This window comes from Butyrivibrio sp. NC2007 (assembly GCF_000421405.1).
In the GTDB taxonomy this organism is placed as follows: Bacteria; Bacillota; Clostridia; order Lachnospirales; family Lachnospiraceae; genus Butyrivibrio.
Genome location: NZ_ATWY01000008.1, coordinates 57,672 through 115,342, shown reverse-complemented (window position 1 = coordinate 115,342; position 57,671 = coordinate 57,672). Strand labels below are relative to the sequence as shown.

At 44.7% G+C, this 57,671-nt stretch carries 46 protein-coding genes (2 of these 46 cut by a window edge); 36 read left to right on the top strand and 10 right to left on the bottom strand.

Annotated features, from left to right (window positions below; all coding sequences use genetic code 11):
- Positions 1 to 745, bottom strand: the 5' portion of a protein-coding gene (locus G632_RS0108250; protein ID WP_022768548.1) for an MATE family efflux transporter. Its footprint begins 599 nt before the window's first position; 745 of the gene's 1,344 nt are visible here — the first part of the coding sequence; the start codon lies at positions 743 to 745; the stop codon falls past the left edge of the window.
- A gap of 20 nt (positions 746 to 765) precedes the next feature.
- Entirely contained in the window at positions 766 to 1,221 is a 456-nt protein-coding gene (locus tag G632_RS0108245; RefSeq protein WP_022768547.1) for a MerR family transcriptional regulator, read from the bottom strand.
- 119 nt (positions 1,222 to 1,340) lie between these two features.
- Between G632_RS0108245 and G632_RS0108240 the strand changes: the two genes are divergently transcribed.
- Positions 1,341 to 2,333, top strand: a complete 993-nt coding sequence (locus G632_RS0108240) for an aldo/keto reductase (protein ID WP_022768546.1) — start codon at positions 1,341 to 1,343, stop codon at positions 2,331 to 2,333.
- An 877-nt stretch (positions 2,334 to 3,210) separates the two neighbouring features.
- On the opposite strand, the gene G632_RS21130 is transcribed toward G632_RS0108240, so the two are convergent.
- Positions 3,211 to 4,329 carry a helix-turn-helix domain-containing protein gene (locus tag G632_RS21130; protein ID WP_022768545.1) on the bottom strand — a complete coding sequence of 373 codons (1,119 nt, stop codon included), beginning with the start codon at positions 4,327 to 4,329 and terminating at the stop codon, positions 3,211 to 3,213.
- 11 nt (positions 4,330 to 4,340) lie between these two features.
- Positions 4,341 to 4,484, bottom strand: coding sequence for a hypothetical protein (locus G632_RS21965; protein ID WP_022768544.1), 144 nt, complete (start codon positions 4,482 to 4,484; stop codon positions 4,341 to 4,343).
- A 237-nt stretch (positions 4,485 to 4,721) separates the two neighbouring features.
- On the opposite strand from G632_RS21965, the gene G632_RS0108225 reads away from it, so the two are divergent.
- The 10 genes from G632_RS0108225 to G632_RS21120 all read left to right on the top strand — a co-directional run bounded on the left by G632_RS0108225 (position 4,722) and on the right by G632_RS21120 (position 20,773).
- Positions 4,722 to 5,426, top strand: coding sequence for an ABC transporter ATP-binding protein (locus G632_RS0108225; protein ID WP_022768543.1), 705 nt, complete (start codon positions 4,722 to 4,724; stop codon positions 5,424 to 5,426).
- Positions 5,427 to 5,470: 44 nt separating this feature from the next.
- Positions 5,471 to 7,033 carry an efflux RND transporter periplasmic adaptor subunit gene (locus G632_RS0108220; RefSeq protein WP_022768542.1) on the top strand — a complete coding sequence of 521 codons (1,563 nt, stop codon included), beginning with the start codon at positions 5,471 to 5,473 and terminating at the stop codon, positions 7,031 to 7,033.
- 4 nt (positions 7,034 to 7,037) lie between these two features.
- Positions 7,038 to 8,246, top strand: a complete 1,209-nt coding sequence (locus G632_RS0108215; RefSeq protein ID WP_022768541.1) for an ABC transporter permease — start codon at positions 7,038 to 7,040, stop codon at positions 8,244 to 8,246.
- A gap of 25 nt (positions 8,247 to 8,271) precedes the next feature.
- Positions 8,272 to 9,489: an ABC transporter permease gene (locus tag G632_RS0108210; RefSeq protein ID WP_022768540.1), complete on the top strand. Its 1,218-nt coding sequence runs from the start codon at positions 8,272 to 8,274 to the stop codon at positions 9,487 to 9,489.
- A gap of 46 nt (positions 9,490 to 9,535) precedes the next feature.
- On the top strand, positions 9,536 to 13,126 hold the full coding sequence (locus tag G632_RS0108205; protein ID WP_155828868.1) for a DUF5717 family protein: 3,591 nt from the start codon (positions 9,536 to 9,538) through the stop codon (positions 13,124 to 13,126).
- Between the two features lie 6 nt (positions 13,127 to 13,132).
- On the top strand, positions 13,133 to 14,431 hold the full coding sequence (locus G632_RS0108200) for a DUF5716 family protein (protein WP_022768538.1): 1,299 nt from the start codon (positions 13,133 to 13,135) through the stop codon (positions 14,429 to 14,431).
- A gap of 6 nt (positions 14,432 to 14,437) precedes the next feature.
- Positions 14,438 to 15,280 carry a hypothetical protein gene (locus G632_RS0108195; protein WP_022768537.1) on the top strand — a complete coding sequence of 281 codons (843 nt, stop codon included), beginning with the start codon at positions 14,438 to 14,440 and terminating at the stop codon, positions 15,278 to 15,280.
- A complete protein-coding gene (locus G632_RS0108190; RefSeq protein WP_022768536.1) occupies positions 15,280 to 16,458 on the top strand; it encodes a hypothetical protein in 1,179 nt (392 codons plus the stop codon). The genes G632_RS0108195 and G632_RS0108190 overlap by 1 nt, the downstream gene beginning before the upstream one ends.
- 239 nt (positions 16,459 to 16,697) lie before the next feature.
- On the top strand, positions 16,698 to 17,045 hold the full coding sequence (locus G632_RS21125; protein ID WP_022768535.1) for a PepSY domain-containing protein: 348 nt from the start codon (positions 16,698 to 16,700) through the stop codon (positions 17,043 to 17,045).
- Between the two features lie 248 nt (positions 17,046 to 17,293).
- Complete coding sequence (locus G632_RS21120; protein ID WP_022768534.1) at positions 17,294 to 20,773, top strand: sensor domain-containing diguanylate cyclase; 3,480 nt, start codon at positions 17,294 to 17,296, stop codon at positions 20,771 to 20,773.
- A gap of 17 nt (positions 20,774 to 20,790) precedes the next feature.
- On the opposite strand, the gene G632_RS0108170 is transcribed toward G632_RS21120, so the two are convergent.
- Both G632_RS0108170 and G632_RS0108165 read right to left on the bottom strand, forming a co-directional pair.
- Positions 20,791 to 22,632, bottom strand: coding sequence for a diguanylate cyclase (locus tag G632_RS0108170; protein WP_022768533.1), 1,842 nt, complete (start codon positions 22,630 to 22,632; stop codon positions 20,791 to 20,793).
- Between the two features lie 71 nt (positions 22,633 to 22,703).
- Positions 22,704 to 23,885: an aldo/keto reductase gene (locus tag G632_RS0108165; RefSeq protein WP_022768532.1), complete on the bottom strand. Its 1,182-nt coding sequence runs from the start codon at positions 23,883 to 23,885 to the stop codon at positions 22,704 to 22,706.
- Between the two features lie 158 nt (positions 23,886 to 24,043).
- Between G632_RS0108165 and G632_RS0108160 the strand changes: the two genes are divergently transcribed.
- The 3 genes from G632_RS0108160 (at position 24,044) to G632_RS19330 (ending at position 27,783) form a co-directional block, all read left to right on the top strand.
- On the top strand, positions 24,044 to 25,165 hold the full coding sequence (locus G632_RS0108160) for an aldo/keto reductase (protein ID WP_026512472.1): 1,122 nt from the start codon (positions 24,044 to 24,046) through the stop codon (positions 25,163 to 25,165).
- A gap of 127 nt (positions 25,166 to 25,292) precedes the next feature.
- Complete coding sequence (locus G632_RS0108155) at positions 25,293 to 26,822, top strand: Na+/H+ antiporter NhaC family protein (protein ID WP_022768530.1); 1,530 nt, start codon at positions 25,293 to 25,295, stop codon at positions 26,820 to 26,822.
- Between the two features lie 10 nt (positions 26,823 to 26,832).
- Positions 26,833 to 27,783, top strand: a complete 951-nt coding sequence (locus G632_RS19330; RefSeq protein WP_022768529.1) for a GTP-binding protein — start codon at positions 26,833 to 26,835, stop codon at positions 27,781 to 27,783.
- A gap of 86 nt (positions 27,784 to 27,869) precedes the next feature.
- Here the strand turns inward: G632_RS19330 and trxA are convergent, their stop codons facing one another.
- Entirely contained in the window at positions 27,870 to 28,187 is a 318-nt protein-coding gene (gene trxA / locus G632_RS0108145; RefSeq protein ID WP_022768528.1) for a thioredoxin, read from the bottom strand.
- Between the two features lie 170 nt (positions 28,188 to 28,357).
- Between trxA and G632_RS0108140 the strand changes: the two genes are divergently transcribed.
- From G632_RS0108140 to G632_RS0108120, 4 genes are all read left to right on the top strand, one after another.
- Positions 28,358 to 28,912, top strand: a complete 555-nt coding sequence (locus G632_RS0108140; protein WP_022768527.1) for a DUF3990 domain-containing protein — start codon at positions 28,358 to 28,360, stop codon at positions 28,910 to 28,912.
- Positions 28,913 to 29,005: 93 nt separating this feature from the next.
- Entirely contained in the window at positions 29,006 to 29,590 is a 585-nt protein-coding gene (locus G632_RS0108135; RefSeq protein WP_022768526.1) for a hypothetical protein, read from the top strand.
- Positions 29,591 to 30,854: 1,264 nt separating this feature from the next.
- A complete protein-coding gene (locus G632_RS0108130) occupies positions 30,855 to 31,796 on the top strand; it encodes a cation diffusion facilitator family transporter (protein ID WP_022768525.1) in 942 nt (313 codons plus the stop codon).
- A 207-nt stretch (positions 31,797 to 32,003) separates the two neighbouring features.
- Positions 32,004 to 32,729 (top strand): ion transporter, encoded by a 726-nt coding sequence (locus tag G632_RS0108120; RefSeq protein ID WP_022768523.1) that lies wholly within the window; start codon positions 32,004 to 32,006, stop codon positions 32,727 to 32,729.
- Between the two features lie 20 nt (positions 32,730 to 32,749).
- Here G632_RS0108120 and G632_RS0108115 read toward each other — a convergent pair whose 3' ends face one another.
- Positions 32,750 to 33,328, bottom strand: a complete 579-nt coding sequence (locus G632_RS0108115; protein ID WP_022768522.1) for a hypothetical protein — start codon at positions 33,326 to 33,328, stop codon at positions 32,750 to 32,752.
- Positions 33,329 to 33,538: 210 nt separating this feature from the next.
- Between G632_RS0108115 and purF the strand changes: the two genes are divergently transcribed.
- The 12 genes from purF (at position 33,539) to G632_RS0108055 (ending at position 44,649) form a co-directional block, all read left to right on the top strand.
- A complete protein-coding gene (gene purF / locus G632_RS0108110; RefSeq protein WP_022768521.1) occupies positions 33,539 to 34,984 on the top strand; it encodes an amidophosphoribosyltransferase in 1,446 nt (481 codons plus the stop codon).
- A 32-nt stretch (positions 34,985 to 35,016) separates the two neighbouring features.
- Positions 35,017 to 36,450: an adenylosuccinate lyase gene (purB, locus tag G632_RS0108105; protein WP_022768520.1), complete on the top strand. Its 1,434-nt coding sequence runs from the start codon at positions 35,017 to 35,019 to the stop codon at positions 36,448 to 36,450.
- 17 nt (positions 36,451 to 36,467) lie between these two features.
- The gene (gene metF, locus G632_RS0108100) at positions 36,468 to 37,331 is read left to right on the top strand and encodes a methylenetetrahydrofolate reductase [NAD(P)H] (protein WP_022768519.1); all 864 of its coding nucleotides are present in this window, start codon (positions 36,468 to 36,470) and stop codon (positions 37,329 to 37,331) included.
- A 17-nt stretch (positions 37,332 to 37,348) separates the two neighbouring features.
- Complete coding sequence (locus G632_RS0108095; RefSeq protein WP_022768518.1) at positions 37,349 to 38,353, top strand: AAA family ATPase; 1,005 nt, start codon at positions 37,349 to 37,351, stop codon at positions 38,351 to 38,353.
- Complete coding sequence (locus G632_RS21115) at positions 38,353 to 39,234, top strand: DUF58 domain-containing protein (RefSeq protein WP_022768517.1); 882 nt, start codon at positions 38,353 to 38,355, stop codon at positions 39,232 to 39,234. Before G632_RS0108095 ends, G632_RS21115 begins: the two co-directional genes overlap by 1 nt.
- On the top strand, positions 39,218 to 39,718 hold the full coding sequence (locus tag G632_RS19320; RefSeq protein WP_155828867.1) for a hypothetical protein: 501 nt from the start codon (positions 39,218 to 39,220) through the stop codon (positions 39,716 to 39,718). Before G632_RS21115 ends, G632_RS19320 begins: the two co-directional genes overlap by 17 nt.
- Positions 39,709 to 40,818, top strand: coding sequence for a vWA domain-containing protein (locus G632_RS0108080; RefSeq protein ID WP_022768515.1), 1,110 nt, complete (start codon positions 39,709 to 39,711; stop codon positions 40,816 to 40,818). The genes G632_RS19320 and G632_RS0108080 overlap by 10 nt, the downstream gene beginning before the upstream one ends.
- Positions 40,815 to 41,780, top strand: a complete 966-nt coding sequence (locus G632_RS0108075) for a vWA domain-containing protein (RefSeq protein ID WP_026520500.1) — start codon at positions 40,815 to 40,817, stop codon at positions 41,778 to 41,780. Before G632_RS0108080 ends, G632_RS0108075 begins: the two co-directional genes overlap by 4 nt.
- Before the next feature lie 2 nt (positions 41,781 to 41,782).
- Positions 41,783 to 42,574, top strand: a complete 792-nt coding sequence (locus tag G632_RS0108070) for a tetratricopeptide repeat protein (RefSeq protein WP_022768513.1) — start codon at positions 41,783 to 41,785, stop codon at positions 42,572 to 42,574.
- 156 nt (positions 42,575 to 42,730) lie between these two features.
- The gene (locus G632_RS0108065) at positions 42,731 to 43,771 is read left to right on the top strand and encodes a hypothetical protein (protein WP_022768512.1); all 1,041 of its coding nucleotides are present in this window, start codon (positions 42,731 to 42,733) and stop codon (positions 43,769 to 43,771) included.
- Between the two features lie 18 nt (positions 43,772 to 43,789).
- Positions 43,790 to 44,311 (top strand): peptidylprolyl isomerase, encoded by a 522-nt coding sequence (locus G632_RS0108060; RefSeq protein ID WP_022768511.1) that lies wholly within the window; start codon positions 43,790 to 43,792, stop codon positions 44,309 to 44,311.
- Positions 44,308 to 44,649: a hypothetical protein gene (locus G632_RS0108055; RefSeq protein ID WP_022768510.1), complete on the top strand. Its 342-nt coding sequence runs from the start codon at positions 44,308 to 44,310 to the stop codon at positions 44,647 to 44,649. Before G632_RS0108060 ends, G632_RS0108055 begins: the two co-directional genes overlap by 4 nt.
- Before the next feature lie 519 nt (positions 44,650 to 45,168).
- Here the strand turns inward: G632_RS0108055 and G632_RS21110 are convergent.
- A complete protein-coding gene (locus G632_RS21110; RefSeq protein ID WP_022768509.1) occupies positions 45,169 to 45,957 on the bottom strand; it encodes a hypothetical protein in 789 nt (262 codons plus the stop codon).
- Positions 45,958 to 46,282: 325 nt separating this feature from the next.
- Here G632_RS21110 and G632_RS0108045 point away from each other — a divergent pair, with 325 nt between their 5' ends.
- Together G632_RS0108045 and G632_RS0108040 are read left to right on the top strand one after the other, a co-directional pair.
- Positions 46,283 to 48,451, top strand: a complete 2,169-nt coding sequence (locus G632_RS0108045) for a hypothetical protein (protein WP_022768508.1) — start codon at positions 46,283 to 46,285, stop codon at positions 48,449 to 48,451.
- A gap of 12 nt (positions 48,452 to 48,463) precedes the next feature.
- Positions 48,464 to 50,104 (top strand): ABC transporter substrate binding protein, encoded by a 1,641-nt coding sequence (locus G632_RS0108040; RefSeq protein WP_022768507.1) that lies wholly within the window; start codon positions 48,464 to 48,466, stop codon positions 50,102 to 50,104.
- On the opposite strand, the gene G632_RS0108035 is transcribed toward G632_RS0108040, so the two are convergent.
- Positions 50,084 to 51,307: a substrate-binding domain-containing protein gene (locus tag G632_RS0108035; RefSeq protein ID WP_022768506.1), complete on the bottom strand. Its 1,224-nt coding sequence runs from the start codon at positions 51,305 to 51,307 to the stop codon at positions 50,084 to 50,086. The genes G632_RS0108040 and G632_RS0108035 overlap by 21 nt on opposite strands.
- Before the next feature lie 147 nt (positions 51,308 to 51,454).
- On the opposite strand from G632_RS0108035, the gene G632_RS0108030 reads away from it, so the two are divergent.
- The 4 genes from G632_RS0108030 to G632_RS19310 all read left to right on the top strand — a co-directional run.
- Entirely contained in the window at positions 51,455 to 52,444 is a 990-nt protein-coding gene (locus G632_RS0108030; protein WP_022768505.1) for a LacI family DNA-binding transcriptional regulator, read from the top strand.
- Positions 52,441 to 54,174 (top strand): ABC transporter ATP-binding protein, encoded by a 1,734-nt coding sequence (locus tag G632_RS0108025; protein WP_022768504.1) that lies wholly within the window; start codon positions 52,441 to 52,443, stop codon positions 54,172 to 54,174. Before G632_RS0108030 ends, G632_RS0108025 begins: the two co-directional genes overlap by 4 nt.
- Before the next feature lie 130 nt (positions 54,175 to 54,304).
- The gene (locus G632_RS0108020) at positions 54,305 to 56,617 is read left to right on the top strand and encodes a glycogen/starch/alpha-glucan phosphorylase (protein ID WP_022768503.1); all 2,313 of its coding nucleotides are present in this window, start codon (positions 54,305 to 54,307) and stop codon (positions 56,615 to 56,617) included.
- 163 nt (positions 56,618 to 56,780) lie between these two features.
- On the top strand, positions 56,781 to 57,671 hold the 5' portion of the coding sequence (locus tag G632_RS19310) for a GGDEF and EAL domain-containing protein (RefSeq protein WP_022768502.1). The gene runs 846 nt beyond the window's last position; 891 of the gene's 1,737 nt are visible here — the first part of the coding sequence; its start codon is at positions 56,781 to 56,783; its stop codon lies beyond the right edge, outside the window.

Sequence of the window (57,671 nt, the reverse complement as noted above, 5' to 3'; positions counted from 1 at the left end):
TACCAAACTGAAGAGCCATGGGAATACCGATGTTGAGCTGCTTAAGCGAATATTCTTTGTGCAGGTGCCAGTCCCTGGCCTTTGGGCGAAGTACGGAAACCTTTCTTACAATATAGAACATACAAAGGACAGCAGAAGCAGCCTGCGAAAGATCTGTCGCCAGCGCAGCGCCGAAGGTCCCAAGATGAAATACTACGATAAATACCAGATCCAGAACAATGTTCAAAAGAGCTGAGAAAATCAGAAAGTACAACGGAGTTCTGCTGTTTCCGATGGCTCTTAAGGACGCAGCAAGAAGGTTATATCCAATAAGCGCAATACTTCCTGCGCAGATTGTGGAGATATAAGCATAAGCGTCATTGTAAATATCAGAAGGTGTATTCATCAGCCTAAGGAGCGGATGCATAACAGAGAGCGCAATAACAGTGACAACTGCAGTACTGATGATTCCTAGCAGGATCGCATTAACAAAGGCAATTCTTGCACCTTCGTAATCCTCTGCACCGTACTTCTGGCTGATCAGCACCGTGTATCCTGTTGTCATTCCGTTTGCCAGTCCCATGATCATGAACATGATCGTTCCCGTGGATCCAACGGCCGCAAGAGCAGTGGGAGACACATATCTTCCTACAATAACGGTGTCCACCATGTTGTAGAACTGCTGAAATATAAACCCTAAGAATATAGGGAGAACGAACTTTAGTAAAAGAGTAAGCGGCTTACCCTTTGTCATAGATGATTCCATAATTATCCTCCGAAAAACAGTCAGCTTATCCTGTCTAAAATAGTATCAAGCGCTTTTTTGTGATAGTCTTTTTTATCAAACTTTGCCCACTTCGGAAGCTCTTTTCCCTGCTTGATAGCCTTCTCGAGATGGCCGTAGTAGTCAAGCTTTTTGAGAATGTGTTCATAGGACTCGTAAGCCTCTGCGAATTCTTCCAGCATGATCTCGCTTCGCCTTTTTAAAAGACTCATCATATCATCGATACTTTTTGCTTCATCTTTTTCATATTCAAAAAAGTCTTTTATCTCATTGATGGACATCCCGGCCTTCTTAAAGCAGTTTATGGCCTCGAGTTTTCCGATATGGTCCTCTGAATAAATTCTGTGTCCGCTCTCAGCTCTTTCTACATTTCTAAGGAGCCCCAAGTCTTCATAGTATCTCAGGGTAGATGCTGCAACGCCGAATTTCTCAGATATCTGCGCTATTGTATATGTCATTTTTACCTCCAGAAAATTTCTCCGAAAAATGTTGTTGACTTCAAGTGTACTTTAAGTATTAAGCTTTGTAAAGAATCAAAAAAAGAAATAAAATTGTATATAGATAAGGGAGGTTTACCATGTATACAGCAAACGAAAACAGATATGAAAAGATGCAGTACAACCGCTGCGGAAACAGCGGACTTAAGCTTCCGGCAGTGTCTCTTGGACTTTGGCACAACTTCGGTGATACAGGAAATTTTGAGAATATGAAGCAGATGTGCTTTACTGCTTTTGACAACGGTATCACACATTTTGACCTTGCCAACAACTATGGCCCTGCAGAGGGCAGTGCTGAGAGAAACTTTGGCAAGATTTTAAAAGAGGATATGGCTTCCTACAGAGATGAGATGATCATTTCAACCAAGGCAGGATATTACATGTGGCCGGGACCTTACGGCGAGTGGGGAAGCAGAAAGTACCTCATCGCAAGCCTTGATCAGTCCCTTCAGAGAATGGGCCTTGAGTATGTTGATATCTTCTATCATCACAGACCTGACCCTGAGACACCTCTCGAGGAGACCATGGAGGCACTTGCACAGATCGTCAGAAGCGGAAAGGCGCTCTATGCCGGCATTTCAAATTACGATGGACCAAGGCTTGAGAAGGCTACTGCCATTCTTACTGACCTTCATGTTCCGTTTGTTATCAACCAGAACCGTTACAACATTTTCGACAGGACCATCGAGAAGAACGGCCTTAAAGAGAAGGCAAAAGAGCTGAACAAGGGCATCATCTGCTTCTCACCTCTTGCGCAGGGTCTTTTATCCGACAGATATCTTCAGGGAATTCCTGAGGACAGCAGAGTTCGCACAGACGGCAGATTCCTTCAGGAGAACAGGATCAATGAGGACGTACTTACCAAGGTAAGAGCCCTCAACGACATCGCTGCAAAGCGCGGACAGACTCTTGCCGAGATGGCACTTGCATGGATCCTTAAGGACGGCTATGTAACATCTGTCCTTGTCGGAGCATCCAAGCCTTCACAGATCCTTGACAACATCAAGGCAATCGAGAACATCACATTCTCAGAGGAAGAGTTAAAAGAGATTGACAGAATATCTCAGGGCTAATTAGTAAAGTGGAAAAAAGACCTCTATATCAGAAATGGTATAGAGGATTTTTGATTTGGCCCATAGGGACGGGGATAGGGGACGTTTTGGGGAGTATACCTTTACCAGCCCGCCGCCTTGAGATTGTGGTTCATATAAATACCGGCGTCAAGGGCTGCCCGGGCGCCAAAGGGCGGCGCCCAGCGTACTGTCCCTTGACGCCGGTATTTATATGAACAATCGGTCACTAAGGCGGGCAGGATAAAGGGGCGTGACTTGGGAAGTCTATCAGCTGCAACGATTAGGGGGCTTTTCTGCGTTTTCTACTTATATGTTCAGAAGTAGCCTATGGGCGTAGAAAGCCGAAGGGAGAAAATTTTACATAAGGGGTTATTTTCTACCTATACGGATAAAAGTCGCTTGTGGGTGTAGAATGCCCTGAGAGTTTTTCTACCTATATCCGAAAAAGTTGTCCGTGGTCGTATAAAAAAAGAGGTATTTAGATTTATACATGAAAATCCTTCTACCTATATTGTGAAAAGTGTCTTCTGGGCGTAGAAAATCTTGGATTCTGAGGATTTTCTATATATATGGATCAAAATGGGTTTGGAGTATGGAAAATGCAGAAGAGTAAAAAGTTTGATTCTTGATATTTCTATATATGACTCTAAAACTTGCCTTGCGGTATGGAAAAATGTTGGAAAGCCAGAATAGATTTCTATATATATGAGTAAAAGTAAACATTGGGTATAGAAAAAAGGCCATCCAAAGTTTTTGTGCTAATTTCATTTCTATATATATCAAGTAAACTCATCGCAGGGTATAGAAAATACGACAGACAAAAAGTTTTGGAGCTAAGCTGCGAGTCATGAAGGTTGGGCATAGAGTCATCTTTACTTTATAAAGATGACTCTTTTAACTTGTTCCATTCATCTATAACTTTGCCCATGTATTTGTAAATCTTGGCGGTTACGACGCTCTGGTCATCTTCAAACATTGATTCAATACCTGACACAGCTCCGGCGCCGGTGGAGTCGAAGGAGTAAGCTTTATCTTCGGAAAAGTAGAATCTGACACTTCCGGAGAGTTCGTTACTTGATGCTGATCTGTCATAAAGATTTGCCAGATCCCACATCTCTTTTACACAGGTTTTCATAGCAGCATCGTCGCCAAGAGCGGAGAGCCACCAGGACTTAAGGAGCAGCATGATGGTCTGCAGCTTATGGAAATATGTGATCTGCCCCGGTTTACTGTAGAGCTTAGTGAGAGCTATGTTCATATCAGCCAGTTCTATGGCTTTTTCAAGATCTTTTTTACGGCCGCTTGCTGCAAGTGTCATGGCCATGTTTGTAATCACCCCGTATTGATCGGCACATATCCTGATTATGGCCATAGTCCCGTACTTTAGCGACTCCTCAAATTTGCCGGAGTTCATAAGGACGGAAGCGATGGAACTGTCGTTGCACCCGTCGTAATTGATCTGTTTCAGCTCATCCAGAGCTTTCTCCGGGTCTTTTTTGGTATAGAGCTTGGCAATCCTGCTACGTATGGAGTACTCGCTGATATGCGGATCCGTATTCTGCGAAAGGTGTTCCATGCTGCGCTGGTAAAGGCTTATGGCTGTATCGCGATCTTTATCATCGTCGCCTTCTGTATATTTAAGGAAAAAGAGCTCTGCGCAGCAGTACAGTATCTTGAAAGTGTGCGGATAGCGCACCAGCGCATTGTTTGCTTCGCTCACTGCCTCGTCAAACCTGTAGGCATGATACAGGTCTTCTATGGAATCAACCATGTCATCGATATTCTTGGAGGACATATCATAGCCCAGTAGTTCATCGACTGAGACATTGAAGAAGTTTGCAAGCTCCATCAGGGTCAAGATGTCCGGTACATTGTTGCCGTTTTCCCACTTGGAAACTGCACCGATGGTCACTCCAAAGGCCTCAGAGAGTCCTTCCTGGGTCAGACCCATTTCTTTTCTGTGCTTCTTTATGTTTTCTGATAGCTTTAATTGCATCGCATCCTCTTTTACATTAGTGTTCTTGATCTCATGGAGTAGTTGAAACCGCCGTTCATGAGATTTCTGTAGTTTTCCTGGTCGTAGCTCTTATTAGCTGAAAATCCGTTTGTGAAATTGCTGATCATAGTCTTGAAATTTACCATCTTTGTCATAACTTTCTCCTTCTCTCTGTATGCTCTCGTGAGCAGTTCTTTGTTATGACTTAATGATACAGGGCTATATAAAGAATATTAACACACTATTTGTACAATTAGTATATAAAAAACTTTCCAACATGGAAAGTGAATTTCATAAAAATTTCATAAGTTTGTAAACGTTTACGCTTTCATTTATTATAGTAATGAAGTACAATAATGAGTTGTACACAATCTATATAATTGAGGAGAATTATGAAGAAACTTGTAGAGATAAAGGATGTATGCAAGATATACAATCCCGGTGAGAACGAAGTCAGGGCGCTAAATCATGTGTCACTGACCATAGGTGAGGGCGAGTTCGTTGCCATAATCGGACAGTCCGGTTCCGGTAAGTCTACTCTTATGAATATGCTCGGATGCCTTGATACTCCCACCAGTGGCAAGTATTTCCTGCATGGCCAGGATGTATCGCACATGACTGATGACGAGCAGTCTGACATAAGAAACAGAGAAATTGGATTTATATTCCAGGGCTTTAACCTGATCCCTTCACTTACTGCTCTTGAAAATGTTGAGCTTCCTCTTATATATAGAGGAGTAAGTAAGAAAGAGAGAGTAAGACTTGCAAGCGCAGCGTTGAACAGCGTAGGTCTTGCAAAGCGTATGACCCACAAGCCCAACGAGATGTCCGGTGGACAGCAGCAGAGAGTTGCCATAGCAAGAGCCATAGCTCAGGCACCGCCAATACTTCTTGCGGATGAGCCCACAGGTAACCTTGATACCGGCTCGACAAAAGAGATAATCACAATAATAAAAAGGCTCTACCACGAGGGAAGAACCGTTATTATAATCACTCATGACCCCGGCATTGCCAAGCAGGCCAAGAGGATCATAACCATATCCGACGGAATGATCCAGAGTGATATTGCAAATCCGGATTATAAAGACGAAATCTGAGAATAGAAAAAGTTTTGTTAATGAAAGTTTATGGAGGAATTTTGATGTCTGAGAAGGAAAACAAGAATAAGGAAATTCAGGAGAGCGTTACTACAGTTCCTGAAGCAAATAATGAGATCAAAGAGACCACCGGTGCCGATATGGAGGTCTACGATGATTACGATGTAACAGATCTTGCTGATTCTGTTAAGAAGAAAAAGAGATTTAAGAAGAGATATGCTGTGATTGGAATAGCAGCTCTTTTGATCGCAGCCTTTGTCATCTATCGCATAAATGCTGCCAAGAATGCAGTTGTTATGGTTGAAACTCAGGATGTGGCTCTTGGCAGTATTGAGAACATTCTTTCAATCTCAGGTACTGTGCAGAGTGGTGAGACCAAGAATTACTATTCGGATGTTACAGCACCTGTCGAGAAGATCAATGTTAAGGTCGGAGATAAGGTCTCAGAAGGATATGAGCTCTTAACCTATGATACAGAAGCGCTTGATCTTGCACAGCAGAATGCCGAGCTTGCAATCAAGCAGGCCAAAGGTACATACAGTGCAACAGCTGCAGGTGCCACAATAGCAGATTCAGCTGAAAACTATGCTCAGAATATGACTCTTGATCAGATCAACAACAGGATTGATCAGATAACTGATGAAAAAGAGGCTATCCAGAAGCAGATTACTGAAAAGAAGAACAGGATCAGCCAGACAATAGATGAGCTTACCAAAGTTCAGATGGATTACAACCAGAACAGAGTAAGTGATGGCGCAGAAGCATATAATCATTACGATAGAAAAGACGATGACGGCAATGAAATGTATCTTCAGACGCAGGAAGCACTCACTGATGCACAGGCAGCTCTCACAAGAGATCCTGAGATCATTGCATGGCAGGATCAGATCACAGCGCTTACCGATGAGGCAAGCCGCCTTAATTCCGCACGCAGCTTAAAGGTCAGCGGAGGAACCTTAACAGCTCAGAAGGCAGCCCTTGATACAACACAGCTCAATCAGGGAGATACACTTTCTAAGATCGAGGCAGCCAAGGAAGGTATAAAGGCTGAATTTGACGGCGTTGTCACAGCAATCCCAGCAAATGTTGCAGAGGGTGCAACTCTGGCAGCCGGAGCACAGATCCTTACTATAGCAAACCTTGAGGATGTACAGGTTACCATTCAGGTTTCAAAGAGCGATCTTCCCAAGATATCACTCGGACAGAAGGTAGATGTCACAATAAACGGAAAGCCATATAATGGCGAAGTAACAAAGATTTCCGGAAATGCCACCAAGAACGCCAACGGTGTAGCAGTGGTTGATACTGTCATCAAAGTAACAAACCCCGATTCAGATATTATTTTCGGAGTAGAAGCAAACAATAAGATTCATGCTCAGAAGGCTGACAACACCATCGTTCTTCCCTATGAGTATGTTCAGACAGATTCAACAGGCGATTACGTATATGTGCTTGCAGCAGATAACACAGTACAGAGAAAAGATGTTGTGATTGGCATTTCTACATCTACAGATGCCCAGATCATTGAAGGACTTGAAGTTGGTGATAAGGTTATTACTTCGGATGTAAGCCTGCTCACAGAAGGAATGACTGTAGTAGCACAGTAAAATAATGGGAAAATTTTCAGAGTATTTAAAAAGTGCAATTAAACAGATAATAGGTAATGGCTACAGAACCCTGATGACCATGCTTGGTATTGTTATCGGTATTGCAGCGGTTATTGCGGTAGTTGCTCTTGGAAACGGCATGAGCAGTTTCGTTAAGAGCTCTCTTAACGATCTTGCCGGCAACTACGGCATTTTGTCCATAAATGCCTCCAAGACCTCAGAGAGACTAACCAGGAATGACATGTATGCAATTGAGGAGGCGCTTCCGAATGCAAAGGGAGTCTCCCCGAATCTAACAGGCTATGGCAAGGTTGAAGGCAGAAAAGGGACTTTCACAGCCGTCGTTAACGGTGGTTCCGAGGCATATCAGTACTCCTTAAGTAATGAAATAGTTAAGGGACAGTACTTTACCAGGCAGCAGGTGGAGTCGGGACAGAGAGTCTGTGTAATGCTCCTTGATGACGCCAAGACACTCTTTGGAACCGAGGATGTAATAGGATTTGAGGTGGAGCTTACCATCTATGGCAAGACAGCCACTTACACTATTGTTGGCCTTCGTGATCACATGAATAGAATGTATCAGTTCATCATGGAAGGCCAGGATTACTATGCGCAGCTGGAAGTGCCCTACACAGCACTGGGTGCGGATTTTGACTATGATACCGAGAATTTCACTCAGCTGATGCTCTTTGATGCACAGGAAACTTTGTCGGAATCGGTTCAGACGGCCAAAGACATCCTGGTCAATGCCCACGGACTAAGAGGCTCCTCAGCTCTTACAGCCCAGAGTATGGCGGATTTTTCCGATCAGCTCAATCAGATCCTTGGCTATGCCCAGAGCTTCCTTCTCCTGGTATCGGTCATCTCCCTGATTGTAGGTGGAATCGGTGTTATGAATATCATGCTGGTGTCAGTTACAGAGAGAACCAGAGAAATTGGAATCAGAAAGTCAATTGGAGCCAGCACCGGAGCCATCATGACGCAGTTCCTTGCAGAAGCTGCGATCTTAACGCTCCTTGGAGGAATAGTGGGTATCATACTTGGAATTATAGTTGCCCATGTGATATGCACAGCCATTGGTTTTGACGTTATCATCACGCCGACATCGGTTCTCGGAGCAGCATTTTTCTCGGTGATGATAGGTCTTTTCTTCGGAATCTATCCCGCCAGGAAGGCAGCCAAGATGAAACCTATCGACGCACTTCGCTTATGATTAAGGCGCAGCAAAGGAAAGTTTAATGGGAACATTTGGAGAGTATATAAAAAGTGCTCTGTCAAGCATACGCACCAACAAGGGAAAATCATTTCTTACCATGCTTGGCATCATCATAGGTATTTCAGCGGTACTTATCGTGCTCATCATAGGCGATGGCATGAAGGCTACTGTCAACAGTGAGATTGATTCCCTGGGAGCTGCTACAATAACAGTTTCTTTGGATGACACCAAGACAGATAAAACCTTTACCAGACAGCAGTTTGAGAACATAGAAGAAAACATTGATAACATCTACGGAGTATCGCCCTCTCTTTCTGTTTGGGGAAATACCAAAGGAAAAAAGCAGGAAATTTATGAAGTGAGTATAGATGGCGGAGATACTGCCTCACAGTATGCTTCGGGTATGGAAATGCTTCACGGAAGATACTACAATGAAGCAGATGTGGAAGACGGCAAGAAAGTCCTTGTAGTAAGCCAGATGTTTGCAAATCTTGTATTCGGCTATGAAGAGGTAGTCGGACAGACTCTGGAGATTACGGCATATGATATCACACAGGAGTTTACCATAGTCGGAGTAAGAGAAGATACTCCTTTGGATGTTGCATATGCAAGCTTTGGCGAGGATACGATCATCGGCGCAAACGCACCTTATACAAGTCTTTGCGAAGCCTATAAATTTGATGTGGATAAAGAGTTCAATTCATTCAAGATATATCTGGACAGCGACTATAAGGATGCGGTTCTGGGCCAGACCAGAGCAGTTGTTGAAAACATAATGGAGCTCAGGGGAGAGAATTGTGTAAAGATCTCATCCGGCGCAGGCTTTGATCAGACCACCAACAGTATTCTTAACATCATCACATCAGTAGTTGCCATAATTGCAGCGATATCTCTTTTGGTAGGCGGAATCGGGGTTATGAATATCATGACGGTTTCCGTTACTGAGAGAACAAGAGAGATCGGAATCAGGAAGTCCCTCGGAGCAAGGACATCTTCAATTCTTACCCAGTTCCTTGCGGAGGCATCAATCCTGACTTTTACCGGCGGAATCATAGGAATTATCTTTGGAATAAGTGTATCTTTCCTTATTTGTAAGATAATCGGTTTCTCGTTCTCGGTAAATCCGCTTCTGGTACTTGCAGTCGTTGCCATTTCAACCGCCATCGGACTGTTCTTTGGCATTTATCCCGCCAAAAGAGCAGCAAATCTTGATCCTATAGAAGCACTCCGTACAGAGTAAATTTATGGTATACTTAACACTATAAATTGTTTTTTTGGGGTGAATCGTGAGAGAAATTATTGATCAGCTTTTACAGGGGAAATATATGTATGCCCAGAGAAGCCTGGACTTCTCAACGGGCCGTGTTGAGCTGAATTTAGAGCCCGGAGAGATCATCGAGGGCTCTTTTACCATATTTGGACCTGAGAATACGCCGATCTACGGCAAGGTTTCATCAACAGAGATCAGAATGGAAGTCCTCACCGGAGATTTTTCGGGATCTCCTTACGAGGTTTCTTACAGGTTTAATGCCAAGGGAATGTCCCAGGGGGATGTTCTTAAGGGGCAGTTCAGGATCATATCCAATCAGGGAGAATTCGTTCTTCCCTTCGTAGCCACTGTGCGTCTGGATCACATAGCATCCAGTCTCGGTGACATCAAGAATCTATTTCATTTTGCAAATTTAGCCAAGACAAATTGGGATGAGGCGGTAAGCCTCTTTTATTCCCGTGACTTTATTTCGGTCTTCAAGGGAAACGATGCCCAGTACGAGAGCCTCTACAGAGGTCTGTGTGTTGGCAGTGATAACGTTCAGAACGTTGAGGAGTTCCTCATCTCCATCAACAAGAAACAGCCGGTCCAGTTCATGCCGGATCAGGAGGAACTTCAGATAGACTTCACAGGTCTTTCCCATGAACACGGGATTCTCATCACCAGAAACGGCTGGGGATACACGCATCTTTTGGCTGACGTAGACGGTGACTTCATTACGCTGGATAAATATGAGATCGGAGAGGATGACTTTACCGGTTCTTCCTGCAGACTCAAAGTAAGGCTGCGCACAGACAAGCTCCATGAGGGCAACAACTTCGGCAGGATCACTTTCCACAATAACTTTGTGAAGGTAGTGCTTCCCGTGACCGTATCTGTTGAGCTTGAACAGAGGCATCTTACAGCCGACTATCAGGAGATGAAGAAACTCACGGTAGAGCTGGTCAAGGTCTACGAGAACTTCAGCTGCAAGAAGATCACATCAAGGGCATGGCTGTCTGAAACCGGCAAGATAATTGCCAAGATGAATGCCATCGACGATAAGGACTTAGAGGTCAGGCTCTACACAGCTCATTATTACATCACAGCCGGCAGGACCAACGAGGGCAAGTGGATCCTTGATCAGGCGGCAAAAGAGGCACTGGAAGCCCCGGGAGATACACTCTACAGCTATTATCTCTACCTGACAACTCTCTGCAGCAGAGAGGATGCCTTCATCAATGATGTTTCCGAGAGACTTGAGGGAATCTTTAGAAGAAATCCTGACAACTGGCGAATCGCCTGGCTCTTACAATACATTTCGGATGAGTACACCACCAGCAGTCCCAGAAAGTGGATGATGCTGGAGGAACAGTTTACTCTGGGCTGCAGAAGTCCAATCCTGTACCTTGAGGCCATGAATCTTTTAAATGATTCACCCTCAATATTAACTCGCCTCGATGAATACGAGCTCTACGTTCTTGAGTACGGAGCCAAGAAGCAGATAATCAGCTTAAATCTGATAGACCAGATCGTATATCTTGCTATCCGTGTCCGCAACTTTGACAAGAGGCTCTTCAGGATACTTAAGGCCTGCTACGAGATCAAGGAAAACGACGAGGTTTTAGAGTCCATCGTCTCTCTCCTTATCAAGGGCGGTAAGACCGAAAGCTTCGCCTTCGAGTGGTACAGAAAGGGCGTTGAGAGAGAACTTCGCATAACAAGGCTCTATGAGTACTACATGATGTCCATCTACACTGATGAGAATGGGCTTCTTCCGTGCGAGATAAACAAGATGGTACTGATGTATTTCTCGTACCAGAGCGACCTTGAATACGACAAGAACGCAATACTTTACAGATATATCCACGAGCACAGGGAGGACTATCCTGAGCTCTATGAGTCATACGTACCTCAGATCGAGAAGTACCTCATGGCTCAGCTGGACAAGGGCAGAGTTACCAAGGACCTTGGCTATCTTTACAAGAACCTTCTCACAAGACAGATGGTTGACGCAGCCAATGCTTCCAAGGTGCTCTCAGTTCTTTATACCTCACAGATCATTGTCCCGGATAAAAGAATTAACGGTGTGATCGTAGTCTACGACAAGTGCGAGAGAGAGATGCGCTATCCGGTAGTCGACGGAGAGGCCTTCGTTCCGCTTTATGGCAGCGACTATGCAGTTCTTTTGACTGATCACGAGGACAACAGGTATGCATCCAGCATTCCTTACACAAACATAAGGCTCATGCTTCCGGGCAAGCTTTCTTCATACGCGATTCCATATATCCAGAAGGGAAAAGAAAATCTGGATCTGTTTTTGTGCGACCTTGGTAAGAACGCCTACACCATCGATATGGACAACGTCGGCAGATACAGAGATCTTGCCAGCTCGGAACTGGTGCGCAAGAGCTGCAGGAACGAGATAAGAGGAAACCTCGTTCACTTCTACTACGACAACGATTTTACAAGGCAGCTCACAGAGTATCTGCTTGATATAAGTCCTGAAGACCTCACAACTACTGAGCGCGGAGAGATCCTGGAACTCATGGTAATGGCAGGGCTTTATGAGAGAGCGCTTGAATGGGTCAAGGAATATGGCACTTACGGCATAGATGCCAAGGTAATACTTCGTCTGTGCGTAAGGCTACTTGACAGGGGAATGCTTGATTTTGGGGCAAAAGAGCTTGAGATCGCCCACTACGCTTTTGCAAACGGAAAGTATGACGAGCAGCTCCTTAGCTACCTCATTTCCGGATATAACGGAACCATCAAGGAGATGAGGGATATCTGGAAGGCATCCGAGTCCTTTGGACTTGATACCTATAACCTGGCTGAGAGAATGCTTGTTCAGATGCTCTTTAGCGGATCCTACATCGGAGAGAAGATCGATGTGTTCAGGAACTATGTAAGCAGCGGAGCTAATACGGACATCGAGATGGCTTTCATAACTCAGAGTGCCTATGATTACTTCGTACACGGGACAGTCATCGACAGATATATATTCGACCGCACAGAAAAGCTCACGCTTGAAAACATGAGATTGGCTGAGGTGTGCAAGCTGGCATATCTTCGCTATTACGCTACGGACAAACGGTCTGATGAGGAGATCAACGAGAAGGTTGCCGCAGCCTATATGAGGGAGCTTCTTTCAAAAGAGATATTCTTCCCCTTCTATACAGAGTACGAGGAACTGCTTCCCGATATGGTGCAGTTTATTGATAAGACCATGATAGAGTACAGGTCTGTTCCGGGAAGACACTGTATCGTTCATTACAGACTCGATGACGATGCAGTTGGCGAGTACAGAACAGCCGAGATGAAAGAGATGTTTGAAGGCATCTATGTCACTGAGTTCATTCTCTTCTTCGGAGAGCAGATGCAGTACTACATCACTGAGGACGGCCAGGAAGAGGGGGCTTTGACTGAGAGCGGAACCATCCAGAAGAGTGACATCACAGGAGGACGCACAGCATCAAGATACAGCCTTATCAACGACATCATGATAGGTGAGACCCTTCAGGATTATGATACTGTGGATGCTTTGATCGGTGAGTACTACAAGAAGAAATACATTTGCGAGAAACTGTTCACCCCGCTTGATCAGCAGCTGAGTGAGGAAGGATAAGATTTTATGTTGTTTGGAAATTCTGATACAAGGCGCTTTGTGCTGGGATATGATCTGGGAGAGAAGGTCTCTCAGATAAGCTATCTGGCATCTGATGCAGATATGCCTGAGACTCTCTCGGTACTGGCCGGCTCAGAACTTTATAATATTCCCACGATCCTTTGTAAGAGGAAGGACGTAAATCAGTGGTTCTACGGCAAAGAAGCCGTAAGGCACATCGATGACGGTGACGGATACGAGGTGAGCGGACTTATCGCAGCAGCCAAGGAAGGAAAGCCTGTTGCTGTGGGAAACACCGAGTATGATCCGATAGCTCTTTTGACCCTGTTTGTGAAAAGAAGTTTATCCCTTCTGTCCATGGAAGTTTCTCTTGATAACGTGGATGCGATCATGTTTACCGTAAGAAGCCTTGACCACAGAATGGTTCAGGTTTTGAATGCTGTGACAACTGCGCTTGAGCTTAAGACTCCAAATGTCTTTTACCAGAGCCATGAGGAGAGCTTTTACAACTATATGCTTTATCAGCCCGAGGATCTTACCCATCACACAGTCCTTGCCTGTGACTATGACCATGAGGAACTCTCAGTATATGAGATGGACCTCAATTATAAGACGAAGCCCGTTGTTGCAACTATAGATGTTAAGACCTTTGATGATCTGTGGCTTGATGAGGGCTTTCCAAAGGAGGCAGCTCTTTTCCACAAGACCTGTGAGAGGCTCGATGACGAGTTCCTTACCATTATGCAGAAGGTCTGCGGTGAGAAGATCATTTCAACGATCTTCCTTTTGGGAGACGGCTTCAGGGAGAAGTGGCCAAAGAGATCCCTTGAGTTCCTCTGCAGGACCAGAAGGGTCTTCCAGGGCAACAACCTCTTCAGCAAGGGAGCCAGCATCGCTGCAAGGGAGAGAATACGCCCCAGTGGCAATACAAACAGGTTTGTTTTCCTCGGTGAGGACAAGCTCAAGGCCAACCTTGGAATGAAGCTTTTAAAGTGCGGAACGGAAGTGTATCATGCACTTCTTGATGCCGGTGTTAACTGGTATGAGGCCGGTACAAGTTTTGATATAATCATGGACCCCAGCGGAATCTTGAATATTGAGGTAACGCCCCTTACAGGCAAGACTCCGAGGATTGTCCAGTTATATCTGGATGGCCTTGAAAAGAGACCTCCGAGGGCTACAAGACTTCGCATTGCGCTCAGCATGGGAAGTGTCAATGAAGTAAATGTCAAGGTCACGGATCTTGGCTTTGGTGAGCTGTTCCCGGCCACCGGAAAAGTATGGGAGCAGACGATTGAGGTGTGATAGTTTATGAGTAAACCAATTCTTTGCATAGGACGATATGCAGAAAATCCATATCACATAGAGAAGATTGGCAGAAACGTGTACTGCATCGAAGAACTGTGCTACTGCATAGTTCAGAATGCGTTCCTTCTGGATGAAGATAGCTTTGACGAAGAGCTCTTTGACTGGATCGAATCAGAGTGCTGTCTTCAAAAGCTTGCCGATGAACTGCGCAGCATGGCGGCCAAGAGGTGCTCCATGGCTTCACTTGCAGGAACCATCCTTGATTACGTAGGGTACAACACCAGGAAAGAGGTGGACAAGACCGAGGAGATACTTAGAGGCAACGCCGGCATGGACGTCTACAAAAAGAAACTTCAGCGTGCGGATTTCCTCATGAAGAATGACAGGTTCACACAGGCGTTTAAGGAGTATGAATTTCTTTTGCACAATACTCCTGACATCGATCTGAAGCTCAGGGCCTATATCAAGCACAACGAGGGAGTTATGTATGCAAGGCTGTTTTTGTTCGACAAGGCAGCAGCCGTGTTTAAATCTGCTTATGAGGACAGTGGGAACAGGGAATCCTACCTGCAGTATCTGGCGGCGATCAGGATGAGCCTGTCGAATAAAGAGTATGTGTCTTTTATCGCAGATTCAGACGAAGCCTATGAGGCATCAATGGAGCTTGAGAGCAGGATGAAGGAAGCGGAGGAGCTCTATGCATCAAGCAAGGACAACCTGATGCTCAGGACTCTGGCTGTGTACAAGGCTGAGAGCAAGATGCACGAGTATTATGATCAGGTGGGCGAGATCACCGATGAGATGAAACTTACATACAAAGAACTGGTAAAAGATAAGGTGAAGTGATGGGCTTATTTGATATCTTAAAAAGCAGCGACAAACGCGATGACTGGGCAAAAGAGACCAAGCTCCAGGACTGGAACGACATTGTCTACACCAGAAAGGATGTGGATATAGATGATCCGGTCCAGAGAAGAGAGTATATAGGGAGCTGTCTGCAGCAGATGCAGGAAGCTTCAAAAGAACTCGAAGCCCTGGAAATGGAGTACAACGATGTGACTTCGCACCTTCGTGACATGGAGGAGATTGATGCTCTTCCACCGGAGCAGAGGGCGGAGATCAATGAGTGCGCCAAAAAGATCTTAGAGTCCCAGGAGCAGCAGGATAAGTTTGACAGGCGAAAGAGCCGCATGACGGATGCGGAGTTTGAGCATATGGAGCGCCTTCAGTCAGGTGCCAAGGAAGGCGCCAAGAAGCTTGCTGAAGCCGAAGATTACCAGAAAAAGATAAGGAACGATTTAAAGCGCCTGGACAGTGAGCGTGAGGCCTATATTTATCAGGAGGATGATATCCTTACGGCGGTGGAAAATGACAGGAAGCTTATAATTGCTATCTCCATTGCACTGGTGGTTATCATGATCTTCCTATTGTTCCTGCAGTTCGGACTGGGACTGAATGTTGTCTATGGCTACATGGTGACATTCCTTCTTGCAGCAGTGGCAGTGACATATCTGTACATCCATCAGAGCAACGCTGCATCTGAGCTCAAGGTGGTCACTAAGTCCATTTCAAGGCTCATCATGCTGCAGAATCAGGTCAAGATACGATACGTCAACAATACGAACCTTATAGATTACCTGTGCCTTAAGTACGGTGTGAATACGTCAAAAGAGCTTACGGACATGTACGGCAAATATCTCCAGGAGAGAAATGAGCGCGCCAAGGTTGAGGATGCAAGAAGGCTTCTTGATTCCAACCAGAAGGACCTCGTCTATATGCTTAGGCACTTCAGAGTCAAGGATCCTGACATCTGGATCCATCAGGTGGAGGCACTTCTTGATCACAACGAAGAAGTTGAAATAAGACACAGCCTCAATGTACAGCGTCAGTCCCTGCGAAAGCGCATGGAGTACAACCGCGATATTGTAGCCGGCAATGCCAAGGCTGAGATCGAGGATATGGCAAGACAGTATCCCAAGTATACGCAGGAGATACTGGATATGGTTTCAAGATATGAAGATTGATTTACCGGAGCCTTCGGGCTCCGGTTTTTTGTTTGAAGAGTCAGTGAGTCAGTGGGGACGTTTCAGTTTGACTCATTTTGCGCGGCAAAATGAGTCAAACTGAAACGTCCCCACTGACTCACTGACTCTTCAAAACCTGTGTGACAGTTGTGTGATATTGGCGGTGATAAGATTACATCAAGATAAAACAAAACAAACCAAGCAACACAAAAGTCGCACAGAGAAAAGGAGAAAAAGTTATGAAGAAGATTATCGCATTGGCAGCAGCAATTGTTACATCATTAGTTATCGTATTACCTATCGTTCCACCAACAAAAGCACTTGCAGCAACACCTGAAGCAGTTAAGACAGTAGCTCCCATGAAGGTTGCAGGAGTAGCATCCGGAGTTACAAAGAGCCAGGCTCTTGAGATCGCATTAAAGGATGCCGGATATGAGATGGCAGACACTCTTTATACAAAAGTTAAAAAAGACCGTGATGACGGCATGGAAGTTTACGAAGTAGAATTCAGAGTTGGATTCGTAGAGTATGAATATGAGATAGAAGTAGCTTCCGGTCTGATCATCAGCTTTGACATAGATGACTGAGTTTTAACTCAGCAGAGAAATTGATTACGATTTTACCGAACACTTCTTAATCATAATTTTCTCTCTCTCTTAGGAAACAGGGAACGCCATCATGGCGCTCCCTGTTTCCATGTTAAGACGGCCTAAATAAGTTTATTACATTTTAATATATTAATATATTACCTTGCCTAAAATTTTGTCACCTGTTTACCGTTTGTGATAAAATGTAATATAGATAATGATGTGCATCTAAATGTCGGAGGCTTTAAGTGGAAAAATATCGGTATGACAGCACGACATTCAAAATATTGGAGAGCACCAGCGTACCTTTTGCTGTATATCAGTATATAAACAAGCGTCTGGTGACCATTCTATTATCTCAGGGATTCCTGGACTTTTACGGATATGAAAACAAACAGGACACCTATGATCTGATGGATAACGACATGTTCAGGGATATTCATCCCGACGATGTGGCGTTTATTGCTGATGCTTCACATAGGTTTTTGGAAGATGATGATCCCTATGATGTAATCTACAGATCGAAGATTCATGGTGAGTACAGGATAATTCATTCCTACGGAAGACATATCTACAAAGAAGACGGCACAAGGCTTGAGATGTGCTGGTACACGGACCACGGCCCATTTGTTGAAAGTTCGGAATTTAAAGAAGATGGAAGTATAGCATCAGCACTTAGCATTGCCATCATGGATAGGAGTGCAAACAGAACCTTAAGCTATGACTATCTGACGGGCTTCCCTTCAATGACAAACTACTTTGAGCTTGCGAATGAAGGCTGCAGGGTCATGAGAGAAAGTGGCAGGACACCTGTCATCTTGTTCCTTGATTTTAATGGCATGAAGAGCTACAACCAGAAATACGGCATGGAAGAGGGAGACCGTTTTCTGGTAGCTTTTTCAAGAATCCTTATAGATCATTTCAGCAGCAATAACTGCAGTAGGTTCAGCGCGGATCACTTCTGCGTCTACACGGATTCTGAGGGTGTAGAGGATGTCTGCCAGACTATCATCGAACAGTCCAAGAATATCAATGGCGGCAAAACAATGCCTCTTAGAGTCGGTGTCTATTACTATGACAGCGACGATGTCACCATAAGTGCAGCCTGTGACAGGGCCAAGCTTGCCTGCGATTCTGACAAGAAGACTTATGATGCCCATATCTATTACTTTGATAAGGCCATGATCGCTGCCCTTGATAAGCAGCGCTATATCGTGGAAAATCTGGACAGAGCCCTGGAAGAAGAGTGGATTCAGGTTTATCATCAGCCTATCTTCAGAGCAGCCAACGACCATATCTGTAACGAGGAGGCTCTTGCAAGATGGATCGATCCGGAGAAAGGCCTGATAAGCCCTCAGGATTTTGTTCCTGTGCTTGAGGAAGCCAACAGTGTATATAAGCTCGACCTTTACATGGTTGATAAAGTCCTTGAAAAGATGCAGGGACAGATGGCACACGGAGTTTATGTGGTGCCTGAATCCGTCAATTTCTCCAGGTCTGATTTCTATACCTGCGATCTTGTGGAGGAAATAAGAAGCCGTGTCGATAAATCAGGGCTTGGCAGGGATAAGCTGATCATTGAGATTACTGAAAGTGCCCTGGCAGACGACATTGATTACATGACCGTTCAGATAAAAAGGTTTAAAGAGCTTGGATTTACTGTGTGGATGGATGACTATGGCAGTGGATATTCATCACCTGTAATTTTGCTGAAGATCCCATTTGACCTTATTAAGCTGGATATGCTCTTTGTGAGCCAGATTGATGAGAGCAGGAGTGGAAGGATCATAGTCACAGAGATTGTGAGAATGGCTATGGCTCTTGGACTGGAGACTATCGCCGAGGGTGTGGAGACTGAAAAACAGGCGGAGTTCCTTAAGGAAATCGGCTGTACGAAGCTACAGGGCTTCTTATTTGCAAAACCGCTCTCACTGGATGAAATATTCGAAAAGAGAGAGACGATAAGTGCAGAGATGTTCGAAAATCCTGCAGAGACGGATTACTATGCTCAGATTGGTAATGTCAATCTCTACGATCTGTCTATCTCCAAGTCGGATGATGATAAGCTGTTAAATTACTTTGATACCATGCCAATGGTACTGGTAGAGGTTGGGGAAAAGACATTATCCATTTGCAGATGTAATGAATCCTTCAAGAAGTTCTTAGATAAATCCTTCCCGGGACGCCTTGAAAGAAGAAAATTCAATGTCGGAAAATATGAGAATATTCCGGGAAACTATACGCTTAATGCAATCGTTCAGTGCGCTATAGAGGGAAGAAGAACCTTTATAGATGATATAACAGAAGATGGCAGAAGCATTCAGCTGTTCATGAGAAGAGTTGCCGTCAATCCTATTACAGGTGACAGTGCAGTTGCAATTGTTATTCTGTCTATTTCTGATGGTTCTAAAGCTGATACAGGCCTTACCTACAATTATATTGCCCGTGCTCTTTCTGAGGACTATGTAAATATGTACTTTGTAAAGATGGATACCGGCGATTTCATAGAATATGCTCCGGATGGTTATAACAGTGAAATAACAGTGGAAAGACACGGCAATAACTTCTTTGAAGAATGCAAGAAGGATGCTCAGAAACAGCTATATAAGGATGATATAGATGAGTTCTTCAATGTTTTCAACAAGGAGTACATCGAAAAGAGTCTTAAGGAGAACGGCACTTTTACACATACCTACAGGCTTATGAGAGATGGTGAACCTGTTTATGTTAACATGAAGATTGTTGCGATAAGAAACAGGAAGAATGAGATCATTATTGGTGTTAACAATGTTGATGCCCAGATGAAACAGAAGGAAGCCATCGAAAAGCTCAGGGAGGAGAGTCTTATATATTCAAGGATCAGTGCTCTTTCCGGAGATTATATGGCTATCTACATCATTGATCCTGCGACAGATGAATACGCGCTGTACAGCTCCAAGGAATTCTACGCAACTTTAGGTACTCCGGAACAGGGACCTGACTTTTTCAATAAAGCCGTAAAGGCCGGTGAAAAAGTCATCTTCAAGGATGATTATGCGCTCTTTAGCAGCAGACTTAACAAGGAGAATGTACTAAGGCACATAGAGGAAGACGGTATCTTTACACTTAATTACAGGCTGATGATAGATAAAAAGCCTGTATACGTCCAGATAAGAGCGAACCTTATCCATGAGAATTCCGAAGACCGAATCATTATGGGAATTTTAAATGTTGATAGGGAGACCAGGAAGGAACAGGAATATAACTTCAATCTGATGGCAGCAAGGGAAGAAGCCAACATTGATGAGCTTACAGGAGTAAAGAATAAGCATGCCTACCTGGATATGGAAGAGGTCATCAATAATCAGATTAATGAAGGTGCATGTCCTGAATTTGCCATTGCAGTCTTTGATCTCAATAACCTTAAGGCCATAAATGATACTAAGGGACATCAGGCCGGTGACAGATATATCAAGGACGGATGCAAGATCATCTGCAAGACATTTACCCACAGCCCGGTATTCAGGCTTGGAGGCGATGAGTTCGCTGTTATAGTAGACGGCGAAGACTATGATAATCTGGAAGCAAATATGGAAAAGATCGCAAAGATCAATCAAAAGAACATGACCACCGGAAAGGTCGTGATCGCAGCCGGAGCCTCCAGATTTGCCAGAGACAAAAATGTGGCCGCTGTATTTAAGAGAGCGGACAAGAGCATGTATGAAAATAAGGCAGAGCTTAAAAGCTAAATAAGAAAAGCAGTCGATCATCTCGACTGCTTTTTTATTTTATACATTTCTTCATCAGCGGCATTGATAGCCTTATTAAGGTCCATATTACTATCAAATTTTGTGACGTAATAACCTATGGCGGCTGAGACCTTAAGGCCAAGCTCCTTGGAGTCTTTCTGAAGGTCTTTATCAACGCCGGCTTTTATCTTTTCGGGATCGCAGGGACCTATGATAAAAGCAACCATTTCATCGCCTCCGTGCCTGAGGCACAGAGCATCCTCCGGACAATTGTCTTTTAACCTGGTTGCTACAGCCTTTATGGCAGAATCACCTGCCGAGTGGCCAAGGTTATCATTTATCTTCTTAAGGCCGTTTAGATCGGCCATGATGACCGTGGCATCTTTTCCGATGTTTTCCGGGTTTTCCTTCAAGTCCTCATACTTGGAGTAGAAGGCAAGTCTTGTATAGAATCCTGTGAGTGCGTCGTTCTGATACATTCGCTGGATCTTATCACGGATAAAGAGCTGGTAGCGCATGTTTATATAGCTGCCAAGACCCATGCCGATGGTGCTGGTAAGACTGGAAGTCTTGGAGTAATCGATCATGTCGTATCTTGGGAAGGAGTAGCAAATATAGCCCGGTGATTTGCTCATGTATTCAAGGGCGTTGAATATCAGAGGATATCCCTTTTCTATCAGCTCATCAAGATGTGGCACAACGGTATCCGGATCAAAAGGAGTTACTCTGTCCTCATCTATATATGAGTCATAAATGAGGATTTTATCTGTGGTGTCAGTATCTTCAAGGAAATAGTTAACTTCCTTGTTGAGGCAGGCAGCATCAAGAATGATACACATATTATTCGACAGAGGGCTTCGCAGGAAATCCAGGCAGTCCTCAAGAGAGTTACTGCTTATGATCCTGGAAGTGAAATCCTGCATTATATGGATGTCATCCTGGTGATGATAAAATCTGTTGTTAAAGCTGTGAACCGCGGAGATGGCGCTTGGAGTCATGCGCGGACAGCCACAGGATTCATTGGGCAAAAACTCAGGTATAACAGACTGATGCTGCAAACCTTTGCCTGCAAAAGTGTCTTTTACAACCTGTATAACAACCTTGGCAAGATCTACACTGCTGCATTTGGCGGTGGTAACGCCGGGGGTTGCAAGGGACGCTTCGTCAAGTCCGTCAAAACCAGTAACCATAACTTCCCCGGGAACCATGATCATGTGCGTGGTAAGAACATCACAGACGTTGATGGCCATGATGTCGTTGGCGCAGATGATGGCATCCGGAAGAACATCCCTTTTAATGATCTCTTCGGTAGCAGCTCTTGCAGGAACTGACCAGAAATCTCCGTAACTTAGCATGGAGTCATCGAAAGGAATGTTGTTCTCGGCAAGAACCTGTTTGAAAACATCAATTCGTTCGTCAGAGAATTTATTGTTATGCTTGCCGGCCATGAAATGAGGGCGCCTTGCCCCGTGCTCTTCAATGACATGCCTTACAACGGTCTCAAACCCCTTCCTGTAATCGAAGTTTATTGTGGACACATCGTCATACTCACCATCTATTACGATGGCCGGAACATTCGCCTTTTTTGCATTGTCGATGATCTTTCGAACAGTCTCTCTGCTCTTGATTTTCTCGTCCATTATGACGACAGCATCTACTTTATCAAAAGGAATGAGGTCATATACGGATGTTTCCGCAAGAAAGCCACACTTGTTGCCAATCTCGGCGTTTATGGCATAGATAAAAAGACGGCAGTCAAACTTACTTAAAAGGTTACTGAACTCCGTGATAAAGGTAAAAACCTGGGAGTCATGTATTCTGTATGTACATAAAGCAACAATTTTCTTACCGTTGATCATGATATTTACCTCTAGAGAAAATTATATCATAAAAACGTGGAGCAAATTAAGACTTACTCCACGTTTTATAGTTAACTTCTTAACATAAATTTCCTCACAATATTTATGCCGATCCTGTATGGAAGCGGGCGGATAACTCTGTCGGCTTCCTTTATTTTCTCTCTGATAGGAATGCTCTGTGGACAGTGCTGCTCACACTTTCCGCAGCCGATGCACTGTGTGGCAAAGGCAGGATCCTTTTTTAGACCAACAGTCTGAGCATACTCAAATCTTGCTGAGGACTTGCTGTCGACAGCTGTCATGTTGTAGCTCCTGAACAGTGCCGGAATATCTACGCCTCTTGGACACGGCATGCAGTATCTGCATCCGGTGCAGCCCACAAGCTCTGACTCTGAGATTATCTGTTTTACCTTATCTATAACTTCGAAGTCTTTTTCGGTAAAAGAGTCTGCTTTGGACGATGATGCGATCCTGCAGTTTTCTTCTACCATCTCTATGGAATTCATTCCTGAAAGAACACAGGTTACTTCTTTCTGATTCCAGAGCCAGCGAAGACCGTATTCAGCGGGTGTGTAGCCATTGTCCTGAGAAGCTATAAGGTCTTTTGCCTTCTGAGGAAGCTGATTTACAAGCTTACCACCGCGAAGAGGCTCCATAATGACAACAGGAATGTTTTTCTCTGCAGCATGTAAAAGACCTTTTCTTCCTGCCTGGGAGTGTTCATCCACGTAGTTGTACTGAATCTGGCAGAAATCCCAGTCATAGGCATCAAGGATTCCGATGAAATCTTCAGTGTTTCCGTGATAGGAAAATCCGATGTTCCTGATCTGACCGGAAGCCTTTTTCTCGGCAATCCATTCCTTGATTCCAACGTTCTCAAGCTTGTCCCACTGGTTCATGGCTGTCATGTGGTGCATGAGATAGTAGTCCACATGATCTGTGCGGAGGCGACGGAGCTCCTCATCAAAGTACCTGTCCAGTGCAGCTCTGCTTCCAACAAGGTATTGGGGAAGCTTGGTGGCGATGTTAATCTTGTCTCTGATGCCGTTGCGCTCTAAGATCTCGCCCAGCGCAGCTTCGCTTCCGGAATAAACATAGGCGGTATCGAAGTAATTGACACCGGCGTTGTAGGCGGCCATTATCTCTTTTTCTGCCTTATCGATGTCAATGCTGCCACCCTTTGTGGTGAATCTCATACATCCGTAGCCAAGGATGGATATGGGTTCACCGGTCTTACTTTGCCTGTACTCCATAATTGAAATCCCCTTTTATAAAAATAAAAAAATTGTCGTGTTAGCACAATATAATTGCATAAAATAGATACATTAATTTATAATGTCTATTGGCAATATTGTCAAGATAGTAGAGAATAAAGGATAATAAAAATGGCAATTATAAAAGGAGAATGACTATGAGTATTGATGTGAGCAAGATGCCAAAGCTTGGCTTTGGACTGATGAGACTGCCTGAGAATGACGGTGTTATCGATCATGAGCAGGTGTGCAGAATGGTAGATAAGTATCTTGAGGCAGGACTTACCTACTTCGATACAGCTTATGTTTACCACGGCGGAAAGAGCGAAGTTGAGGCAAGAGAAGCGCTGGTTAAGCGCCATCCCAGGGAGAGCTTTACACTGGCAACCAAGCTTCCTGCATGGGAAATCAAGAAGGAAGAAGATATAGAGAGAATCTTTAACGAACAGCTTGAGAGAGCAGGCGTTGACTATTTTGACTTCTATCTTCTTCATTCCATCGAGGAAGGCAACAACTACGACACTTATGTTAAGTACAACTGCTTTGAATGGGGGGTTAAGAAGAGAGAAGAGGGCAAGATCAAGCACTTTGGTTTCTCTTTCCACGGAAGCCCTGAGCTCCTTACTGAGATTGTTGACAATCATCCTGAGATTGAATTTGTACAGATCCAGTACAACTATCTGGACAGATCAAATCCTGTTGTAAGAAGCCAGGAACTTTACGAGATCCTCAAGGCAAGAAATATCCCCATGGTCATCATGGAGCCTGTTAAGGGCGGAGCTCTTGCCAAGATGGTACCTGAAGCAGAGGAGATGTTTAAGGCGGTAAGACCTGATAAATCAGTTGCATCCTGGGCACTTAGATTTGTAGCATCGCAGCCCGGCGTTATGACAATCCTTTCAGGTATGTCCGATGAGGCACAGATGGAGGATAACCTTAATACCTTCAAGAATTTCGAGCCTCTTTCAGAAGAAGAGCTTGCAGTAGTTAATAAGGTTACAGAGAAGCTCCTTGAGGTTCCTCAGATTGGCTGTACAGCCTGCAAGTACTGCTGCGACGGATGCCCGATGCAGATCAGCATTCCTGATGTATTCAGGACTATCAACACACTCCGTCGTCACCCGGATGACTGGCGATCCAAGAACTTCTACTCAGGACTTATCCAGAGAAGCGGAAAAGCCTCTGATTGTATAGCCTGTGGCCAGTGTGAGGGCGTATGCCCTCAGCATCTTCCTATCATCGATCTCATGAAGGAAGCAGCAGAAATACTGGGCCAGTAATCAGTAAATGGCAGATAGCGGGAGAAGACTGTAGGGTCTTCTCCCATTTTAGTGCTTTAAAGTATAGAAATTTCACCGCAGTAGATATATAATGGTTTTCATATAGTATATAAGGGGGAGAAAGAATATGTTTATTAACAGCTTCTGGTCACTGTTGCCGGCGATCATAGCCATCGCTTTGGCACTCATCACAAAAGAGGTTTATTCATCTCTTTTCATCGGAATTGTTGTTGGCGGAATGCTCTATTCGGGCTTTTCATTCACCGGCACCATCGAGCATGTCTTTGTGGACGGCATGATCACACAGCTCTCTGACAGCTGGAATGTGGGTATCCTCATTTTCCTGGTGGTTCTGGGAAGTATGGTTATGCTCATGAATCGTGCAGGTGGTTCTGCAGCCTTCGGAAAATGGGCGGTAGAGCATGTTAAGACCAAGGCCGGCGCTCAGATCGCCACAATTCTACTTGGTGTTCTCATCTTCATCGATGACTATTTCAACTGTCTCACAGTTGGTTCTGTTATGAGGCCTCTCACAGACAAACACAAGATCTCAAGAGAAAAGCTCGCGTACCTTATCGACGCAACAGCAGCACCTGTCTGCATCATCGCACCTATTTCTTCCTGGGCAGCAGCTGTTACAGGTTTCGTTGACGGGGCAAACGGACTGACTCTTTTCGTAAGGGCTATCCCCTACAATTTCTATGCGATCTTAACCATCGCAATGATGCTTACACTTACTCTGGCTGACTTCGACTTTGGACCTATGAAGAAGGTTGAGAGAGATTCTTTAAAAGAGCTTAAGGAAATGGCAGTAGGAAAAGAAGAACCTGCACCCGGTATGTCCGGTGCTACAGATCAGCCTCATCCTCCTGTTTCTACAAAGGGTAAGGTTATTCACCTGGTACTTCCCATCGTTGCACTCATCGTCTGCTGTGTCATCGGCATGATCTATACCGGCGGATTCTTTGAGGGCGAGAGCTTTATTGATGCTTTTTCAAATTCAGATGCTTCAGTCGGACTGGTTTACGGTTCTGTTGCAGCTCTTTTGATAACACAGATATTCTTCATGGCTACCAAGGTGCTCAACTTCACAGAGTGCATGAACACAATTTCAGAAGGCTTTAAGAGCATGGTTCCCGCCATCCTCATCCTTACATTTGCATGGACACTTAAGTCTATGACTGATTCACTCGGTGCAGCTGATTATGTTGCCGGAATGGTGCAGAACGTAGCAGGAAACGGTGCATTCATGAACTTCCTGCCTGCTATTGTATTTGCAGTAGGCGCATTCCTTGCCTTCGCTACAGGTACATCCTGGGGAACCTTCGGAATCCTTATTCCGATCGTAGTTAATGTATTTGGCGGCGATATGAATAACGAGCTCATGATCATTGCCATTTCTGCATGTATGGCAGGCGCTGTATGCGGAGATCACTGCTCACCTATTTCAGATACAACAATCATGGCAAGTGCAGGAGCTCAGTGTAATCACATCGGTCACGTTTCAACACAGCTTCCTTATGCACTTACAGCTGCTATTGTTTCAATGGTTGCATATATCTTTGCCGGCTTTATCAGAAACTGGCTCATCTGTCTGCCAATAGGCATTGCTCTTATGGTAGTTACGCTTCTGGCAATTAAAAAGGCGGATGCATAGGAGTCTGTAAATGGTCAAGATAGATCTGATAACGGGTTTTCTCGGATCAGGAAAAACTACATTCATTAAGGAATATGCCGGATACCTCATCTCAAAAGGTGAGAAGATCTGCATAATAGAGAATGACTATGGCGCTGTGAACATCGATATGGTCATGCTTCAGGACCTTCTTTCGGATAACTGCAACCTCGAGATGATCGTTGGAGGAGACGGCAAGGAGGCCCACAGAAGGCGATTCAGGACCAAGCTGATATCCATGGGCATGAGCGGATATGACAGAGTGCTGATCGAGCCCTCTGGAATTTATGACGTGGACGAGTTCTTCGATGTTCTCTATGACGAGCCACTTGATAGGTGGTACGAGATAGGTAACGTCATTTCCCTGGTGGACGCAGGAGCTGTTTTTTATCTCGGTGATTTTGAGAGATACATCTTCATGTCTGAGATCGCCTCTGCCGGGAAGCTTGTCTTTTCCAAACTGGATATGGTATCTGACAAAAAGGCCGTGCTTGATGCTGTAAATAAGATCATGGACGAGTTTGGCGGTAAGAGCTTTGATATGTCAAAAGACATTGTGGCAAAGCCTATAGATGAGTTTACACCGGATGACTTTGAAGCTCTTTGCAGCTGCGGATATCGGCATGCTTCTTACGTTAAGCTCCCCATAGAGGATAAGCAGTTTACACCGCTTTTTTATTTCGATGTAGCTATGCCTTTGGATAAGCTAAGGGAGATTGCGAAAGGTCTTTTAACCGATGCAAAAGCAGGGCATGTCATCAGGATCAAGGGCTTTGTTCAGATATCTGAGAATGAGCAGACAGAGCTTAACGCCACGGAAAAAGAGATTAAGACAACTCCGATAGTAAGCAGCAGAAATGTACTTATCGTGATCGGAGAGGGCCTTGATAAGGCATACATCAACAGTATTTTTAAAGATTACTGCTCGGTTGTGTCACTATAAGATTTGTGAAAAGGAAATGGGAGCCTCTGCTTCTGCAGAGACTCCCATTTTAGAGGGTTGTATTATGTGGAGTGGTGTTTGGCTAATTAAAGTGCGTCATCAAGCATCTTAGCAAGATTAGCCTGTGACATTGCTCCTGTGGAGCTGTTAAGTACTTCGCCATTCTTGAATACGATGAAACTGGGGATAGACATTACGCCATATTTAGCCGCTATAGCGTTGTTTTCATCGACGTTGAGTTTGCCGACCTTAACCTTGCCTTCGTATGTTTCTGCCATCTTCTCGACAACAGGCATCATCATTTTGCAAGGTCCGCACCAGTCAGCGTAAAAATCTACAAGAACGGGTGTATCACTACCGAGTACTTCTGCATCAAAATTTTCTTCTGTGAATCTGTATTCCATATGTTTGACCTCCAATTTGTAATTTATTTATCGTTAGTTGTTAGTGGTTTTCGTTTGCTGTGATTTTAATTTAACATATCACAATTAAATTGTCAACAATTAAATTGCAAATATTTTTGAAAATGTTATAATAGGCTTGTAACTGCTGATTGAATCAGGAGGTGAGCGAAATGATAAGAGTATATCACTCAGGATATGAAAAAATAAGAGAGCCTGATGTTCACAGAGGCCGTAAGAACGCAGATCTGGGCCAGGGCTTTTATACAACAGATAAAAGAGAATTTGCATGCCGGTGGGCAAGAGAAAAGACAGGTTCAGATATTTATGTTAATACTTATGAACTTGAGCTTGAGGGTCTTAATATAAAGAAATTCGAGAGAAATGAAGAGTGGTTTAGATATGTTTTTTCCAATAGAAGATCTATGCCTGACTATCTCTCTGAATATGATGTGATAATCGGACCTATTGCCAACGATACAATATATGATACTCTGGGAATCATGACCAGCGGGTATTTGTCAGACGACGAGGCCATGAAGCTTTTGTGCGTTGGACCCTGCTATCATCAGATCACTTTAAAGACTTTGAAGGCAGCAGAGCATCTTAGGTTTGTGTCTTCGGAAATCCTTTCCGGAGATGATATTGAAGCAAATAAAAAAATAATGGAAGTTGATGAAGAACAGTATTTGAGCGAGTTTACAAGAGTAATGGAGGAATTAAACTAGTATAATTCGCCAATTTAGTTGTTCTAATGGTACAAAAGTCCTGTATAATCATATTTGTATAAAAAAACTTTATGGTTTGAAAGGGGAAAAATTATGGACGAATATGCAGTACTTGCAGCACTTGGAGGATTTGTTGTAGTTCTTTTTATTATCGGTGTTGCTGTTTATCTTGTTGATGCGATCGGAAGATACAAGTACCTCAAGGTTCGCAATTATCAGAATGCATGGATGGGCTTTATTCCATTCGCAAATATCTATGCATGTGTAGAAGCTACTTACGGACCTTGCAACTTTATCAACCTTTACGGATGGAGAGCTCCTGCTTCAATTATTAAGCTTTGGGCAGTTGCTGTAACAGTTCTGTCATATGTAGTTAGTTATATACCTTATGTCGGAGACATCCTTACCCTTGTATTAACAGTTCTCAACATTGCCTTTTTGGTACAGCTGTTCAAAGATATGCTCGAGAGACTTGATGATCCTCAGACAACAGGATTTGCTATTTTAGCAAATATCATTACTATCATTGCATCAATCAAACTCCTAGCTTCTTCAAGCGCTCATGCACCTGCATCTCAGGACTGGCTGACAGACGCAAGAGTTCTTACTTCACAACAGACTCTTGACGGACCACTCAGCTTCCTGAACGGCTCAAACAACAATCAGGGCCAGCAGTAAATTGAATTTTGAAGGGCGTGACACCAATCGGTGCCACGCTCTTTTTATGTGTTTCGGCCCGCTGATCGCTCATTGTAGTTCGGAAATATGCCTGAGCCAAGGGCTGCCCGGGCGCCAAAGGGCGGCGCCCAGCGTACTGTCCCTTGACTCAGGCATATTTCAGAACTGCTTGGTCACTAAGCGGGCGCCGAGTTCTGAGGAATCTCATCCGCCGGCATTTTATGGCAGAAGAGGGGATTTCGGACTCGTTGACATGTAAAAGGCTTGCGCGCAATCTGGAACCTGAGCATATTTTATGGCAGAGGAGGACATTTCGGCCTCATTGACATGTAAAAGGCTTGCGCGCAATCTGTATTCTGAGCAGAATTTATGGCAGAGAAGGGGATTTCAGCTTCATTGACATGTAAAAGGCTTGCGCACAATCTGAATTCTGAGCTGAATTTATGGCAGAGGAGAGCATTTGGGGCTCATTGACATGTAAAAGGCTTGCGTGCAATTTAGATTCCGGGCTGAATTTATGGCAGAGAAGGGGATTTCAGCTTCATTGACATGTAAAAGGCTTGCGCACAATCTAGATTCTGAGCAGAAATTATGGCTGAGAAGAGCATTTCGGCCTCATTGACATGTAAAAGGCTTGTGCGCAATCTGGATTCCAGGCAGACTTTGTGGCAAATAGCTGTATTTCAGCTGCTGGGACATGACAAATGAGCCGATGAAGGGAGGACCCTATCTGAAATCTGTGGCAGAAACGCAGGATATTGGTACCGGGACATGAAAAAAGCTTGCACAAGGAGTAGTCTCTAGCCGGAATCTGTGGCAAATAGCCACATCTCTGTGTCTGGGACATGACAAATGAGCCAATGAAGGGAGGACCCCATCTGAAATCTGTGGCAAAAGCGCAGGATATAGACACCGGGACATGAAAAAAGCTTGCACAAGGAGTAGTCTCCGGCCGAAATCTGTGGCAAATAGATACGTTACGGTAGCTGGGACATGAAATCGCAAGCAAGAACCTTGACTTCATGGCCCGCTTAGCTGCCCAATATGCCTTAGCGAATGAATGTCAATGGCACCGTGGAATACCGCAGCGTGCTTTTCGCGAGGATATGCCGCGAAAGGCCATTGATATTCATTAGCCAGGGCATACAATCTTCGGCTGCGGGCAATGAAGTCTCTTCTGAGTATGCTTCATCAATTATTTATGTATTGTCAGCCGTTAAGTTTGCTATAATATATCTGTCAGCACAGTGGGGAGGCGACAGTAATGGATCAAGAAACAAAACAAGATACAAAACAGGATGTAAAGAAGATTACCAACCAATTAGCCTTTGTAGGTATTTTAGGAAATGTTTTCCTGGCAGTATTTAAACTGATAGCAGGTATTGTGGGACATTCCACAGCAATGCTCTCAGACTCGATACATACGTTATCTGATGTAATCGCCACATTTATCGCATATTTAGGAGTAGTCCTATCAAGGAAGAAGGCTGATGACAAGCACCCATACGGACATGAGAGACTGGAGTGCGTTGCATCGCTCATATTGTCTTTTATCCTGTTTACGACAGGTGTAGAAATCGGAAAAAAGTGCATTACAGCAATAGTCGACGGAAGCTACAAGCAGCTGGCAATTCCCGGGATGCTTGCGGTTATCGCAGCGCTGGTTTCCATAATAACCAAGGAAGCCATGTTCTGGTACACAATGCGTTATGCCAAGCTTCTTAAATCAAGCGCTTTTAAAGCCGATGCGTGGCACCACAGGTCAGATGCGCTTTCTTCAATAGGAGCCTTAATAGGTATCGTTGGAGCCCGTCACGGATTTCCTGTCCTGGATCAGGTGGCAGGTATCCTGATATGCCTGATGATCATGTGGGTGGCAATTGAAATCTTCAGAGGCGCAGTTGACAAGATGCTTGATACATCCGCAGACAGAGAGGTAGAGACCAGGATAAAAGACCTAGTGTACAACTTCTCAAGAGATGAGAATCTCGGGGTAGGAGTTGACCTTCTAAGGACCAGGACCTTCGGAGAGAGGGTATATGTGGAGATGGAGATAAATGCTGACGGAAACCTTACGCTTCAGCAGTCCCACGATATAGCTGAGAGAGTTCATGACAAGATAGAAAAAGAATTCCCTGAAGTCAAACACGTTATGATCCATGTAAATCCAACAGGCTACAAGCATCACGAGGAAGAAAAGCTTTAAAGGAGCAGAATCTATGCCAAGAAAGTACAACAATGACGATCTGTTCATATTGGATTCCGGAGTCACAACTTCCAAGAAAAAAATCCATATTACGTTCTTTGTCTTTTTGTGCAGAGCGGTGAGCATAATATTGGCAATCTTGGGGATTTTATGTTTTTGGGAAGGAACTTTTTAACCACGACTTTGAATTTCTGATATTGGAGGCTTATGGAAAAATATAAAAGAAGAATATATGAAGTAATTGAAGTATCCAGCATAGGCGATGCATCCAGCAGAGCTTACGATGTACTGATGACAACCACGGTTATCGTCGGTCTTGTTCCGCTGACTTTAAAGACGGATAACTTCTATACATTCGTTATTGAGATAATCACTGCCTTGATCCTGTTTGTAGACTACTGTGCAAGAGTTTATACAGCTGATTACAAGATGGGATTTAAGAATATCAAGGCTTATATCGCTTATATCTTTACACCGCTGGCTATCTTTGACCTTCTGTCCATATTGCCGGTTATATATCTTTTATTCCCGATACCATCCTTGCGACTATTGAAGCTAATCAGAATTTTCCGTGTGCTGAAGCTTGTCAGATATTCAAAGACTATGATCGTCATAGCCAATGTCGTAAGAAAAGTAAAAACACAGCTCATCGCTGTGCTTATTCTCATAACCATCTATATTTTTGTCTCCGCGATGCTGATATTCCAGCTGGAGCCAAATCTCTTTGAGAGCTTCTTTGATGCTCTATACTGGGCTACCATTTCCATAACCACCATCGGCTATGGAGATATCTACCCCACGACTGATATCGGTCGATTTATAACTATGATATCAGCACTGATGGGAGTAGCCGTTATAGCCCTCCCATCAGGTATGATCACTGCAGCTTATATGAATGAAATTAGTAAAAAGAAATCTAAGTATGAGCTCTGATCTGTCAAATATCTGATTTATCAAAGAAGCTTGTTAGCTACTCTGTGCTCTGCCTTACCTGTCTGGTAGAAGTGTGTAAAGAGTGCGTCGCCGTTTGTTCCAAATGCATTCTGAAGATCAGGATAGTTCATGTAGTAGTCGTATGCATTGAACTCTGAGTTGTTGTTTGCGTACCACTTAAGAGGAGCTGCCATATCTGCCTTCTGTGCATAGGATGTATCGATGTTCTGTACGTAAACTTCGATGCCGTCGAAAAGTCCCTTGTCTGATACTTTGTCATCATCTACGTAGAAGTAGAACATTACGTTCTTTGTCTGCTCATCGGGACCGATGTGAAGAACTACTTGCTGTGTTCCGGATTTCTCAGAGCATTCTATGTAGGTCTTGTTGCTGGTGTGCTCTCCTACATATGCATCGTAATTGTAGTTTGCTGTAATCCAGAGAACTCTTGTTGATCCTGCGTCCATTGATACACAGCACTGTTCAAAATCGAAGTAATCAGGAATCTCACTGTATGCAAACGACTTGAAGTTAAATGCTGTGATGGTAAGAACGATAATAAATGCTGTTGCGATAATCTTTTCAATCTGTTTTCTCATAATGAACACCTCCATATTTTTTCATAATCTGTTGTTTACTAAAGTCTCTGTTTTTTTAGTCTTTAGTCATCTCTCTTGTTTGATTCTGATTACACTATACTCTCCCATTTGTCACAGATTTATCACACCCTTTTTTGTTGCCACACAGGCTAAGATTTGTTATTATGTTCGTGTTTGTGGCAGTTTTTTTCTTATATTAAGAGGAGAAATATGAAGGATATAAACAGGACTGAAAGCTATAAGCACCTTGGGGAAGAGTGCGGTGTATTTGGCATGTATGACTTTGACGGAGGGGATGTTGCAGACTCCATCTATTACGGACTGGTTTCCCTTCAGCACAGAGGCCAGGAGAGCTGTGGTATCGCTGTCAGTGATACAAAGGGCCCTAAGGGCAAGATACTCAGCTATAAGGATATGGGCCTTGTAAATGAGGCTTTTACTCACGAAGATATTGATAAACTTAAAGGGGATATCGGCGTCGGCCATGTGCGCTATTCCACTGCAGGAAGCAGCACAAGAGAAAATGCCCAGCCCCTTGTTCTTAATTATGTAAAGGGAGCCCTGGCAATGGCGCACAACGGCAACCTTATTAACGCACCGGAGCTTCGGCATGAACTTGCTTATACCGGTGCTATTTTTCAAACTACCATTGATTCAGAGGTCATTGCTTACCACATCGCAAGAGAGAGGCTCCTTTGCCACTCCGTTGAGGAAGCGGTTGGAAGAGCGATGCTCAAGATAAAAGGCGCATACAGCCTTGTTATAATGTCTCCCAGAAAGCTCATAGGAGCAAGAGACCCATACGGCTTTAAGCCTCTGGTAATAGGAAGAAGAGAGAATACTTACGTCCTTGCTTCCGAGACCTGCGCTCTTGATACCATCGGCGCAACCTTCATAAGAGATGTTGAGCCCGGAGAGATAGTTACCATATCTCCTGAGTACGGGATCAAATCAGATAAGAGCCTGTGCATAGATCATGGCAAGCAGGCCAGATGCATATTTGAGTTTATTTACTTTGCAAGGCCGGACAGCACCATAGACGGAATCAGCGTTTACGATGCCAGGATCGCAGCAGGAAGATTTCTTGCCAAGGATTCACCGGTAGATGCCGACATGGTCGTAGGTGTTCCGGAGTCAGGAAACGTGGCAGCATTAGGATACGCCCTTGAGTCAGGAATTCCGTACGGACAGGCCTTTGTAAAGAATTCTTATATCGGAAGAACCTTTATCAAACCCAAGCAAAAGAACCGTGAATCCAGCGTTCAGGTCAAGCTAAACGCCCTAAAGAGCGCAGTAAGCGGTAAGAGGATCATCATGATAGATGACTCCATTGTCCGCGGAACAACCTCGGACAGGATTGTGAGAATGCTTAGAGATGCCGGGGCAAAAGAGGTGCACATGAGAGTAAGCTCTCCGCCGTTCCTCTGGCCATGCTACTTTGGAACGGACGTACCGGCAAGAGATCAGCTCATTGCCTATAACAGAAATGTTGACGATATCTGCAAGATCATTGGAGCAGATTCCCTGGCTTACCTTGAGCTTGAAAGGCTTGAGGAAATGGTTGGAGGTAATCTCTCAATCTGCAAGGGATGTTTTACAGGTAAGTATCCGATGGATCCGCCAACAGAAGATATCAGAGGAAGCTACGAAAAATAATCAATAATAGAGGAAATGTCAGGAGGAGAATTATGAGTACAGATCGTTACACCAGTCCATTGTCAGAGCGTTATGCAAGCAGTGATATGCAGTATATCTTTTCACAGGATATGAAGTTTAAAACCTGGAGAAAGCTGTGGATCGCCCTTGCTGAGATTGAAAAAGATCTTGGCCTTAACATTACTCAGGAGCAGATCGACGAGCTCAAAGAGCACGCTGAGGATATCAACTACGATGTAGCTAGGGCCCGTGAGAAGGAAGTTCGTCACGACGTAATGAGTCACGTATATGCCTACGGTCAGCAGTGCCCTAAGGCAAAGGGTATCATCCACCTCGGCGCAACCAGCTGCTACGTTGGCGATAACACTGACATCATCATCATGACTGATGCACTCAGACTTGTTCGCAAGAAGCTCATCAACGTCATCGATAAGCTCTCTGTATTTGCTGACAAGTACAAGGATCAGCCTACCCTTGGCTTTACTCATTTCCAGCCTGCACAGCCTACAACAGTAGGTAAAAGAGCTTGTCTCTGGCTTCAGGATTTCACCATCGATCTTGAGGACCTTGACTATGTACTTGATAACATGAAGCTCCTTGGATCAAAGGGTACAACAGGAACTCAGGCATCATTCCTCGAGCTCTTTGACGGAGACCTTTCTAAGGTTGATCAGCTTGATCCCATGCTTGCCAAGAAGATGGGCTTTAAGGGATGCATGGCAGTTTCAGGACAGACCTACAGCCGTAAGATTGATATGAAGGTTATAAACGTTCTTTCCGGAATCTGCGCATCAGCAACCAAGATGGCTCAGGATATCAGACTTCTTCAGCACCTTAAAGAGGTTGAAGAGCCATTTGAGAAGAGCCAGATCGGTTCATCAGCTATGGCTTACAAGAGAAATCCCATGAGAAGTGAGAGAATCTGCTCACTCTCAAGATACGTTATGATAGATGCTTTAAACCCTGCAATCACCGAGGTTTCACAGTGGTTTGAGAGAACCCTTGATGATTCAGCCAATAAGAGAATTTCAATTCCTGAAGGATTCCTTGCAACAGATGGAGTTCTTGACTTGTGTATTAATGTAGTAGATGGTCTTGTGGTCTATCCGAAGGTTATCGAGAAGCACATGCTCGCTGAGCTTCCATTCATGGCAACAGAGAACATCATGATGGATGCTGTTAAGGCAGGTGGTGACAGACAGGAGCTCCACGAGAAGATCAGAGAGCTCTCAATGGAAGCCGGCAAGACTGTCAAGGTAGAGGGTAAGGACAATAACCTCCTTGAGCTCATCGCAGCAGATCCTGCATTCCACTTAAGCCTTGAAGAGCTTCAGGCTTCAATGGATCCCAAGAAATACGTTGGCTGCAGTGCTCATCAGGTTGAGAAATTCCTTGATGAAGTAGTTAAGCCAATCCTTAAGGCCAACGAGAAAGAGCTTGGAGTAACAGCTGAGATAAATGTTTGATAACGTGGAGAATGTGTATGAAGATAAGTCAGTTATTTAAGGAAAAAGATGTAACCCTCTCCTTTGAGGTTTTCCCGCCCAAGACAGATGCGGGGTTTGAGGCTGTAGAAAAAGCTGCCTCCGAGATAGCAGCTCTTTCACCTGACTTCATGAGTGTTACCTACGGGGCAGGCGGCGGAACCAGCAAGAATACCGCCAAGATCGCAGGCGACCTTCAGGACAGATTCTCAGTCCCTGTACTAGCGCACCTTACCTGCGTATCATCAACCAAGGACCTGGTAAAGAGCGTTGTGAACGAGTACAAGGAGAGAGGTATTGAAAATATCATGGCCCTCAGGGGCGATATCCCCAAGGAGGGAAGAATCTCTTTTGACTACGACCATGCAACTGAGCTGATCTACGACATCAAATCGATAGATGATTCCTTCTGCATCGGCGGAGCATGCTATCCCGAGGGACATGTTGAGTGTGCAAGGCAGTCAGAGGATATCCAGCATCTCAAGGAAAAGGTTGATGCCGGATGTGACTTCCTGACAACCCAGATGTTTTTTGACAACGGGGCTCTCTATCAGTTCCTCTACAGAATAAGAGAGAAGGGCATAGAAGTACCGGTAGTTCCCGGAATCATGCCTATCACCAATGCCAAGCAGGTGGCAAGAAGCGTTGCACTTTCAGGCTCAACCATTCCACAGAAGATGAAGATCATGGTGGACAGATTTGCAGATGAGCCCGACAAGATGAAGGAAGCCGGCATCATTTATGCCTGCGACCAGATCATAGATCTTATCAGCAATGGCGTGAGCCACATACATGTCTATTCAATGAATAAGCCTGATATAGCTGAAGGTATCATGAACAACTTAAGATCCATTATCAGGTAAAGAAACGGAGAAATAAAATGGAAGTACAAAGCAGCAATATAACAATTACAGAAGAGGAGTTTGGCTATTCACAGGAAGTAATAAGAAAGCTTTCAGATTACTTTGACGCCAAGGTTGTAGGCCAGCAGCAGCTTAAGTTTTCGCTGATCGGATCAATCCTTGCAGACGGACATATCCTTATTGAGTCTGTTCCCGGTCTTGCCAAGACCACAGCTGCCAAGGCAATTTCAGATGCCGTTGACGGTAAGTTTGCAAGAATCCAGTGTACACCTGACCTCCTTCCGGGCGATATCATCGGAACCCAGATCTACAACCAGGCAACCGGTAAGTTTGAGAATATCTTAGGACCTGTATTTGCTAATTTCGTTCTTCTTGATGAGGTAAACCGTTCCAGCGCCAAGACTCAGTCTGCCATGCTTGAAGCCATGCAGGAGAAGCAGGTAACCATCGGTGGAAAGAGCTATCACATGCCTGAGGATATCTTTATTGTTATCGCGACTCAGAACCCCATCGAGCAGGAAGGAACCTATCCTTTGTCTGAGGCCCAGACTGACAGATTCCTGATAAAAGAGGTTATCACATACCCTACAGCTGCTGAAGAAGTTGAGATCTTAAGCCGTATGGAGACAGGTGCTATATCACGTGTTGATCCGCCTGTTCTTACAATCTCAGACGTTGATAAGGTTCAGGAGATTGTAGATAAGGTTTATGTTGATAATGCTATTAAGTGGTACATCTCAAGCATAGTTGTTGCCTCCAGACGCGCAGGACAGATCCAGGGTCTTGAACTTGGAAGATATGTCCGCATCGGAGCAAGCCCACGTGCTTCCATCGCATTCCTTAAGATGGCCAAGGCAACAGCACTTATTCAGGGCAGAACCTATGTTACACCTGAGGATGTAAAGCAGGTGAGCCACCAGGTTCTTCGCCACAGAATCGGACTTAACTATTCAGCAGTAGCAGATAACGTGCCTGTTGAGGCAGTTATCGACGGACTGGTTAATTCAGTAAAGGCACCGTGATGAAGATTGATTATGAGTATTTATCCAAGATAAGGAGAGCAGTAGCTCTTTATACAAAGAGAAAGACCTCCAATATTCTTGACGGTGACTTCCATTCGATTCACAGAGGAAGGAGCCTGGAGTTCGATGATCTCAAGGAATATGCCATCGGAGATGACGTCCATGATATTGACTGGAAGTCTTCATCCCGCATGGGTTCTATTCTTGTGCGCAGATATATGACCGACAGAAGGCACAATGTCATGTTCATCTGTGACAGGGGAAGCAAGCTCCTTGGTGACACCACGGGAGGTGAATCCAAGAAAGAGCTCATGCTCATGACTTTCGGGACCCTTGCCTACATCGTAGGAAGAAACGGTGCGGATTATGCCCTTGCATATCCGGAGGATCAAAACACCAGCATCAGCTACTTTAAGTCAGGTACTGATCACCTGGAGAGCCTTCTCTATGATTATGAGAAAAAGGCCGAGACAGACTCTGTGCGATCCATTCCGGATACTATTACTGAGATTTTAAATACGGTACATAAGAGGATGATCATATTTCTTTTGACCGATATGGAAGGCCTTGCGCAGCTAAGCGATGGACTTGTCAGGAGCATAACCAAAGAGCATGATCTTCTTGTTATTAATATTGATGACGCGTTCCTTACAGGCGATACGGTATTTGACAGTGATCTGAGCCGCTACGAGAGGTTTTTCCTCTCTCACAGCAAGGCTCTTCACGAGGAAGAATTACGGCAGAGAGAAGAAATCTACGGTATGGCGTCAGAAATCTGCAAGCGCAACAAGGCATGCCTTACTACAATTGCAAGACAGGAGCAGATAATAGACAGCACGATTGCGCTTCTTGAAAGGTATAGAAATGGTTACTACGGTTAAATTGCAACATCCATTTGAATATAGCTGGTGGGTGACTTTAATTGCAGTGGTTTTAGGGGCAATTGCCCTTACGGCCATTGTCTTTTTCCTTATTAAGGTTTTTAATGCTCTTCGGAAAAAGAAGGAAGTCCCAAGGCCTGCAGCAAGGAAGATAGCAATGTCTCCCGATATGATCTACAGGGTCAAGAATCAGTATATTGGCAGGGTTCAGGCTCTTTTGAACAACTATACACAGAATAAGGTAGATAAAAGAGAAGGATACCAGCAGCTCAGTGCACTGATAAGGGAGTTTGTGCATGAGGTGACCGGTATCAATGTTGAGAATTTTACCATTAAGGAAGTAAAGGCATTTGGGATCAAGAAGCTGGACGTCCTTATGGAGGAGTATTACGTGCCCGAGTTTGCCGAGGATGAGAAGGCAAAGGGCAAGGACTTTGCAGAGTCCTGTAACAAGGCAGTGGGAGTGATCAAAGCATGGAGTTAATGTATCTAAACGTTGTCATCATCGGCATGGTAGTCCTGGTGGCAGCGCTTCTTGTTATTTACTTAATATACAGGCGGCAAAAGACAAGCTACAGCACCGGTATCAAGGCGGCTAACACGGGAAGGATCAGAAATTCCAAGCTCTACAGAAGCCTTAACATAAGGTACAGGGTTTTGACTGTCATTATGCTTGTCGGAATGATCCTTAGTATTGTTGCATCTCTTTTCCTGGCAGCAAGGCCCTACAGGACCGACGATGTTGTGAGCGGTGTTAAGAAAAGAGATATCATCCTGTGTTTGGACGTTTCCTATTCGCTATATGACCTTAACTCAGAGATCACGGATTATCTTAAGAACGTGGTAGCCGGTCTTGAGGGCGACAGGTTTGGAATCAGTATTTTCAATACTTCCTCGGTTACTTATGTTCCGCTGACGGATGATTATGACTATGTAATTGACAGGCTGGATGCCCTTCACGAGTACTTCATGATGCAAAAAGAGTATGAGGAAGAATATCTTCAGCTATACGAGACCTTAGGTGAAATCCCGGATGATAAGCGTCAGAGATTTGATGAGCTTCAGGATAAGCTTGACTACTTTGAGGCGGGAACTTTATACGACAACTACTACAGAGGATCCTCTCTTATCGGAGAAGGCCTTGGCACAGCGTTATACTCTTTTCCCTACCTTGGTAATTCAGAGAGGACCAGAGTTATCATCATGTGCACGGACAATGAGCTGAATGTCTATGGCAGAGAGGTTCTTAATTTAAAAGAGGCGTCGGAGTATTGCAAGAAGAACAAGGTTACCGTGTTTGGAATCTTCCCTTCAGAGGAGAAGTTCTATATGCCTGAGGAGTATGATTATTCCTCATGCTTAAACGGCTTTAAGAGCGCTGTGGAGACCACGGGAGGTAAGTTCTACATAAGAACCAAGTCCCAATCTGTATCCGAGATTGTGCAGGATATTCAGAAACAGGAAGCAATGCTGGTCAAGATCGTAATGACCAGACAGACAGTGGACCTTCCCAGAGTTCCGTTTATCATCATGTTTATTTGCCTTGCGATTGGCTGCATGGCAGGATTGGTATTACAGAAATGAGCATACAACCTATTTTTCCGCTGGGAACAATGCTGGCAGTATTTGCTGTATTGTTCGGAGTAACAGCGTATCTTGTAATTAAAAATAAAGCAAAGACAGGAGACAGGATTGGTACCCTTGCGCGTTTGACGATCATCTATGTTCTTGCGCTTATCATTGGCATGAGACCTGTCATGGTCGAGACCAAGTACGAGTTTGCAACCAAGAACCTGGACGTTTTATTCATCATTGATAACACCATCAGCATGTGGGCTCAGGACTACAACGGCAAGAAAGAGAGAATGACAGGCGTCACCAAGGATGTGAACTATATCATTGATGAGCTTGCAGGTAGTAACTTTGGCCTTGTGACCTTCGATGATACTGCGCATGTTCTTGCGCCTTTTACACAGGACCTTCAGTATATCAGGGATCTGCTGGATACCTTTGAGAGTCCTGACAGTTACTATGCCAAGGGAAGTGACCTTTCAATTGCCTATCAGGACATAGAGAGCCTTCTTTTGTCCTCCAACAGGAAAGAGAACAGGAAGACAATTGTCTTTTTCATAAGCGACGGTGAGATCACTAACGGAAAAGAGCTTAAGGACTACAGCGAACTTGCTCAGTACGTGGACGCAGGTGCTGTTCTTGGCTATGGTTCTGAGAGTGGCGGTAAGATGAAAAACAACTACGGAAATCACTATATCTATGATTACAGCACCCATAAGGATGCTGTATCAAAGATTGACGAGACTAATCTTAAGAAGATCGCAGAGGGTCTCGGCGTTGAATACATGAACATGAATAACGGTAACTCATCACTTATGGGAAGTGTTGAGCTTATCAAGGAGAGCAGCAAGACCATCATTGAAAGCGGAGATGGTGCAGAGGTCAAGAAGGATATCTACTTCATCTTTGCATATCCGCTTATGCTTATGGTGCTTATCGAGATAATACTGGTAGCAAGAAGGGGGAGGTTGTGATCATGAGAAGAATTCCTCTAAAGTATTATTTTATCGCGCTTGTTGGAATAATAATCCTTATCGTTGCAATTATGCTTGGATCAAGGCTTATTACCAATCATTTGTTTGTACAGGCTTATAACAATGAAGAATATGATACCGAAGCCGAGGAGAAGCTCCTTAAGATGAACTTCCCCGAGAGCTATGTTCCTTACTATAATCTGGGCAATGCAGCGTACAAAAAGGGCGATTATAATTCGGCGATTGCTTATTACACCAAGGCTTTGGAGAACTATCCGCCTGAGGATAAAGACTGCCTTATCAGAATCAATATGGCGCTGTCACTGTGCAATACCATCGATTTCTATAACCTTGATTCACAGGAAAAGATTGATACAGCTCTTTTCATCCTGTACAAGGCAAGAGATCTGCTTCTGGAAAAAGGCTGCGCCAGTGACGAGGGCGAGGGACATAATGCCGATGCCCAGCAGCTCAAAGAAGACATCGATGCCATGATCGAGAAGCTCAAAAACCCCGACAGTGGTAACAACTCCGATCAGCCACAAGAGGACCCTCCACAGGAGAATAATGACGGCGACTCTTCAAACAGTGGCAAGAGCGGAAACGACATGGAAAAGAGGATTCAGAAAGAGCTTGAGGAGAACAAGAAGGACGCCTTAGAGGACAGGAAGGACCAGCAGGATGATCTGGAAAAGTGGTCTGACTACATCGGCGGCGACGAGGACGGCTCCGGAGCCGGCGGTGATGAAGACGGCGAGGGCTCAGGCACAGGTGGACAGAATAACCCGTGGTAAGAGCACGAATAATCCAAAGCGATTGAAGAAACAGATGAGTAAAAAGATTATTATGAAGGCGTGATCTCTGACTTCACAACATACCACAATATGATGTATAATTAAGCTGTAAATTGGTAATATATTGTGTGTGAATGTTGTGAAGGGGGATTGTCTATGAAGAAGATAAATGCAATATATCTCAGTGTGATTTTGTTGCTGTCTTGTGTTGTTTTAGGATTGGGACGTTTCCCTGCAAGAGCCGTTGCCTCTGAAACAACCTATTCCGGAACGGTTTCTGACAAGACTACAGCAGATAAGCTTTATCTCTCAACCAGTGGAGGTACGGTTGAGATTAAGCTCGATGGTAACACAGAGATAGTTAATGCGAGATTTCTTTTACCCGGTAATTCAGTTACAGCTAACTGCTATACAGGCAGTGATGGGTACTGGCACGCATCTAAGATAACCGGAAATTCTTCCGTTGGAAAAGTTGCTATAGATAATTCAACCAAGGCGACTGTAAAGGGTACAATTGCCAAGGGAACTACTGAGGAGATGCTTTATCTGGTGGTTGATAACGGAACCATGCAGATCAAGATAGATGAGAGCACAGATGTAAGCGGTGTTAAGTTCCTCATCATCGGCAAGACAATTCAGGTTGTGGTTGCCAGAGGGTCAGATGCATATATGCATGCCCTTTCAATTTCTGATGTGGCAGGAGCTTCTACTTCATCAGGATCGTCGACAGGTGTTGCTGCTTCTGGATCAGGTATAAGCGGAACAGTTGAGAAAGGCACAACTACTTCGCTTCTTTACTTAAATACATCCGGTGGAACAATGCAGATAGTACTTGATCTTGCAACAGATGTAAGTGCTTCAAGAGTTCTTTTACCCGGACAGAAAGTTACCGTTAATTTCTACAGAGGGTCGGATGCCTGGAACCATGCTTCAAGGATTGTGAACAACAGCGCAACAGCAGCGCCTGAGGTTTCACTTGATTCAGGGGCTAGAGTTACCATTTCAGGTAGGGTTACAGGTGATACAACTGAGAACACATTATTCCTGAGTACAAGCGGAGGCGTAATGCAGATTAAGCTCGATGCAGCCACCAACTTCTCGAGATGCCCTGTTCTTCTTCTTGATAAGAATGTTCAGGTGACCTGCGATCGTGGCAGTGATGAGTATTACCACGCTGTATCAATAATTGCAAATTAAAAGGAGAATCAGAATTAAATGGCACAGAATCCAGTAGTTACAATCACAATGGAAAACGGAGATGTGATGAAGGCGGAGCTCTATCCTGAGATCGCGCCTAATACGGTTAACAACTTCATCTCTCTTATCAACAAGAAGTTCTATGACGGACTGATCTTCCACAGAGTTATCAAGGGCTTTATGCTTCAGGGCGGAGATCCTGAAGGAATCGGAATCGGTGGCCCCGGATACGGAATTAAGGGTGAGTTTTCATCAAACGGATTTAAGAATGATCTTAAGCATACCGAGGGCGTGCTTTCTATGGCAAGATCCATGATGCCTGATTCAGCTGGCTCACAGTTCTTTATCATGCACAAGACTTCTCCTCACTTAGATGGCGATTACGCAGCATTCGGTAAGGTGATTGAGGGAATGGATGTTGTAAACAAGATCGCTGAGACCGATACTGACTGGAACGACAAGCCTGTTAACGAGCAGAAGATGAAGAGCGTTACTGTTGAGACATTTGGAGTAGAATATCCGGAGCCTGAGAAAGTATGATGAATCAAGATAATGAAAACCTAATCGACTTTGATTTTGAAATGCACCAGCAGGCTATTGATGAGGAAAACGAAAAGGCTAATCCGTTATGCCTTATAGCTATTGCTCTTGGAATCATGGGGCTATTGGGCGGCGTTTCCGGGAAATTTATAGTGTTTGTCATGTTCATGGCTGCCGGTTGTTTGACGGCGGTTATAACGTGGGGAATATATCCTAAGAGTGATTTTGCAAAAAGGGTAGGCATTATATATATTTGTGGAGTGATACTCGGAATAATATGGATTGTTGCGACTATTATGGATGTGCTTAGTATCTTTAGGGATGGAATGCCTTTTTAAAAAGTAAGCGGAATACTTGCGACGACTTGTGACTTGTGACTGGCGAGTGGTAAATAGGAGCCACGGCTTTGGGAATCTTTAGGGATTTCCGGAGTCGTGGCTCTTTTTGTGGCTAGGGGGAGGGTTCTGGTGGATTGACAGGTAAAAGAATTGCACAAAAGCTTTCTTCAAGCCTTGATTTATGGCAAGGAGGAGGGTTTTGGCAGATTTGACAGGTAAAAGAATTGCGCAAAAGTCTTTTTCAAGCTCTATTTTATGGCAGGGAGGAAGGCTTTTGGCAGATTGACAGGTAAAAGAATTGCACAAAAGCCTTTTTCAAGCTTTATTTTATGGCTGGGAGGGAGTTATCTGGCGGATTGACAGGTAAAAGAATTGCACAAAAGCCTTTTCCAAGCCTTGATTTATGGCAGGGAAGAAAGATTTTGGCGGATTGACAGGTAAAAGAATTGCACAAAAGTCTTTTCCGAGTTTTAATTTATGGCTGGAAGAGAGACTTTTAGCGGATTGACAGGTAAAGCATCAGAGGAAGAATTTCTTAATGATTTCTTCAACTAAGACGAAGTCCAGTGGATGCTTGTTGTCCTCATAGGTTGTGATGAAATTCACGCCTGGAAGATATCCGTCGCGGATGTAACGATACATTTTGAAATCCACGGTACTCTGATAACCGGGATCATCGCAGCGACCGAAGTGCTCCCAAAGAATTATCTGACCTGTCTTAGGATTCATGACTGTAAAGTCTGTTGCCATTGGATAACCATAGATATCATGTATTTCTTCATAACGATATGGTATGCCGTGAGAATATAAGATCTGTGCAATATTTGATTCTGATTTCGAACGAACGAATTCGCCTTTTGGCGCGGGCACTGTTAGATGCTCGGGATGGTCTGTACTTTTGTTATAGGGAAGATACTCCCAATTGGCCGGTACAGGATCATTGTTTACCAATAGCTTTCGGTATGGTGAACCTAATGAGAGGAGTGCTGATGGGTCAGTGACAACTCGATTCTTTATATAGTAATTTATGCAACTTAGCTCATTTTTCATGTCTGCTATTTGTTGTGAATAATAAAGCTTACGTGCAAGCAGCTTGGCTTCAGCAATATTCTTGTGCGAGAGATATTGACGTTGAGGATGCCCATTTTTCATGACTTGTTTGTAAAACTGTGGATACTTTTTATCTCCAATTTTGTGCTTGTAGCATACAAGCGTTTCTTTTGGCATTGAAGCTAGTTTGCTTTCTAGTTTCTTGATGGATGCTTCCAGTTCAAGCTTTCGCTCGATATAGATTTCTGTGTGATTCAATTGTTGATTTCCTTTCTTGTGTCTTTTCTGACAAATGATTTATATAAGGCATAACCCTTTAACAAAAAAGTTGAAATGTTCCTGCGAATGCAGGCGGACATTTGGCATGTGAGGCTGAGTGCCACACAAAGATTCGCCGAAAGACAATATAGCAAATGCAGATGCGGATGTAAACAACATTAAGGAAATCTTAAGAAATTTACGGAATAGCGGAATTTATAGAAAATTTACTATGTTTTCTGACGAATTTGGGCGATAATATATGTGTGTAATTCCGACTATTATTACTTTCAAATATACTTACTGGCATGAAAGGAGAATCAGCATGGAAGGCATGAGCACTCAGGATATTCTTAATGGACAGGATCTTTCGACTGCGAATGTGGATGATCTTTTGGCAGCTATGGGAGCAAATGAGGCTGCGCAGGCAGCACCTGTTGAGGAGGCGCCTAAGCCTAAGCGCGGACGTAAGAAAGCGGCTGAGCCGGCACCAATAGAGGATATTCCTAGCCTTGATGCTATTATGGCCGGCGGTGCTGATGCTCCAAGTCCTGCGGAAGCAGCAGAAGCTGATGCAATGGCAGCAGCTATGGCAGCGATGGCAGATGCCGGAATGGCGCCTGCAGAGGAGGCTCCGGCAGAGGAAGCTCCTGCAGCACCTGTTGATGTAGATGCAATGATGGCAGCAATGGCAAACGCTGAGACTGCAACCGATGTTGATGCAATGATGGCTGCAATGGCGGCAGCAGAAGCAGCGCCAGCAGAGGCCCCGGCAACGGAAGCAGCGCCGGTAGAAGAGGCTCCTGCTGATATAGATCCTGTAATGGCAGCTATGATGGCTGATGCAGCTGCTGCAGAAGCAGCCGCAGCGGCAGAGGCAGCTCCGGCAGAGGCAGTACCGGCAGAAGAAGCGCCTGTAGATATGGATGCAATGATGGCAGCGGCAGAAGCAGCACCGGTAGCAGAAACACCGGTAGAAATGCCAGCAGATATACCTGCAGAAGCACCGGCAGAAGAAGCACCTGCAGATATGGAAGCAATGATGGCCGCAATGGCGGCAGCAGAAGCACCTACAGAGATACCTGCAGAGGCATTGGCAGAAGAAGTTCCTTCAGAGGCTGACGCAATGATGGCAGCAATGGCAGCAGCGGAAGCAGCTCCGGCTGAGCTTCCTGCAGATGCACCTACAGTTGATACATCTTCAGATATGGAAGCAATGATGGCTGCTATGGCAGCAGCAACACCTGCAGCAGAAATGCCTGCAGAAGCGATGGCAGCTGATACACCGCCTATAGAAGAGGCACCTGCAGCAGAGGCGTCTGTAGATATGGATGCAATGATGGCAGCGATGGCCGCAGCAGAAGCTGAAGCACCTGTAGAGATGCCGGCTGATATACCTGCAGCAGAAGCACCTGCAGACATCCCGGCAGAAGCACCGGCAGACATTCCTACAGATGAAGCACCATCTGACATGGATGCAGTTATGGCAGCGATGATGGCAGCAGAAGCAGCTCCTACAGAAATTCCTGCAGAGGCACTTGCAGAAGAAGTACCTTCAGAAGCAGATGCAATAATGGCAGCGATGGCAGCAGCAGAGACAGCTCCTGCAGAACTTCCGGCAGATGCTCCTACAGAGGACACATCTTCCGACATGGACGCAGTTATGGCAGCAATGGCAGCAGCAACACCTGCTACAGAAATGCCTGCAGAAGCAATGGCAGCAGATACACCGCCTATAGAGGAAGCACCTGCTGAGATGGATGCAGTTATGGCAGCGATGATGGCAGCAGAGGCAGCTCCTGCAGTTGAGATTCCGGCAGAAATGCCAGCCGAGGAAATTCCTACAGAGACTCCTGCAGAGAACCTCGATGCAATCCTTAACGCAGAAGTAGATGCCCTGATCGAAACTCCGGAAGCAGAGGCTCCGGTAGAAATCCCGGCCGATATTCCTGCAGCAGATGAAATCCCTGCACCTGAAACAGCAGACCTTGATCCCGTAGCAGCAGCTATGCTCGCAGCAGAACAGGCAGCAGCCGAGTCAGCACCAGACGAAGGAGCCATTGCACCAGAAGAAGCCCCTGTGCCTGATGCAATTCCTGTACCTGAAGAAGCACCGGCAGCAGAAGAAGCAGCAGCCATCGACATAGATACCGAAGAAATCCCTCAGACCCCTGTTCCCATGGATATGGATGCAGCATCTGATGCTATGGAAGGCGCAGTAGAAGATATCGAGAGCTTCCTGGATTCCGAAGACTACGAATACTTAACAGTAAAGAGTGATGGCAACACACTTTTCCTGATGAAGACAGCAGATAACAATGCAATGGCTATAACTTACGAAGGCAATGATTTTGACAGCCTTGAAACCGCTTATAACAAAGATGGCAAGACAGCTTACAAAGATATCATGAACGCATTTGTAAAAGAGACCATCAAGAACGGCGGAAACAGTGCAATCGTAAGGCACAAGGGAACAAAAGTTGTAGCCAGATAATTACACCAAAAAATGAGAAAAACGACACAGATAATAAGGTATTTAATAACCTCATTTTTAATTCTGATTCTTGCTTTATCCTGCGCGCAGACATCCTGTGCGCAGGATAATTTCGAGCGTCAATTTCGAATTCTCTTTATTTCCTCTTACAGCTATTCTAACGCCACAGTTCCCGACCAGCTCAATGGTTTTGAGAAGGGACTTGAAGGCATCAATGCAGAGATCACCTACGAATTCATGGACTCCGATGTGTATTACGGAGCCGTAGATATTATGAACTTCGACAAATACCTTAAGTATAAGGTTTTTTCGGCGCGTAACTTTGACCTTGTGGTTGTGGCAGATGATCTTGCTCTCAGATATGCCATCAATAACAGAAACGTCATGTTCCCTGATCTTCCGATCGTATTCATGGGAATCAACAACAAAACCGAGGCTGTCACAGCCGCTGCAATGAAGAATTCCACCGGAATCGCCGAGAGTCCGGATTTTGAGGGAAACTATGCCCTTATGAAAGCTCTTTTCCCGGAGAGAGATCATCTTGTAGTTGTAGTGGATTCCTCCGTTGCCGGACAGGGCGATTATGTGGAGTTCATGAAGTTTAGCGAGAATCACCCCGAGCTTGAGTACAATATCGTGAACACTTCTTACTACACGGCAAACGGTCTTGAAGATGTCTTTCATGATCTTGGGGCAAAAGACATTATCCTGTTTTTGGACTTTTCTATGGACGGTGAGAGAAAGAGCTATTCCCTTAAAAACGCTGCTGATTTCATCAGTGAAACAGCACCCAGTGTTCCTATCTTCAGGCTTGCGTCTGCGGACATCGGACATGGGGTTCTTGGCGGAATTTCCTATTCCTTCTATGAGGCGGGCAGAACAGCAGGAGAGGCGGCTGCCAGCATACTTAGAGGTGAATCTGCAGATAACATACCTCTGCAGTCAAATACCATAACTGCCACATTCTTTGAACAGAAGGCCATGGATAGGTTTGGCCTGAAAAACTCTCAGTTGCCGGCAGGGTCTGTGATAATAAACGAGAGATGGAACTTTGCCAAGTTCTACCGCGACAACAAGATAATCAGTAATCTTGCAATTGTCATAGCACTGCTGCTCATAGTCATTATCACAATTCTCTATTCAACCAACAATCGCAGAAAGAAGATGCTAAGGACAGACTTCCTGACGAAGATGCCTAATAGGATGAAGATCATTGAAGATATGAACCAGGCAATAAGCCAGTCGGAATCCTATGGTCTTATCATGCTGGACGTTGACCACTTTAAGAACATCAACGACACCTACGGGCATAATGTAGGCGATGAGGTAATTGTGGGAGTTGGTCAGAGACTAAAGAAACTTGCAGACAGGAATCTGACTTTTGCAAGGCTCGGCGGAGACGAATTCTGCGGACTATTCAAAGATCCCAGCCACGACAGAGCAGGGAAGATCTGCGAGGACATATTAAAGGCAACAAAAACGCCCTTCAAAACTTCGAAGGGCGATCTTGAGCTGACCGTAAGTATCGGATGTGCAATGTATCCGCTGGATACCAAGGATTCCGGAACGCTTATGGAATGCGCTGATAAAGCTCTTTATGTGACAAAAGAGAAAGGTCGAAACGGCTATACTTTATTCAACAGCGTAAATTAGACCTGAGGCATTTCGTGCATAGTACCCGGTATCAAAAAGTTCATCTTCAAGGTTATCTTTTGTGATGGTAATGGGGCTTAGCAGGAATGAAGTAACGACCTTACTTCCGTTGTCATAATCCGTGGTGTTATAGGAACAGTCAAAATCCCAGCCTGAGGACATTACCAATTTTCCATCGGGCTCTTCATCTGCAAGTATGGAAAGACCCAGGGCAACGGCCACAACCGATTCATCCCTGAGGGCTTTGAATACTGTCATGCTCTGTTTTCCCTCGATAATACTGTAAATGTTTGCAACATCGGCATCCTGACCGGTAACTACGACGCTGTTTGTACCGACATAATCGGATTCAAGAGCTCTGGTGGCGCCTAGAGCAGTTGAGTCGTTGGCACAAAGAACGGCATCCAGCTTAACACCCTCCGGATAGTAAGAGTTTAAGATGATCTGTAGCCTTTGCTGGGCAATATCTGTGGACCACTGAGCTGTAGAGGTTTCATAGAACCCCTGCTGGTTGGAAGGCACCGATAGTTTACCGTTTTCTATGTAGGGCAGCAGAGTATCAACAGCACCCTGGTAAAAGAACCTTGCGTTATTATCTACGGGGTCTCCCGTTACAAACTCTATATTTTTGCTATCTTTTGAATTCTTAAGTCCAAGGGCTGCAATGATATATTCAGCCTGCAAAACCCCGACTTTGTAGTTATCATAGGAAACATAATAATCAACCGCATCCGAGTTCATCAAAAGCCTGTCATAGGCTATTATTTTTATGCCCTGAGACTTGGCCTTGTCCAGGATTGATGAAAGGGCAGCACCGTCAACGGCGGTTATCACCAAAAGATCGGCTCCGCCGTCTATCATGGAGCGGATGTCGCTGATCTGGGTATCTATCAGGTTGTTTGCATATTTTAATATGACCTCGCACCCTTTATCTTCAAAATGCTCTTTTAAAAAGGTTCCGTCGTGATTCCAGCGCTCAAGGAGTCTGTCGGGCATGGAAATGCCGACAACTGTCCTGCCGTCGTCCGGGCGAACATTTGCCGCACTGCCATCGTAGTCCGCACTCCCTGTAGGAGCTTCCCCGGCAGCAGGTTTCTGGACTGCCGGCTCGGTACCTATTTCCCCTGCAACAGGTGTAGAGCTGCAGGCTGAGAGTATCAGAGCAGATACAATTGTAATTATGATAAGTTTTGTCTTTTTCATAGTAATAATTATACCATCATAAATATTCAGTTTCCTTAATTTATAGATATTTTATGGACAAAAGCTCCCCGAAGCCATATAGTAGAACTATGCTTGGAAAACGCTTTCCAAGCCTGCATAAAAACAATCCGTCAGGTGGGGGATACTATGGTATCAATTAAAGACGTGGCCAAGGAGGCAGGCGTTGCCATATCAACAGTCTCCAAGGTCTTAAATAATTATCCGAATGTCAGTGAGAACACCAGAAGCAAAGTAATGGAAGTGGTGGACAGACTCGGCTTTGTGCCAAATGCTGTGGCTGCCAGCCTCTCTTCCAAGAAAATGGGACGTGTGGCTCTGCTCATCAAATTAAATCTTGAAACGGAGGCCAGCGACGAGATCAGCATGCAGTATATCTCAGGTGCTGTGCACAGGGCAAAAGAGCTGCAGCTGGATATCATCACTGTCTTTGCCTCCATGATCGAGGATATGACGGTGGAAGAAGTCACCAACTACTTTGAGTCCCAGGGCATTAAGGGCATCATAGTATATGGTCTTACCACCAAGGACAAAGTGGTCCACAAGCTGATTAAGAGTGAACATTTTAAAATGGTTGTCATCGACGCACCCATGACAGGGGACAGCACCTCCTGCGTCAGCGTTGATAACGTACAAGCCCAGTACGACGTGGCCAAGAAGACCATTACCGAGAACAAGTGTAAGAAGGTCCTTTACATCTCCGGAGATGAGAACGGCTACGTTACAGCCCAGAGACTTGAGGGCATCAAGAAACTCTGTGCGGAAAAGAAACTTAAGCTCACGGTACGCAGCGGCAAATTCTCAGAGCTCAAAGCCCGCGAGATCACAATGAAGTACGCTAAGAACCACCACTGCGTGGTCTGCGCATCAGATCTTATGGCCATCGGCGCCATGAAGGCACTTATCGATATGGATATATTCCGCCCTGTTTGCGGATTTGACGGCATAATACTTATGGGGTATGTGGGGAAACAGATGAATACGGTCAAACAGGACTTTGTAAAGATTTCAGAAGAAGCCCTGGATGAACTTAATCGCCTAATGCAGGGCGAGACCGGAAGAGAAGTTATTCTTCCACATACTCTGGAAAGAATGAAATATGAGGACATAATTAAATGAAGCTGATAAAGAAATTCATCCCTTATTATAAGCCATACATCGGCGTGTTTTTAATGGATCTTTTGTGTGCATCCATTTTATCTGTCATAGACCTGACTTTTCCGCAGTTCCTCAGGATCCTGCGGAGCACTCTTTTCCTTGAAGAGAGCAGCGTGATACTAAGCAGGCTCGGACTCATAGCATTTCTCCTTATTGCCATGTACGTTGTCAGGCTCCTGTGCAGGTACTATGTAACTTATCAGGGACACATGATGGGTGCCAGGATTGAGTCTGGCATGAGAGGCGAGCTTTTTGAGAGGTTTGAGGCTTTCTCTTTTTCCTACTATGACACGCACAACACCGGCGAGATGATGAGTAAACTGGTTTCCGACCTCTTCGATATCTCGGAGCTTGCGCACCATGGTCCGGAGAACATCTTCATCTCCATAATCAAGATAATCGGTTCATTTATCCTGCTGATGCGCATAAATGTGCCCATGACTCTGTGCCTTGTTTTTGTTGTGGTCTGCATGGCCGTATTTGCCGTAAGTCAGAACAAGCGCATGAGAGCGACATTTTCCGACAACCGCAAGAAGATAGCGGGAATAAATTCATCACTTCAGGACACCCTTGGAGGCATAAGAGTCGTTAAGTCCTTTACGGGTGAGGATATTGAGAAAAAGAAATTTGACAAATCCAACTTGGCATTCCTTGATTCAAAGAAGGCCAACTACAGGCAGATGGCGCTGTTTTTCTCCGGCAACAATTTCTTTGAGGGACTGATGTTTGTAACGGTACTGGTGGCCGGCGGATTCTTTATCGCCAAGGGCAGCATGACCGGCGAGGACCTTGCAATCTACGCCCTCTACATCAACATTTTCATAAATCCGGTAAACGTTCTTGTAGAATTTACGGAGCAGCTTCAGAAGGGTATGGCCGGCTTTGAGAGATTCTGCGAGGTAATGGATACCATGCCCACAATAGTTGATAAACCTGATGCAAAAGAGCTTTCGGACGTCACGGGAGTTATCGACTACTGCGATGTGTCTTTTTCCTATGAGAAAGAGGAGACCGTGCTTAACCACATAGACCTGCATGTGGATGCCGGAAAAAATGTGGCCATCGTTGGCCCATCCGGCGGAGGAAAGACAACGCTGTGCTCGCTCCTTCCAAGGTTTTATGAGGTTACCGGCGGAAGTGTTAAGATCGACGGCACCGACATACGAGATGTCACCCAGAAGTCACTTAGGTCCTACATCGGTATCGTTCAGCAGGATGTATATCTTTTCAATGGTACGGTAAAAGAGAATATTGCCTACGGAAAAGAGAACGCGACCATGGAAGAAATAGTTGAGGCGGCAAAGAATGCCGATCTTCTGGACTTTATCGAAACTCTTCCTAATGGCTTTGACACCGAGGTGGGCGAGAGGGGAGCAAGGCTTTCAGGAGGTCAGAAACAAAGGATCGCCATAGCCAGAGTTTTCCTTAAGAACCCGCCGATACTGATCCTTGATGAGGCAACCAGTGCTCTTGATAATGAGAGCGAGAGATATATTCAGGAAAGTCTTGAGAAACTATCTGTGGGAAGAACCACAATTACCATCGCCCACAGGCTTTCTACCATCCTTGGAGCCGATGAGATCATTGTTCTCGATGGCGACGGAATAAAGGAAAGAGGTAAGCACAAAGAGCTCATCAAGCAGGGAGGGCTCTACGAGAAGTACTATCGTATGCAGCTGGGCGCTGTATAAGATTGGTTTAAATAATACTTGCGGAAAACGTTTTCCTGTGGTAATCTAAGAACATGAATTCGAGAAAACGTTTTCCAGAGTAATATTTAAAATAGTATCACAATGGATTAGCAATGAGAGGAGATACGCAATGGCTAAGCACACAAATATGCAAAGGGATGTACTTGTTACTAACCTGGAGGGACAGCTTGAGGAGATCGCCGATGAGAAGTTCGGCAAAAAACTTAAAGAGCTTTCCAATCAGGAGACCTACTATGTACTTCTCGAGATGACAACACGCCTTATGGATGTGGCAGAGGTTTCTAACGGAGAGAAGAAGGTTTACTACATTTCAATGGAGTTCCTTATCGGTAAGCTTCTTTCCAACAACCTTATCAATTTAAGAGTTTATGACAGGGTTAAGGAGATCCTTGAGAAGAACGGCAAGAACCTTGCTGCTATTGAGGAGTGCGAGCCTGAGCCATCTCTTGGTAACGGCGGACTTGGAAGACTTGCAGCTTGCTTCCTTGATTCAATTGCGACTCTCGGCCTAGCAGGTGAGGGAATCGGACTTAATTATCACTTCGGACTCTTTAAGCAGGTGTTCAAGGATCACCTTCAGTACGCAGAGAAGAACGACTGGATCGAGGATCAGTCCTGGCTTGAGAAGACCGACACTACATTCGAAGTGTCTTTTGGCAAAGAGAAGGTAACATCACGCCTCTACAACATGAACGTTGTCGGCTATGACACAGGAGTTAACAAGCTTCGTCTCTTCGATATTGAGACAATCGATGAGAGCCTTGTCAAGAAGGGTATCGACTTCGACAAGACCAAGACTGACAAGAACCTTACTCTTTTCCTGTATCCCGATGATTCAGACGAGAGCGGAAATCTTCTTCGTATCTACCAGGAGTATTTCCTTGTATCAAACGCAGCTCAGCTCATCTTAAGAGAGCAGAAGGAGCGCCAGTATGACCTTCACGAGCTTCATAACCACGCAGTGATCCAGATCAACGACACTCACCCTACAATGATCATTCCTGAGCTCATCAGGATCCTTGTAGAGGAGAAGGCATTCTCAATGGACGAAGCCATCAATGTGGTAAGTAAGACCTGCGCTTATACAAACCACACAATCCTTGCTGAGGCTCTTGAGACATGGCCTCTTGAGTATCTTGAGAAGGTTGTTCCTCAGCTTGTACCTTATATCAAGGAGCTTGATAAGAGAATCCGCGAGAAATATAAGAGAAGACCTAAGATCCAGATCATCGACAAGGACAAGAGAGTACACATGGCCTTCATCGATATCCACTACGGCTTCTCAATCAACGGTGTAGCAGCTATCCACACCGATATTCTTAAGAACTCTGAGCTTCATGAGTTCTACAAGATCTATCCTGAGAAGTTCAACAATAAGACCAATGGTATCACCTTCAGAAGATGGCTCCTTTCCTGCAACCATCCTCTGGCTGACTTCCTTTCACAGACCATAGGCGATGGCTTTAAGAAGGACGCAAACAAGCTTGAGAAGCTCCTTGATCATATCGATGATGCAGAAGTTCTTGATAAGCTTGAAGAGATCAAGATGGGCAAGAAGAAAGAGCTTGCAGCTTACCTTAAGGAGCACGAGGGAGTAGAGGTTGATCCTGATTCTATCTTTGATATTCAGGTAAAGAGACTCCACGAGTACAAGAGACAGCAGATGAATGCTCTTTACATCATTCATAAGTACCTTGAGATCAAGGGTGGCAAGAAGCCTGCAAGACCTATAACCTTTATCTTCGGTGCAAAGGCAGCTCCTGCGTATGTTATTGCAAGAGACATTATTCACTTGATCCTTGTTCTTCAGGAGATCATTAACAACGATCCTGATGTTAACAAGTACATGAAGGTTGTCATGGTTGAGAACTACAACGTAAGCTACGCAGAGAAACTTATACCTGCTTGCGATGTATCAGAACAGATTTCCCTTGCTTCCAAGGAGGCATCAGGAACAGGTAACATGAAGTTCATGCTTAACGGTGCTGTAACTCTCGGAACAGATGACGGCGCTAACGTAGAGATTCACGAGCTTGTAGGTGATGATAACATCTATATCTTCGGCGCAAGTGCAGACGAAGTAATCGAGCACTACAAGAAGGCTGACTATGTTTCCAAGGATTACTACAAGAAGAGCAAGGTAGTAAAACAGGCTGTAGACTTCATCACAAGCAAAGAGGCCCTTAAGGTAGGTCACAAGGAGAACTTAAAGAGACTCCACGATGAGCTCCTCAACAAGGACTGGTTCATGACACTTCTCGACCTTGAGAGCTACATCGCCAAGAAGGATGAGATCTTTGCAGATTATGAGAACCGCGATAAGTGGAAGAAGATGATGCTCACCAATATCGCCAAGGCCGGATACTTCTCATCTGACAGAACAATTAACGAATATAACAGAGATATCTGGCATCTTAACTGAATATCAGGTAATTCGTGAGTTTAGGCAAACCGGAATGCAGTGGTTAAACTGCGTTCCGGTTTTAATATTTTCTTGCATCTACGCATATTTAATCATAAAATTTTAGTGTACCGTTTTTATTGATTTCTTGTTTCTTTTTGTCCTTTTTGAGCGAGGTGTTAGTATGGGAAAAAAGTTTCACGATGCAGGTATTAGTGGTATTGTTCCGACAGGTCTTCCGGGAGGGGTCTTTATCTATGAGAACAACGACATCGAGAATGTCCTGTATGCCGGACCCAATGTCCTTGAGATGTATGGGTGTGAGAACATGGGCGAATTCATTGAGCTGACCGGCGGAACTTTTAAGGGTATGGTTCATCCCGATGACTACAAGCGGATTGAGAATCAGATCCAGGCTCAGACTATTTTTGGTGAAAAGAAACATGACTATGTCCGCTATCGTATCGTGACCAAGGACGGAATTGAGCGCTATGTGGAGGATTTTGGACATCTTCTTCACAGGGACGATGGCAAGAGCTATTACTATGTCTATATCGTAGATGTAGATCAGAACGAGTACTTTAATAAAAATCGTAATTCCTTCGCCGAGGCAGAGATCCTCTCCGCCAATCAGGAGACTGATGATCTGACGGGACTTCTTAATATGTCCTTCTTCTACCAGAGGGCACAGATGTTCCTTGGATCTTATGAGAGCTGGCGAGAGGATATTTCTTTTATTCATTTCGATATCCCGAATTTCAAACTTTTTAATGAGAGAAACGGCTTTAAGCTTGGCGATGAGCTTTTGTGCGACCTTGCCAAGGCTATAAGAGAGACCTTCCATATCGGCGGAATCTGTGCAAGATTTTCCGACGATCACTTTGTGGTATGCACAACAGGTTCAAGAGAGAGCGTTGTTGAGAAGGTTGAGAAGGTCTACAAGACCATGCTTTTAACCGATGATGTCAACAAGAAGGTCAGGATCAAAGCAGGTATCTACTACCTCGATGACAGACGCGCCGAGATAGGCCTTGCCTGCGATCACGCCCGCCTTGCCTGCAACTCCATCAAGCAC

Bases quoted from the DNA above. Each gene is read 5' to 3' on its own strand.
- G632_RS0108030 (WP_022768505.1), top strand. From the start codon at position 51,455: ATGGTATCAATTAAAGACGTGGCCAAGGAGGCAGGCGTTGCCATATCA.
- G632_RS0108140 (WP_022768527.1), top strand. From the start codon at position 28,358: ATGATAAGAGTATATCACTCAGGATATGAAAAAATAAGAGAGCCTGAT.
- G632_RS0108060 (WP_022768511.1), top strand. From the start codon at position 43,790: ATGGCACAGAATCCAGTAGTTACAATCACAATGGAAAACGGAGATGTG.
- G632_RS21965 (WP_022768544.1), bottom strand. From the start codon at position 4,484: ATGACAAAGATGGTAAATTTCAAGACTATGATCAGCAATTTCACAAAC.
- G632_RS0108135 (WP_022768526.1), top strand. From the start codon at position 29,006: ATGGACGAATATGCAGTACTTGCAGCACTTGGAGGATTTGTTGTAGTT.
- G632_RS0108080 (WP_022768515.1), top strand. From the start codon at position 39,709: ATGGAGTTAATGTATCTAAACGTTGTCATCATCGGCATGGTAGTCCTG.
- G632_RS0108020 (WP_022768503.1), top strand. From the start codon at position 54,305: ATGGCTAAGCACACAAATATGCAAAGGGATGTACTTGTTACTAACCTG.
- G632_RS0108075 (WP_026520500.1), top strand. From the start codon at position 40,815: ATGAGCATACAACCTATTTTTCCGCTGGGAACAATGCTGGCAGTATTT.
- G632_RS0108065 (WP_022768512.1), top strand. From the start codon at position 42,731: ATGAAGAAGATAAATGCAATATATCTCAGTGTGATTTTGTTGCTGTCT.
- G632_RS0108160 (WP_026512472.1), top strand. From the start codon at position 24,044: ATGAGTATTGATGTGAGCAAGATGCCAAAGCTTGGCTTTGGACTGATG.
- G632_RS19320 (WP_155828867.1), top strand. From the start codon at position 39,218: ATGGTTACTACGGTTAAATTGCAACATCCATTTGAATATAGCTGGTGG.
- G632_RS0108115 (WP_022768522.1), bottom strand. From the start codon at position 33,328: ATGAGAAAACAGATTGAAAAGATTATCGCAACAGCATTTATTATCGTT.
- G632_RS0108165 (WP_022768532.1), bottom strand. From the start codon at position 23,885: ATGGAGTACAGGCAAAGTAAGACCGGTGAACCCATATCCATCCTTGGC.
- G632_RS0108045 (WP_022768508.1), top strand. From the start codon at position 46,283: ATGGAAGGCATGAGCACTCAGGATATTCTTAATGGACAGGATCTTTCG.
- G632_RS0108245 (WP_022768547.1), bottom strand. From the start codon at position 1,221: ATGACATATACAATAGCGCAGATATCTGAGAAATTCGGCGTTGCAGCA.
- purF (WP_022768521.1), top strand. From the start codon at position 33,539: ATGAAGGATATAAACAGGACTGAAAGCTATAAGCACCTTGGGGAAGAG.
- G632_RS21130 (WP_022768545.1), bottom strand. From the start codon at position 4,329: ATGCAATTAAAGCTATCAGAAAACATAAAGAAGCACAGAAAAGAAATG.
- G632_RS0108215 (WP_022768541.1), top strand. From the start codon at position 7,038: ATGGGAAAATTTTCAGAGTATTTAAAAAGTGCAATTAAACAGATAATA.
- G632_RS0108225 (WP_022768543.1), top strand. From the start codon at position 4,722: ATGAAGAAACTTGTAGAGATAAAGGATGTATGCAAGATATACAATCCC.
- G632_RS21115 (WP_022768517.1), top strand. From the start codon at position 38,353: ATGAAGATTGATTATGAGTATTTATCCAAGATAAGGAGAGCAGTAGCT.
- G632_RS0108220 (WP_022768542.1), top strand. From the start codon at position 5,471: ATGTCTGAGAAGGAAAACAAGAATAAGGAAATTCAGGAGAGCGTTACT.
- G632_RS0108210 (WP_022768540.1), top strand. From the start codon at position 8,272: ATGGGAACATTTGGAGAGTATATAAAAAGTGCTCTGTCAAGCATACGC.
- G632_RS21125 (WP_022768535.1), top strand. From the start codon at position 16,698: ATGAAGAAGATTATCGCATTGGCAGCAGCAATTGTTACATCATTAGTT.
- G632_RS0108130 (WP_022768525.1), top strand. From the start codon at position 30,855: ATGGATCAAGAAACAAAACAAGATACAAAACAGGATGTAAAGAAGATT.
- G632_RS0108040 (WP_022768507.1), top strand. From the start codon at position 48,464: ATGAGAAAAACGACACAGATAATAAGGTATTTAATAACCTCATTTTTA.
- G632_RS0108240 (WP_022768546.1), top strand. From the start codon at position 1,341: ATGTATACAGCAAACGAAAACAGATATGAAAAGATGCAGTACAACCGC.
- G632_RS0108035 (WP_022768506.1), bottom strand. From the start codon at position 51,307: ATGAAAAAGACAAAACTTATCATAATTACAATTGTATCTGCTCTGATA.
- G632_RS0108190 (WP_022768536.1), top strand. From the start codon at position 15,280: ATGGGCTTATTTGATATCTTAAAAAGCAGCGACAAACGCGATGACTGG.
- G632_RS0108025 (WP_022768504.1), top strand. From the start codon at position 52,441: ATGAAGCTGATAAAGAAATTCATCCCTTATTATAAGCCATACATCGGC.
- G632_RS0108195 (WP_022768537.1), top strand. From the start codon at position 14,438: ATGAGTAAACCAATTCTTTGCATAGGACGATATGCAGAAAATCCATAT.
- G632_RS0108155 (WP_022768530.1), top strand. From the start codon at position 25,293: ATGTTTATTAACAGCTTCTGGTCACTGTTGCCGGCGATCATAGCCATC.
- G632_RS0108200 (WP_022768538.1), top strand. From the start codon at position 13,133: ATGTTGTTTGGAAATTCTGATACAAGGCGCTTTGTGCTGGGATATGAT.
- G632_RS0108070 (WP_022768513.1), top strand. From the start codon at position 41,783: ATGAGAAGAATTCCTCTAAAGTATTATTTTATCGCGCTTGTTGGAATA.
- purB (WP_022768520.1), top strand. From the start codon at position 35,017: ATGAGTACAGATCGTTACACCAGTCCATTGTCAGAGCGTTATGCAAGC.
- metF (WP_022768519.1), top strand. From the start codon at position 36,468: ATGAAGATAAGTCAGTTATTTAAGGAAAAAGATGTAACCCTCTCCTTT.
- G632_RS0108120 (WP_022768523.1), top strand. From the start codon at position 32,004: ATGGAAAAATATAAAAGAAGAATATATGAAGTAATTGAAGTATCCAGC.
- G632_RS0108170 (WP_022768533.1), bottom strand. From the start codon at position 22,632: ATGATCAACGGTAAGAAAATTGTTGCTTTATGTACATACAGAATACAT.
- G632_RS0108095 (WP_022768518.1), top strand. From the start codon at position 37,349: ATGGAAGTACAAAGCAGCAATATAACAATTACAGAAGAGGAGTTTGGC.
- trxA (WP_022768528.1), bottom strand. From the start codon at position 28,187: ATGGAATACAGATTCACAGAAGAAAATTTTGATGCAGAAGTACTCGGT.
- G632_RS0108055 (WP_022768510.1), top strand. From the start codon at position 44,308: ATGATGAATCAAGATAATGAAAACCTAATCGACTTTGATTTTGAAATG.
- G632_RS19330 (WP_022768529.1), top strand. From the start codon at position 26,833: ATGGTCAAGATAGATCTGATAACGGGTTTTCTCGGATCAGGAAAAACT.